The organism is Candidatus Bathyarchaeia archaeon (genome assembly GCA_038873195.1).
Classification (GTDB): Archaea; Thermoproteota; Bathyarchaeia; order Bathyarchaeales; family Bathycorpusculaceae; genus DSLH01.
This window is the reverse complement of record JAVZEV010000001.1, coordinates 1,201,229-1,256,069: the sequence shown is the minus strand read 5'-3', so window position 1 is coordinate 1,256,069 and position 54,841 is coordinate 1,201,229. Positions and strand designations below refer to the sequence as shown.

The 54,841-nt window shown below is 42.5% G+C and carries 70 protein-coding genes (2 of these 70 cut by a window edge); 30 read left to right on the top strand and 40 right to left on the bottom strand.

From position 1 onward, the window contains the following. From glmS to QXW63_07045, 3 genes are all read right to left on the bottom strand, one after another. Positions 1-168, bottom strand: the 5' portion of a protein-coding gene (gene glmS / locus QXW63_07055) for a glutamine--fructose-6-phosphate transaminase (isomerizing) (GenBank protein ID MEM3461648.1). Its footprint begins 1,662 nt before the window's first position; 168 of the gene's 1,830 nt are visible here — the first part of the coding sequence; it begins with the start codon at positions 166-168; its stop codon lies beyond the left edge, outside the window. A 186-nt stretch (positions 169-354) separates the two neighbouring features. Next, a complete protein-coding gene (locus tag QXW63_07050; protein MEM3461647.1) occupies positions 355-1,500 on the bottom strand; it encodes a hypothetical protein in 1,146 nt (381 codons plus the stop codon). Then, positions 1,493-2,479 (bottom strand): hypothetical protein, encoded by a 987-nt coding sequence (locus QXW63_07045; protein ID MEM3461646.1) that lies wholly within the window; start codon positions 2,477-2,479, stop codon positions 1,493-1,495. The genes QXW63_07050 and QXW63_07045 overlap by 8 nt, the downstream gene beginning before the upstream one ends. Positions 2,480-2,586: 107 nt before the next feature. On the opposite strand from QXW63_07045, the gene QXW63_07040 reads away from it, so the two are divergent. Together QXW63_07040 and QXW63_07035 are read left to right on the top strand one after the other, a co-directional pair. Next, positions 2,587-3,552 carry a helix-turn-helix domain-containing protein gene (locus QXW63_07040; GenBank protein ID MEM3461645.1) on the top strand — a complete coding sequence of 322 codons (966 nt, stop codon included), beginning with the start codon at positions 2,587-2,589 and terminating at the stop codon, positions 3,550-3,552. 16 nt (positions 3,553-3,568) lie between these two features. Next, entirely contained in the window at positions 3,569-3,994 is a 426-nt protein-coding gene (locus QXW63_07035) for a DUF371 domain-containing protein (GenBank protein MEM3461644.1), read from the top strand. Here the strand turns inward: QXW63_07035 and QXW63_07030 are convergent. From QXW63_07030 to rtcA, 3 genes are read right to left on the bottom strand one after another with little or no spacing between them, the layout of a single operon-like run. Further along, a complete protein-coding gene (locus QXW63_07030) occupies positions 3,991-5,061 on the bottom strand; it encodes a class I SAM-dependent methyltransferase family protein (GenBank protein MEM3461643.1) in 1,071 nt (356 codons plus the stop codon). The genes QXW63_07035 and QXW63_07030 overlap by 4 nt on opposite strands. 4 nt (positions 5,062-5,065) lie before the next feature. Beyond that, positions 5,066-6,478: a DUF402 domain-containing protein gene (locus QXW63_07025; protein ID MEM3461642.1), complete on the bottom strand. Its 1,413-nt coding sequence runs from the start codon at positions 6,476-6,478 to the stop codon at positions 5,066-5,068. Between the two features lie 4 nt (positions 6,479-6,482). Next, on the bottom strand, positions 6,483-7,520 hold the full coding sequence (gene rtcA / locus QXW63_07020) for an RNA 3'-terminal phosphate cyclase (protein ID MEM3461641.1): 1,038 nt from the start codon (positions 7,518-7,520) through the stop codon (positions 6,483-6,485). Positions 7,521-7,632: 112 nt separating this feature from the next. On the opposite strand from rtcA, the gene QXW63_07015 reads away from it, so the two are divergent. After that, a complete protein-coding gene (locus QXW63_07015; GenBank protein ID MEM3461640.1) occupies positions 7,633-8,055 on the top strand; it encodes a hypothetical protein in 423 nt (140 codons plus the stop codon). On the opposite strand, the gene surE is transcribed toward QXW63_07015, so the two are convergent. Together surE and QXW63_07005 are read right to left on the bottom strand one after the other, a co-directional pair. Next, positions 8,052-8,870, bottom strand: coding sequence for a 5'/3'-nucleotidase SurE (gene surE / locus QXW63_07010; protein MEM3461639.1), 819 nt, complete (start codon positions 8,868-8,870; stop codon positions 8,052-8,054). The two genes, QXW63_07015 and surE, sit on opposite strands and share 4 nt — an antisense overlap. Positions 8,871-8,923: 53 nt before the next feature. Further along, positions 8,924-9,211: an acylphosphatase gene (locus QXW63_07005; protein MEM3461638.1), complete on the bottom strand. Its 288-nt coding sequence runs from the start codon at positions 9,209-9,211 to the stop codon at positions 8,924-8,926. 123 nt (positions 9,212-9,334) lie between these two features. Here QXW63_07005 and QXW63_07000 point away from each other — a divergent pair, with 123 nt between their 5' ends. Beyond that, positions 9,335-9,685, top strand: coding sequence for a hypothetical protein (locus QXW63_07000; GenBank protein ID MEM3461637.1), 351 nt, complete (start codon positions 9,335-9,337; stop codon positions 9,683-9,685). On the opposite strand, the gene QXW63_06995 is transcribed toward QXW63_07000, so the two are convergent. Together QXW63_06995 and QXW63_06990 are read right to left on the bottom strand one after the other, a co-directional pair. Then, positions 9,669-9,995 carry an arcadin 1 gene (locus QXW63_06995; GenBank protein ID MEM3461636.1) on the bottom strand — a complete coding sequence of 109 codons (327 nt, stop codon included), beginning with the start codon at positions 9,993-9,995 and terminating at the stop codon, positions 9,669-9,671. The genes QXW63_07000 and QXW63_06995 overlap by 17 nt on opposite strands. Positions 9,996-10,053: 58 nt before the next feature. Then, complete coding sequence (locus tag QXW63_06990; protein ID MEM3461635.1) at positions 10,054-11,250, bottom strand: ATP-binding protein; 1,197 nt, start codon at positions 11,248-11,250, stop codon at positions 10,054-10,056. A gap of 312 nt (positions 11,251-11,562) precedes the next feature. Between QXW63_06990 and QXW63_06985 the strand changes: the two genes are divergently transcribed. From QXW63_06985 to QXW63_06975, 3 genes are all read left to right on the top strand, one after another. Further along, positions 11,563-11,895: a hypothetical protein gene (locus QXW63_06985; GenBank protein MEM3461634.1), complete on the top strand. Its 333-nt coding sequence runs from the start codon at positions 11,563-11,565 to the stop codon at positions 11,893-11,895. Between the two features lie 70 nt (positions 11,896-11,965). Beyond that, entirely contained in the window at positions 11,966-12,118 is a 153-nt protein-coding gene (locus QXW63_06980; protein MEM3461633.1) for a ribbon-helix-helix domain-containing protein, read from the top strand. Positions 12,119-12,295: 177 nt separating this feature from the next. Further along, positions 12,296-14,266, top strand: coding sequence for a sodium-translocating pyrophosphatase (locus QXW63_06975; GenBank protein MEM3461632.1), 1,971 nt, complete (start codon positions 12,296-12,298; stop codon positions 14,264-14,266). A gap of 15 nt (positions 14,267-14,281) precedes the next feature. On the opposite strand, the gene QXW63_06970 is transcribed toward QXW63_06975, so the two are convergent. Continuing rightward, positions 14,282-15,046 (bottom strand): orotidine 5'-phosphate decarboxylase, encoded by a 765-nt coding sequence (locus tag QXW63_06970; protein MEM3461631.1) that lies wholly within the window; start codon positions 15,044-15,046, stop codon positions 14,282-14,284. A gap of 15 nt (positions 15,047-15,061) precedes the next feature. Next, the gene (locus QXW63_06965; GenBank protein ID MEM3461630.1) at positions 15,062-15,751 is read right to left on the bottom strand and encodes a phenylalanine--tRNA ligase beta subunit-related protein; all 690 of its coding nucleotides are present in this window, start codon (positions 15,749-15,751) and stop codon (positions 15,062-15,064) included. A 99-nt stretch (positions 15,752-15,850) separates the two neighbouring features. On the opposite strand from QXW63_06965, the gene QXW63_06960 reads away from it, so the two are divergent. The 3 genes from QXW63_06960 (at position 15,851) to QXW63_06950 (ending at position 18,502) form a co-directional block, all read left to right on the top strand. Further along, positions 15,851-16,744, top strand: a complete 894-nt coding sequence (locus tag QXW63_06960) for a DMT family transporter (protein ID MEM3461629.1) — start codon at positions 15,851-15,853, stop codon at positions 16,742-16,744. A 61-nt stretch (positions 16,745-16,805) separates the two neighbouring features. Beyond that, positions 16,806-17,573, top strand: a complete 768-nt coding sequence (locus QXW63_06955; protein MEM3461628.1) for a transcriptional regulator — start codon at positions 16,806-16,808, stop codon at positions 17,571-17,573. Positions 17,574-17,584: 11 nt separating this feature from the next. Beyond that, positions 17,585-18,502, top strand: a complete 918-nt coding sequence (locus tag QXW63_06950) for a DUF72 domain-containing protein (GenBank protein ID MEM3461627.1) — start codon at positions 17,585-17,587, stop codon at positions 18,500-18,502. Here the strand turns inward: QXW63_06950 and udg are convergent. Then, positions 18,492-19,091 carry a type-4 uracil-DNA glycosylase gene (gene udg / locus QXW63_06945; protein ID MEM3461626.1) on the bottom strand — a complete coding sequence of 200 codons (600 nt, stop codon included), beginning with the start codon at positions 19,089-19,091 and terminating at the stop codon, positions 18,492-18,494. The two genes, QXW63_06950 and udg, sit on opposite strands and share 11 nt — an antisense overlap. A 189-nt stretch (positions 19,092-19,280) precedes the next feature. Between udg and QXW63_06940 the strand changes: the two genes are divergently transcribed. Further along, positions 19,281-19,544 (top strand): DUF3795 domain-containing protein, encoded by a 264-nt coding sequence (locus QXW63_06940; GenBank protein MEM3461625.1) that lies wholly within the window; start codon positions 19,281-19,283, stop codon positions 19,542-19,544. A gap of 47 nt (positions 19,545-19,591) precedes the next feature. Here the strand turns inward: QXW63_06940 and QXW63_06935 are convergent, their stop codons facing one another. The 4 genes from QXW63_06935 to QXW63_06920 all read right to left on the bottom strand — a co-directional run bounded on the left by QXW63_06935 (position 19,592) and on the right by QXW63_06920 (position 22,638). After that, on the bottom strand, positions 19,592-20,368 hold the full coding sequence (locus QXW63_06935; GenBank protein MEM3461624.1) for a metallophosphoesterase: 777 nt from the start codon (positions 20,366-20,368) through the stop codon (positions 19,592-19,594). A 15-nt stretch (positions 20,369-20,383) separates the two neighbouring features. After that, positions 20,384-21,052 (bottom strand): DUF47 family protein, encoded by a 669-nt coding sequence (locus QXW63_06930; GenBank protein MEM3461623.1) that lies wholly within the window; start codon positions 21,050-21,052, stop codon positions 20,384-20,386. A gap of 86 nt (positions 21,053-21,138) precedes the next feature. Next, positions 21,139-21,591, bottom strand: coding sequence for a molybdenum cofactor biosynthesis protein MoaE (locus tag QXW63_06925; GenBank protein ID MEM3461622.1), 453 nt, complete (start codon positions 21,589-21,591; stop codon positions 21,139-21,141). A gap of 18 nt (positions 21,592-21,609) precedes the next feature. Beyond that, positions 21,610-22,638, bottom strand: a complete 1,029-nt coding sequence (locus tag QXW63_06920) for an NADP-binding protein (protein ID MEM3461621.1) — start codon at positions 22,636-22,638, stop codon at positions 21,610-21,612. Between the two features lie 152 nt (positions 22,639-22,790). Here QXW63_06920 and QXW63_06915 point away from each other — a divergent pair, with 152 nt between their 5' ends. Genes QXW63_06915 through QXW63_06890 form a run of 6 tightly spaced genes read left to right on the top strand, consistent with a single transcriptional unit; the run spans position 22,791 to position 29,493 of the window. After that, positions 22,791-24,227 carry an FAD-dependent oxidoreductase gene (locus tag QXW63_06915; protein ID MEM3461620.1) on the top strand — a complete coding sequence of 479 codons (1,437 nt, stop codon included), beginning with the start codon at positions 22,791-22,793 and terminating at the stop codon, positions 24,225-24,227. Between the two features lie 4 nt (positions 24,228-24,231). Further along, positions 24,232-26,670 carry a CoB-CoM heterodisulfide reductase HdrA2 gene (gene hdrA2, locus QXW63_06910; GenBank protein ID MEM3461619.1) on the top strand — a complete coding sequence of 813 codons (2,439 nt, stop codon included), beginning with the start codon at positions 24,232-24,234 and terminating at the stop codon, positions 26,668-26,670. A 2-nt stretch (positions 26,671-26,672) separates the two neighbouring features. Further along, positions 26,673-26,957, top strand: a complete 285-nt coding sequence (locus QXW63_06905) for a 4Fe-4S binding protein (GenBank protein MEM3461618.1) — start codon at positions 26,673-26,675, stop codon at positions 26,955-26,957. After that, positions 26,954-28,105, top strand: coding sequence for a 2-oxoacid:acceptor oxidoreductase subunit alpha (locus QXW63_06900; protein MEM3461617.1), 1,152 nt, complete (start codon positions 26,954-26,956; stop codon positions 28,103-28,105). The genes QXW63_06905 and QXW63_06900 overlap by 4 nt, the downstream gene beginning before the upstream one ends. Further along, positions 28,105-28,944, top strand: a complete 840-nt coding sequence (locus QXW63_06895; GenBank protein MEM3461616.1) for a 2-oxoacid:ferredoxin oxidoreductase subunit beta — start codon at positions 28,105-28,107, stop codon at positions 28,942-28,944. Before QXW63_06900 ends, QXW63_06895 begins: the two co-directional genes overlap by 1 nt. 3 nt (positions 28,945-28,947) lie before the next feature. Further along, entirely contained in the window at positions 28,948-29,493 is a 546-nt protein-coding gene (locus QXW63_06890; protein MEM3461615.1) for a 2-oxoacid:ferredoxin oxidoreductase subunit gamma, read from the top strand. A 2-nt stretch (positions 29,494-29,495) separates the two neighbouring features. Here the strand turns inward: QXW63_06890 and QXW63_06885 are convergent, their stop codons facing one another. The 9 genes from QXW63_06885 to kae1 form a co-directional block, all read right to left on the bottom strand. Further along, complete coding sequence (locus tag QXW63_06885; protein ID MEM3461614.1) at positions 29,496-30,113, bottom strand: 30S ribosomal protein S3ae; 618 nt, start codon at positions 30,111-30,113, stop codon at positions 29,496-29,498. A 50-nt stretch (positions 30,114-30,163) separates the two neighbouring features. After that, a complete protein-coding gene (gene serS, locus QXW63_06880) occupies positions 30,164-31,450 on the bottom strand; it encodes a serine--tRNA ligase (protein ID MEM3461613.1) in 1,287 nt (428 codons plus the stop codon). Between the two features lie 162 nt (positions 31,451-31,612). Then, positions 31,613-31,873, bottom strand: a complete 261-nt coding sequence (locus QXW63_06875) for a KEOPS complex subunit Pcc1 (GenBank protein MEM3461612.1) — start codon at positions 31,871-31,873, stop codon at positions 31,613-31,615. After that, complete coding sequence (locus QXW63_06870; protein MEM3461611.1) at positions 31,851-33,302, bottom strand: DHH family phosphoesterase; 1,452 nt, start codon at positions 33,300-33,302, stop codon at positions 31,851-31,853. Before QXW63_06870 ends, QXW63_06875 begins: the two co-directional genes overlap by 23 nt. Positions 33,303-33,379: 77 nt before the next feature. Continuing rightward, positions 33,380-33,823 (bottom strand): 30S ribosomal protein S15, encoded by a 444-nt coding sequence (locus tag QXW63_06865; GenBank protein ID MEM3461610.1) that lies wholly within the window; start codon positions 33,821-33,823, stop codon positions 33,380-33,382. 47 nt (positions 33,824-33,870) lie between these two features. Continuing rightward, complete coding sequence (locus QXW63_06860; GenBank protein MEM3461609.1) at positions 33,871-34,461, bottom strand: XTP/dITP diphosphatase; 591 nt, start codon at positions 34,459-34,461, stop codon at positions 33,871-33,873. A gap of 6 nt (positions 34,462-34,467) precedes the next feature. Continuing rightward, complete coding sequence (locus QXW63_06855) at positions 34,468-34,869, bottom strand: VOC family protein (GenBank protein MEM3461608.1); 402 nt, start codon at positions 34,867-34,869, stop codon at positions 34,468-34,470. Continuing rightward, entirely contained in the window at positions 34,866-35,534 is a 669-nt protein-coding gene (locus QXW63_06850; GenBank protein MEM3461607.1) for a KEOPS complex kinase/ATPase Bud32, read from the bottom strand. The genes QXW63_06855 and QXW63_06850 overlap by 4 nt, the downstream gene beginning before the upstream one ends. Then, positions 35,522-36,511, bottom strand: coding sequence for a KEOPS complex N(6)-L-threonylcarbamoyladenine synthase Kae1 (gene kae1, locus QXW63_06845; GenBank protein ID MEM3461606.1), 990 nt, complete (start codon positions 36,509-36,511; stop codon positions 35,522-35,524). Before kae1 ends, QXW63_06850 begins: the two co-directional genes overlap by 13 nt. A gap of 133 nt (positions 36,512-36,644) precedes the next feature. Here kae1 and QXW63_06840 point away from each other — a divergent pair, with 133 nt between their 5' ends. The 4 genes from QXW63_06840 to QXW63_06825 are packed head-to-tail and all read left to right on the top strand — an operon-like array spanning position 36,645 to position 38,957. Further along, positions 36,645-37,022 (top strand): transcriptional regulator, encoded by a 378-nt coding sequence (locus QXW63_06840; GenBank protein ID MEM3461605.1) that lies wholly within the window; start codon positions 36,645-36,647, stop codon positions 37,020-37,022. Between the two features lie 2 nt (positions 37,023-37,024). Further along, positions 37,025-37,642 carry an RlmE family RNA methyltransferase gene (locus QXW63_06835; GenBank protein MEM3461604.1) on the top strand — a complete coding sequence of 206 codons (618 nt, stop codon included), beginning with the start codon at positions 37,025-37,027 and terminating at the stop codon, positions 37,640-37,642. 53 nt (positions 37,643-37,695) lie between these two features. Further along, positions 37,696-38,388 carry a DUF4152 family protein gene (locus QXW63_06830; GenBank protein MEM3461603.1) on the top strand — a complete coding sequence of 231 codons (693 nt, stop codon included), beginning with the start codon at positions 37,696-37,698 and terminating at the stop codon, positions 38,386-38,388. A gap of 17 nt (positions 38,389-38,405) precedes the next feature. Next, on the top strand, positions 38,406-38,957 hold the full coding sequence (locus QXW63_06825; GenBank protein MEM3461602.1) for a stage II sporulation protein M: 552 nt from the start codon (positions 38,406-38,408) through the stop codon (positions 38,955-38,957). 9 nt (positions 38,958-38,966) lie between these two features. Here the strand turns inward: QXW63_06825 and nadC are convergent, their stop codons facing one another. From nadC to QXW63_06800, 5 genes are all read right to left on the bottom strand, one after another. Continuing rightward, positions 38,967-39,833, bottom strand: coding sequence for a carboxylating nicotinate-nucleotide diphosphorylase (nadC, locus tag QXW63_06820; protein ID MEM3461601.1), 867 nt, complete (start codon positions 39,831-39,833; stop codon positions 38,967-38,969). A 24-nt stretch (positions 39,834-39,857) separates the two neighbouring features. Continuing rightward, entirely contained in the window at positions 39,858-41,045 is a 1,188-nt protein-coding gene (locus QXW63_06815; protein MEM3461600.1) for a glycosyltransferase, read from the bottom strand. Between the two features lie 4 nt (positions 41,046-41,049). Next, complete coding sequence (locus tag QXW63_06810) at positions 41,050-41,676, bottom strand: TIGR00296 family protein (protein MEM3461599.1); 627 nt, start codon at positions 41,674-41,676, stop codon at positions 41,050-41,052. An 80-nt stretch (positions 41,677-41,756) separates the two neighbouring features. Then, on the bottom strand, positions 41,757-42,377 hold the full coding sequence (gene psmB / locus QXW63_06805; protein ID MEM3461598.1) for an archaeal proteasome endopeptidase complex subunit beta: 621 nt from the start codon (positions 42,375-42,377) through the stop codon (positions 41,757-41,759). 158 nt (positions 42,378-42,535) lie between these two features. Continuing rightward, entirely contained in the window at positions 42,536-42,856 is a 321-nt protein-coding gene (locus QXW63_06800; GenBank protein ID MEM3461597.1) for a hypothetical protein, read from the bottom strand. Between the two features lie 141 nt (positions 42,857-42,997). Here QXW63_06800 and QXW63_06795 point away from each other — a divergent pair, with 141 nt between their 5' ends. Both QXW63_06795 and QXW63_06790 read left to right on the top strand, forming a co-directional pair. Continuing rightward, complete coding sequence (locus tag QXW63_06795; GenBank protein ID MEM3461596.1) at positions 42,998-43,594, top strand: methylated-DNA--[protein]-cysteine S-methyltransferase; 597 nt, start codon at positions 42,998-43,000, stop codon at positions 43,592-43,594. 31 nt (positions 43,595-43,625) lie between these two features. Next, on the top strand, positions 43,626-44,150 hold the full coding sequence (locus QXW63_06790; protein MEM3461595.1) for a nicotinamide-nucleotide adenylyltransferase: 525 nt from the start codon (positions 43,626-43,628) through the stop codon (positions 44,148-44,150). Here QXW63_06790 and QXW63_06785 read toward each other — a convergent pair. After that, a complete protein-coding gene (locus QXW63_06785) occupies positions 44,131-44,925 on the bottom strand; it encodes an S-adenosyl-l-methionine hydroxide adenosyltransferase family protein (GenBank protein ID MEM3461594.1) in 795 nt (264 codons plus the stop codon). The genes QXW63_06790 and QXW63_06785 overlap by 20 nt on opposite strands. Before the next feature lie 63 nt (positions 44,926-44,988). Here QXW63_06785 and QXW63_06780 point away from each other — a divergent pair, with 63 nt between their 5' ends. Further along, positions 44,989-45,729 carry a hypothetical protein gene (locus QXW63_06780; GenBank protein ID MEM3461593.1) on the top strand — a complete coding sequence of 247 codons (741 nt, stop codon included), beginning with the start codon at positions 44,989-44,991 and terminating at the stop codon, positions 45,727-45,729. Here QXW63_06780 and cofE read toward each other — a convergent pair. The 3 genes from cofE to QXW63_06765 are packed head-to-tail and all read right to left on the bottom strand — an operon-like array spanning position 45,695 to position 48,158. Next, the gene (gene cofE / locus QXW63_06775) at positions 45,695-46,465 is read right to left on the bottom strand and encodes a coenzyme F420-0:L-glutamate ligase (protein ID MEM3461592.1); all 771 of its coding nucleotides are present in this window, start codon (positions 46,463-46,465) and stop codon (positions 45,695-45,697) included. The two genes, QXW63_06780 and cofE, sit on opposite strands and share 35 nt — an antisense overlap. Positions 46,466-46,471: 6 nt before the next feature. Continuing rightward, positions 46,472-46,756 carry a MoaD/ThiS family protein gene (locus QXW63_06770; GenBank protein ID MEM3461591.1) on the bottom strand — a complete coding sequence of 95 codons (285 nt, stop codon included), beginning with the start codon at positions 46,754-46,756 and terminating at the stop codon, positions 46,472-46,474. Between the two features lie 25 nt (positions 46,757-46,781). Then, a complete protein-coding gene (locus QXW63_06765) occupies positions 46,782-48,158 on the bottom strand; it encodes a glycerate kinase (protein ID MEM3461590.1) in 1,377 nt (458 codons plus the stop codon). Between the two features lie 97 nt (positions 48,159-48,255). On the opposite strand from QXW63_06765, the gene gyaR reads away from it, so the two are divergent. Next, the gene (gene gyaR, locus QXW63_06760) at positions 48,256-49,260 is read left to right on the top strand and encodes a glyoxylate reductase (protein MEM3461589.1); all 1,005 of its coding nucleotides are present in this window, start codon (positions 48,256-48,258) and stop codon (positions 49,258-49,260) included. Between the two features lie 88 nt (positions 49,261-49,348). Further along, on the top strand, positions 49,349-50,521 hold the full coding sequence (locus tag QXW63_06755) for a pyridoxal phosphate-dependent aminotransferase (GenBank protein MEM3461588.1): 1,173 nt from the start codon (positions 49,349-49,351) through the stop codon (positions 50,519-50,521). Positions 50,522-50,528: 7 nt separating this feature from the next. Here QXW63_06755 and QXW63_06750 read toward each other — a convergent pair whose 3' ends face one another. The 3 genes from QXW63_06750 to QXW63_06740 all read right to left on the bottom strand — a co-directional run bounded on the left by QXW63_06750 (position 50,529) and on the right by QXW63_06740 (position 52,053). Then, complete coding sequence (locus QXW63_06750; protein ID MEM3461587.1) at positions 50,529-50,903, bottom strand: hypothetical protein; 375 nt, start codon at positions 50,901-50,903, stop codon at positions 50,529-50,531. A gap of 52 nt (positions 50,904-50,955) precedes the next feature. Further along, on the bottom strand, positions 50,956-51,180 hold the full coding sequence (locus QXW63_06745; GenBank protein MEM3461586.1) for a 30S ribosomal protein S17e: 225 nt from the start codon (positions 51,178-51,180) through the stop codon (positions 50,956-50,958). 93 nt (positions 51,181-51,273) lie between these two features. Continuing rightward, entirely contained in the window at positions 51,274-52,053 is a 780-nt protein-coding gene (locus QXW63_06740; protein ID MEM3461585.1) for a TatD family hydrolase, read from the bottom strand. A 119-nt stretch (positions 52,054-52,172) separates the two neighbouring features. Here QXW63_06740 and QXW63_06735 point away from each other — a divergent pair, with 119 nt between their 5' ends. The 4 genes from QXW63_06735 (at position 52,173) to QXW63_06720 (ending at position 54,414) form a co-directional block, all read left to right on the top strand. After that, complete coding sequence (locus tag QXW63_06735) at positions 52,173-53,057, top strand: hypothetical protein (protein ID MEM3461584.1); 885 nt, start codon at positions 52,173-52,175, stop codon at positions 53,055-53,057. Positions 53,058-53,140: 83 nt separating this feature from the next. After that, complete coding sequence (locus QXW63_06730; protein MEM3461583.1) at positions 53,141-53,362, top strand: NFYB/HAP3 family transcription factor subunit; 222 nt, start codon at positions 53,141-53,143, stop codon at positions 53,360-53,362. Between the two features lie 182 nt (positions 53,363-53,544). After that, entirely contained in the window at positions 53,545-53,880 is a 336-nt protein-coding gene (locus tag QXW63_06725; GenBank protein ID MEM3461582.1) for a 30S ribosomal protein S25e, read from the top strand. Positions 53,881-53,934: 54 nt separating this feature from the next. After that, positions 53,935-54,414, top strand: coding sequence for a hypothetical protein (locus QXW63_06720; GenBank protein ID MEM3461581.1), 480 nt, complete (start codon positions 53,935-53,937; stop codon positions 54,412-54,414). Here the strand turns inward: QXW63_06720 and QXW63_06715 are convergent. Next, positions 54,403-54,792: a cyclophilin-like fold protein gene (locus QXW63_06715; GenBank protein MEM3461580.1), complete on the bottom strand. Its 390-nt coding sequence runs from the start codon at positions 54,790-54,792 to the stop codon at positions 54,403-54,405. The two genes, QXW63_06720 and QXW63_06715, sit on opposite strands and share 12 nt — an antisense overlap. Continuing rightward, positions 54,789-54,841, bottom strand: the end of a protein-coding gene (locus QXW63_06710; GenBank protein MEM3461579.1) for a cyclic 2,3-diphosphoglycerate synthase. Its footprint extends 1,279 nt past the window's final position; 53 of the gene's 1,332 nt are visible here — the last part of the coding sequence; its start codon lies beyond the right edge, outside the window — the gene reads right to left on this strand; the stop codon is at positions 54,789-54,791. The genes QXW63_06715 and QXW63_06710 overlap by 4 nt, the downstream gene beginning before the upstream one ends.

The window sequence follows — 54,841 nt, the reverse complement described above, 5'->3', positions numbered from 1 at the left end:
GTGAACTTCGTCTATTTTTCCCTGGTCTTTTTTTATGTAGAGTTTGCCGTCATGTACTGTTGCTTCGCCCACGGAGTCGTATCCTCGATATTCAAGCCTTTTCAAAGCTTCATGAATTACTGGCGCTGCGTTTCCATTTTTTAAGATGCACCCGAAGATTCCACACATCTTTGAACCTCATCGTTTAATTTTTGACTTTGCTGAGCCGTATTCAAGGCTTTTCTGCAGTAATAAGCTTTTTTGAAAGAAAAATTCGAGTTCTAAAAATTTTTTGAAAGCATTTTCCATGAAACGGTAGGAATTCTGCTTTTACTTTAATGAGACCATTAACAAATTTTTTATAATAAACCAGTTTTATTTCAACGTTTTTCGCGCCATTTCAGCGCCCTGAACCAGATTTTTCAGTTTTTGAAAGGCTACTTCCCACTTTCTTGTTCTTAAACCACAGTCTGTACTGGCGCATATTCTGCTCGGATCGCCAACAACGTTAGCGGCATGTAATATTCTGTCTCTAACAAGCTCCGGTGGCTCGATAAAGTCTGTGTGAACATCTACTACGCCTACACCGTATTTCCCACGGAACCCGTGTTCCTCGAACAGTTTCAGTTCTTTATAGCCTATTCTTGCATCTCCAATTTGTTGGTTATCTCTGTTCGCAAATTCGAGAGTCAGCTGGCTACAATTTCGTAATTCACAAGCGTATTTAGCGAGGATTTGATAGTTGCTGTAGCAATTGTGCAAGCTAAAAGTGCAGTTGAAGCCTTTTACGGTCGCATTGAAGGATTCCACAAACAGTTCCATCTCTTCTTCGGTTGGGTTTGTTGTCGCTGCAGGCTCGTCGATTTGAATCCACTCTGCACCAGCATCTACTAAATTGCTTATTTCTGGCCGGACAACCTCATCAACCAAATCAAAAAGAAACTCCCGCTTGGCTTCAAGTTTTCTTCGCCGGAAATCTTTAACTTTTCCACGGAGCTTCTTTTCGTAATATTCGTTGAATGTCCAATCGACAAGCGTGTAAGGTCCAGTGAAAGGAACTTTTACTTTTCCGTTTGCGTTTTGTTTGGTGAATAGGAATTCGTCAACATAGAAGGGTTTTACATATTTTGGTTTGCTTGTGCATGCTGCTTTGTTGAAGTAGCGGTAATCAAAAGATTTCACGTGACCTAAAAACTCGAAACCCATCACGTTTCTAATTATGTGTTCATACATTTCTGAGCGCCATTGTTCCCCATCATAATAAACGTCTAAGCCTGCTTTTTCGAAAAGTTTAATGGCGTATCTTGCAGACCACTCCAGAACAGCCTTTCGTTTTTGACGAGAATCTTTTTCGGTTAACAGTTTAACAAGAACATCCGCATCTGCAATGCCTAGTCTTCTTCCCCATTTTACAGCCTCAGCTAAATCCTCCTTTGATAGTGACAGCCCTCTGTAGGCTTTTACTCTCCATGATGGCTTAGCGAGGCTGCCAACTTCTTGTGTGGGAAAAAGTTTATTCATTAAGCTCCTCTCTCAAACGTTTAGCCACGCTGCCGATAAGACGTATCTTTTCTTGTGCTCTCTCCCATGGCAGAAATTCTAAATCACAGTTTGGACAAACAAAAATGTCCTTCTGTTTTGAGCCATGCAAGGATTCAACTATTTCTTTTACGGATTCAATTAGGTTATCCGCTTCTTCAACTAGCGAGTTTCGAGCATCAACTAAGCCCAAAGCGATGCCTTTGTCAAAACTGTAATCTTTTAGCTTGTTAAGGTCTGTTTCGTACAAGTCTATCCCCAAGTGGTCAACAGGGAAATCCAAGGCTTCAGGCAGAATTTCACAGAAATCTCCGAAAAACGTTTGGAGACAAGTCTTTATTTGCACGCCATCTAAGGCGACTTTCAATGCTTCGCTTACTGTCTTTATCTTATCTTTTGAAACAGACTGATTGAAGGGCTTATAAACTAAAGCGGGGTCGCTTAATTGAACATACTTAAAGCCTAGTTTGACTAAACTCTTGATTTCATCATTCAATATTTTTGCATATGTGAACATAAGTTCCTCGTTGCTTTTGTAAAACTTGTTTTCAGAAAGCTGAGCAAAGGTGTATGGTGCGGGCAGAATTGCTTTCCAAGGGATGTTTTTAGGCAAGAGTTGGATGTAGCTTGAATTTTGGATTATGTTCTTTTCGCGTCTCAGTTCATCTACTATTACGGGTTTTCTGTAAAACGTGTTGTTGTTAAACCATCTGGATAGACTTCCAACAGCTACTCCAGCAAGATTTTCAGTGAAAGGTCGAAGCAAGTCTTGCCACTTGAGCATTCCATCGGTTATGTAGGCGAACCCCGCAGAAGATTGCACTTTTATTGCCTTCAAAGTGGCGTCCTCAAAAGCAGTTTCAAGTTCTCTTTCGCCAGCCTTTCCTCTCTCGTAGGCTCTCGTAAGTTCCACAAGCTCTTTTGGTCTCGGAAGCATCCCGGTGACGTAGCAACCAATCATTTTGAACATACTCTGCTAAGCTTATCAGCGCAAGGTGTTGAATAGACTATTCAGCTACCGTAATAAAAATTTTAATAATAGATTAAGCTTTATCCACATGAAAGACTATGAATAAAAAACTGCTTCTTCACGAAGAAGACAAAACACAAAAAGTTAAAGAAATCGCAATAGTTGAAGACCCACAAAAGCTGAAAATGATGCTTAACAAGCTTAGCTGGAAAATTCTGGTTTTGCTTTCTGAAAGTGAGATGTACCCGCTTGAGATAGCAAAAAAATTGGGCATACACGAACAGAAAGCCTACTATCACATAAGAAAATTGGCAAAGGCTGGAGCCATAACCGTCGCGAGAGAAGAAGAAAAGAAAGGCGCCATAGCAAAATACTACAAGACCGTTTCGCCAGCGTTTGGAATAGAACTTCCGCAAGAGTACAAACCAATAAAGAGGCTTTCACTATCAAGTATGAACGAACAAGTTCGAAAATTCTTCAAAGAATTCATCAAAGAAGACGAAACTTTCGAAGGAAAAATCGTTGTAGGCAGCCCAATGCCTCACGGACCATTCAAAACAAGCGCGAGAGACGGACATTATGCTTCCCACTTAACATTCTTTTTGGGACAATTCGCAAGATTGCCAGAAGAATTCGCAATAAAATTGGATGTGGATGTAAAAGCTGAAAAAGAAGAGAAAAACAATATGATTCTAGTTGGCGGACCCGGAACGAACCTTTTGACACAGGAGTTGAATGGGCATCTGCCGATAAGGTTTAACATGCAACCGTCCGCGCAAGGCTTTTTGTTTGGCGGTTTAGTTTCAAAGAAAACATCTAATGTTTACACTGCAGACGCGGTTGGATTGATAGCAAAAATCGTGAACCCATGGGACAGCACCAAACGCATTATTGTTTTAGCTGGAAACAAAGCAGTAGGCACAAAAGCATGCGTTTTAGCTTTGACAAATTTCTGGAAGAAAACCTTGAAAAACTATCATGGCGAGGACACTTTCGCCACGGTTATTCAAGGCTTCGATTTGGATGGAGATGGAAAAGTCGACTCGATAGAAGTTCTTGAATAGCGAAGAGTCATGTTTTATGGAAATAACTGAAATTATTCTTGCTCGTGGACACGAAAACGTACAGGCTACACATACGACAACATTGGAAGTTACTAAGGAAAAGGAATTATCAAGAAGAGGCGACTGCATCATTGCAGTTTCAGCAAACAAAGCCTTAGCTGACCTATCTTCAGAGTTTAAGAAAAGACTGCGGCAAAATAATGCAAAGCTGACGATTCTGATTGAAGCCGGAGACATTGCTGACATGGTCACTGCCTTTGGAAACCCGAAACTAATTTTAACCCATCCAACGGACATGGTCATAAGAAAAAGCAACTATATTTGTAACCGAACATTGGCGATACAAGCGGATAAAGCAGCATGCGGCTTGTCGCGAAAGCTTGTGGAAAAACTGAAAAATCCAAAACAAAAAGTGAGAATTACACTAAAATTGGTAATCTAACGTATTTTTGCGTCTATCACTGCTTGCCATTCATACGGCGCTGTTTCTCTGACAAGCCGCGTAAAAAGCATTTTTTCCACTTTTCTTCCGCATTTTTGAACAGCCTCTAAGAAGCGTAGTTTCATGCTTTCTGGCGAGTCAGAAGCGTTGATGAAACTGTAAAAATGTATTGCGCCACCTTCTGGCTTCAACGTCTTGCATGCCACGTCCACGTATTCTATTGCTTTTTCCGGCAAGTTCATGATGACACGGTCGGCTAATCCCGCAAGTTTTTCCTCAACCACTTGTCTCGCATCACCAAGCATTGGGTAGACTTTACCTATTACGCGGTTAAGCCTAACATTCTCACGTAAAAACTCAACCGCAAAAGGATTCACATCCACAGCGTAAACTTTCACATTCCCAAGAGTTTTCGCAATCAATATCGCAAATGGTCCAACACCAGCAAACAAATCCACAACAGTCTCGCCTTCCATGACAAGTGACGCAACTCTTTTATGCTCATAAGAGAGCCTTGGAGAAAAATACGCCTTAGCCAAATCCACACGAAACTGACAGCCATGTTCCTTATGAATTGTCTCAGTTTTGGGTTCTCCAGCAATCACCGAAAACTCTCTCAGACGATATGTTCCACTCACAGCGCCAGCTTTAGCAAGCACAGTTCGCACATTTTTATGCGCCTCAAGAATTGCTTCGCCAATAACGCTCTTGTATGCCTCAAGCTCGGGCGGAATCTCAATGATGGCAATGTCGCCAACGAAATCTATCGCACGTGGCAAGCTGGCCAACAAATGTGGTGGAAGCTTGTCTTGAAGCAACTCAAAGAATGAAACTAGCGGCGTTTTCCTTTCGGGAAACGTGTAAGTTTGAATTTCAACGGTTGGAATTTTTTCTTGAAGCGTTTTTAGCTCGTTTTTCGATAGTTCACGAGCAAGTGGAATGTAAATGAATTCAGTGGTTCTTTGAATTTCCAGCTGCATATCCACAATTTTTAGCTTGTTGGAAAGAACTATAGCTTCTTCACCGTGAACTTTAGGAACTTTAATGCATAAAGCCTGTTTAGGCATAAACTCACGGAACCTTCATTTTGTTAACGTCACAGTTTCGTTCAATTCTTTCAGCCATTTCCTTAACTGTTTCGAACAGTTTTTTACTTATGATGCCTTTTTCATGGGCTTTTTCAAGTTTTTCCATGTCTAAAACTTTAATTGTGCCGTCTGGATGGATGCAAACGTCAACTTCCAAATCCACATAGCGTAACGCGTTGGGATAAACTTCAACAGGCGTGTTCAGGTTTATGTAGGTGCCCTTCCACTCTCCGTCAGTCGAGAAATACTTCGTTGTTATGCACCATTCGCCAATTTTGGTTTCACTTATTGCCTTATCTCCAGCTTCCTTTCTAACGCCTAACCCGTCATAGAAACCGTCACTTCGCATCGTCCTGCTATACTTTATTCGCTCTTGGTCTAAGCTTTCTATCGTCGCTTGTCCTAAATGGAAGACGATGCCGCTAAGCTTGACATGCTCAATATCCACATTGGAGCCTTCTTCCGGAAACTTGCTGCAGACCTGCTCTTTGAATAACTCTTCAACATCACTTCTGGATTGCCCTTTTTCCAAAAGTTTCTCAGACAACTCCAAACCAGCCGCGATTTCGCCTCCACAACTCTTGTAAAAGTGGTGCCCTTCCAAAGTCGAAGCGGAATAGCCTCTTAATTTGTCTAAAATCTTTTTGGAAGAGTATGGAAACTCCACATCCATGAAACATGAGCCTTCAACCAAAAGTGAAGGAGCCTCAGTGGAGGATGCCTTTTCATTTAAGATTTTAACCTTCTCCACTAACTCCGTTATTTCTTTCTCAAGCGCTTCTTTTTGCTGATTCTCAGAGGCGCTACGCCAAATAATCCCCCAACCCTTTGGTGCAAGCGTTTTTCCTAACTCGTAAAGTTCTGTCCGTCGTTTTAAATCTTGAATTTTAAGGCTTACACCGATTTTGCCGTTTTGCAGTAGAATTGCGTAGGTGCCAACAATTTTCAGTTTTGTGGTTAAGATTGGTTGTTTTGTGCCCAATTTTTTTCTTTCAACTTGAACAATTATTTGCTTGTTGTCTTCGTTGACAATTTCGTTTTTTGGAAGCTTACCGATTATGTTGTTGCCGATGTCAACGTAGACAGCGTATTCGTTTGAGTCTGTAATGGTTCCCTTGTAGATTCCGTCGACGTTAACATGCCATTTCCGCGTTAGGACATCGCTAAAAGTAGACTGCAAGATGGCGTGAAACTTGTTAACCGCTTCGCACGCGCCGAGAACTCTGACACCTTGCAAATCATATCTGTCCTTTATCTTCAGGTCCGGCAGCGAAACATCATCTACAAGTTCAAACCGTTTCTTTATAGCTGGAGAAGGCTGAGCTATTTCGAAGCCGTTGTCTAAGAGCAGTTTTGTAAGAGCAGTCGAGTAAATTCCTCGAACCTTCGCTTTCATAGTGTTAGCCAACCTTCTCAACCTTGTAAAGCCAGTTTGCTTTTTGCACGTTGAATTTTACGCCTAAAATTTTCTCAGCAAGCCAAATGTTTGTTTCTAAATGATCAGAAACTGCGCGTGTTAAGTAGGCGGATTTGCCTTTTGCTAATGCCATGTATGGAATTAACATGTCAGCCAAGTGAACGTCAACAGTTGGCTTTGCGGCAACTTCCACGTAGAGCTTTTCAGCAGCTTCTCTTCCAACAGCCTCACTTGTCTTTCTTAGCTCGCCGATTGCGTCAGCACCAACGTACACGTTTGTGTCTGTTTCCGCCCATAAAACTAGCGAACTGCCTTTCTGTAGAGGGTTAGATTTGTCGTTGACTATTTGAATGTCTGCTGTGTACCCTTTTTCCCTCAAGTAGTCATTTGCCGCTTTTGCTTGACGCTCAGCAACCTTTCTCTCCGCGAGAAATGTGCAAACCGAAACTCCTCGGATGGCTTTAATTTTACCAAAATTTTCCTCATAGAAAGGCTTCAAAGATTTGCATGGCTCAACATTTACGGTTACTTCGCCCATTCCTTTCGGGTAATACCCATACTTCTGAACCGTTAAGAACGCGTCTATTCCCATATGCTTGAGCGCTGGCAAAAACACAAACCGCATATAATTGACAGTCGGAGCATGCGAAACGTCTGTTCCGCCCTTTGTCACATGCAAATGCACGGGTTTTTCTGCGAAAACACAGATAGGTAGCACGGTTAAGAGAAGCATTGGAATGCTTCCAGCCGTGCCAATTTCAGCTTCCATTTTTCCGCCTTTCACTTTTTTAGGATTAAACCAAAGCTCGCGTGAATTAAGCTCTGCTCCTTTAAGCTCGGCGTCGCAGAGTCTCGCAGCAGTCAAAACCGCTTCTAAATGCTGCGGTCTCAAACCAGGCTGCGGTCTGTTCTGCCTAATATTGTAAATGTGCAAGGGTTGCCCGAGAATGGCGGCTAGAGCAACAGACAATCTGAGAATGGTTCCGCTTCCGCTTTTTTGGCTCCCGTTAATTTCAATCACGGGTTATGAGCGCTCCCTCATTGTTTATGCATGAAATTTTGCTGTTTTATCAAGGCGTCAAAAACAATTAATAAATGAGTTAAGTATTAAGGATTTGGAAAGGAGAACGCGTATGAGTGAACAGAAACAAACGCTGGAAAAGCTCGTGGAAAGAATTGACGAACTCCTAGTGATTTTAAACCGAGTTGCTGAAGACTTAAGGCAAGTTTCAATTTCTCTAAAATCCATAGCAGTTTCCCAGCTTCCTCAACCAGTAACACCCCCCACACCAGCGCTTACACCTACGCCTATACCCGGGATGCCGAGAACCCCGGAACGCATGAAAGCCGTAGAGGACATAAAAATGATGTTTCCAGAAGATTTAGAGGGACTTTTGAATTTTGAGGAGAAAGAAGACTACATAATGATAAAGCCTCGGCAATTTTTGGGCTCTGAAAACTTTGCGAAGATTGCTTCCATAGTGCGTGGGATAGGCGGAGACTACGTAAGCGCTGGAAAAGGCTCGCATTTCAGAGTGCCAAAGAAGAGAACTTAAAAAATCACGTCGTAGCTTCTTTCGTTCAAGAATTTAGCAAGCTCTTTCATGTTTCTCTTCTGGTGTGTAAAATTCAATTTTATCGGTGTGATAGAAGCGTAATTATTTTCTCTGATTGTATGTGCGTCTGTTCCTGCTTCGTCGCATGGGTAATCTTCGAGAAACCATCCGCGAATTTGGTATCCGCCAGCTTTTTCGGTGAAAATGTCCGTGTAGCCCTTGTATGAAAGGCTTGTAACTTTAACGGTTCTGGATGTGGGGTTTTCTGGAACGTTAATGGAAATCACGTCAACATCCTTGGGCATTCCATTCGCTAATACGTACTCTGCAGTTTGCTTGGCTAATTCTGCACAAAACTCTAGGCTTTCCATGTGTACATTTGCGTGCACTTTTCCTTCACTGTCCGTTATTCTTTTTAGGCTATAGGAGACTGCGATGGCGGGGATTCCGTGGATTGCTGCTTCCAATGCCGCGCCTAAGGTTCCAGAAGTTAACAAATCATCTATTCCAAGGTTTGGACCCAGGTTTATTCCGGACACCACAAGGTTTGGAGGATTATGCAGAATCTTAAAGAGCGCAAGCAAACAAGCGTCCGCAGGTGTCCCGCTGATAGCATATGCTTTTGCGCCGTCAGCAAGTAGTGTCTCTTTGACTTCGATTAGGCATGTTGAGACCGCTTTACCCATGCCGCTTCGTTCCTTTTCTGGAGCGACAACAGAAACCTTGCCCAGTTCGTCCATTTTCTTTTTCAGAACCAACAACCCAAGCGAGTGCACGCCATCATCATTTACTACGAGTATCTCTTTTGCTTTCAATTATTTTCACGCACACCCTCACAAAATTCATTATCACTCTTATTAAGGTAGAGTTAGAAGCCATAGCCATATCTTATTTCGAAATTCTTGAATTCACCAGTGTAATCCTCCCAGACAACATTCACTTCTGTTACTCTTGCGCTTGGCGGTCCACGCTTGCAAAATTCAATGAGCTTTTTCACATTTTCTTCTTCGCCTTCAAAAACAGCTTCGACTCTACCGTCTGGCAGATTGCGAACCCAGCCTTTTACGCTGTATTTTCTGGCTTCATGTTGCGTTTCTGACCGGAAGAATACGCCTTGCACTCTGCCGCTTATGATTACGTGGGCTCTGGTTTTCATGGATTCACCGTTTTACGCATTTTTAATTATGGTTTAGGATTTTCACTTTAACTTAACTCTCTCTGCTGTTTGACTATGTCGCTTCTGCAGTTGCTTTAAAAGACATCTTGGCGAAAGTGGTTTTTGTGTTGGTCTGTTATGTTCGCAAATCATAATGGGAAACTGCTGGTTTATGCTTCAAGTGACATGTCTTACGGGGAACGGTTGAAGTCTGTGAGCGTCGCAGCAGAGAAAATGGCTAAACAGTTACGGCTTGATGTGGAGGTTGTCACTTTTGAGGAGAAGTTTACGCCGATTTACGTTTATTACAAGAACGCTGAAGAAGAGCCCATACCTTTGTATTGTGATAAAGGCGGAGCATCTACAATGCAAGAAATTTACGATGCATTAAGAAAAATGATGTTTGTCCTGTCGTTTCACCCGAAACATTCAGCTTTAAAGCAGATAAGAGAAGAAGTCATACACTTTTCTTGAACCTTATTGTTTGATTTTCAAGGGCTACTTCGTAGATTTGATTAACGTCGAAATCGATGCCGAGGCTTTCGTATTCTTGCTCTGTTAGGAACAATATTATTTTTGGAACTGTAAACTGTCCTCTTGCAGGAAACATTGGAAGTTGCTGTTGTAACGCTTGAAGCATGTCTTGCACAACTTTTGCTTCTTCAGTTTGTGGTCTAACCACGAAGCGTGGGATTGGACGTTCTTCGATTAGTTCAATGCGTTTTCCAAGGTTTCCGTCAACATCTTGGATGGACTCGATTCGGTTTACTCTAACACGGAACATAACAAATCATCAACAAGAAAAAGTATTAAGGCTTGGTATTTACGCTTTCGGATAAAGCCTATTCCATTTCGATTGTTGCTGGCGGTTTAGGAGTGACGTCATAATAAATGGTTGACACATCCGCACATTTGCTGATTGTTTCTTCCGCGATTTTATTCAACGTGGCCCATGAGACGTCTGAAACTTGCGCTTTCAAGAAATCTTTAGTTTGCACAGACCTTATGCCTATCACGTATGGTTTTTTCTCAGCCAAGTCTTTCACTGTATAGAAAACTCTTGCAACTGTTGGGTTTTCAGTAATTATCTTCGCTTGAAGAGCAACTATGTGCTGAATAGCTGTTTGGTGAACCTTTCCATTCATTGTTTCAACCTTCACACCAGCTACTTCGCCGTAGCGCCTCTTTCCGCCCTCCACGCCGGTAGCTTTGTCTCTGAAAATTTTCACGTGAACATTTCTGGATGGAACATTAAGAAAACGCGCAACAGTCTCTTGAATGCGCGCACTTTTTGAAGCCTCAAAAACTTCTTCATTGTCAACTATCACGGCAAAGTATTGGCTGGGCTTATGCTTGGCTAACTCACGTTCCACGATTGCTGTAGCCTTCCGCAGAGTCTCCAATTTGTCAGGTCGAATTTCTCCAACAACACGCACCGACAAGCCAGGTCCAGGAAATGGTTGGCGCTCAGAAAGCTCAGACGGCAGTCCAAGATGTCTCGCAACCATTCTAACTTGCTCCTTCAATAACGTTACAAGAGGCTCCACAACTTTGAAGCCGTAGCGTTCCATGGGGTTTATGCCCATTTGCTCCAGAACGTTATGTTGCGTTTTCACGCCGCCAACGGTTTCTATTATGTCTGCGCGTATCGTGCCTTGCACAAGAACATTGCAGCCTTCTTTTTTGGCGGTTTCGCCTAAAACTTGATAGAAGGTTTCGCGGAACATCTTGCGCTTTTCTTCCGCATCCCTCAAGCCTTTCATTGCTTGCAAGAAGCGTTCGCGTACATTGACAATTTTTGTTGGAACGTTTAGAGGCGGTTTAGACAAAATTTCTGCTACGTGTTCGGGTTCGCCTTCTCGCATGAAAGCGTCATCCAATATCACGCAGACAAGGTTTTCGCCTATCGCTCTATGCGTTAGTACGGCGCATGTTGAACTGTCAACGCCGCCAGACACAGCTACTAAAGCTTTTTCGTTGCCAATTTTTTTCTTTGCCGCATCAATTTCGGTTTCAACGAATTTTTTAGGGTCAAACATCTCCAATGTAACCAGCACTCCTTCTAAATTGCTAATTGATTTGTGCTTTCACAATTTATACATTTGCCAAAGCACCAAGCAATTTTTGACTATTTAGGTTAATAGATAATAATTTTGACACAAAGCTCCATGCTTCTGCGCGCATCATACTCATTAAACAATAAAAACATCAAAGACAAATGTGGAAAATTCAAACTATCATTTAAAAGAGCTTGTTGTTACGAGAGAAAAAGAGGCGCAAATGGACACTTTTTGAGAATTAAAGTTTTTTTGTTAAAATGATTCTATATAAGAAGCCTAGGTGTGATTTCAATGAAGCCCGATGAAGCAAAGACTTTGGCAAATGCCGCGAATGAGTTGAGCAAAGACTATGTGGACCTAGCAAGATACTTGAAAAGTGCTGTTGGAGAAGTGAGAGACGCAAAGAAACTGTGGCGGCAAAAAAACAATTCAACACTCATAAAAATTGGTTTAGCATTAATCGCGTTTCCCGACCCAACAATAAGCGATGTGTTAGGCGCGTTTTTTATTGCTGCAGGAACGGTCCAGCAGGGAATCCGACGCCGCACAATTTATCTCGAAGACATAGGCAAGACATTCCAAAACACGATGAAAGAGATACGGAACACTAGAGAAACCATTTGAAGTTTTGAAGTTCGACTCAAATCTTATATTTACTGCATGTTATATGCATAACATGTTTGGGGGAAGAAACATGAAACTAGTAACGGTTCTATTACCGGAAGCTTACCTTGAAGGGTTAGATGAGCTTGTGAGAGCAAACATGTATCCGAGCAGAAGTTCAGCCATACGGTCAGCGGTTAGAGATTTGCTCAAAAAAGAACTTTGGGAAAGAAGAGAAAGGTAAAACTGCCCTTTTCCCACATTTTCGTTAAATTATAGCGTTGTTTTGCGTTTACTAGTTGTTTATGAAGGATGAAATCGTAAAGTTTAAAGGTAAGATACTGTGTTCTGTGTTGGAATTGGTTAGTTAGGTGGTAGAACACAATTAGCCAACAAAACACAATAAAGGAGAACAAGCGACTTGAATCTTACATTGATAGCCCCAGTTGCCGGGCTTTCAGCGGTAATCTTTGCCATTTACAGAGCCTACCGCATGCTAAAGAAACCCAACGGCACATCAAGCATGGTTGAGATTTCTAACACAATCAAAATAGGCGCTACTGCTTATCTTAACCGTCAATTCAAAACCGTTGCTGTTGTCGGCGCAGTTTTGACAGCACTCATCTCTTTAGCTTTTGGCGTTTTCGTCGCCCTAACATTCGCCGTCGGCGCGTTCTTTTCCGCACTTTCAGCATACATAGGCGTCATAATCGCCATTCGCGCTAACGTTAAAACAGCCGACGCAGCCAAACACGGCTTCAAAGAAGCCCTTGAAACCGCTTCACACAGCGGCACCATCGTCGGACTTTCTCTCACCGGGTTAGGCTTACTTGGAGTTAGCGCCCTTTACTTCTTGCTTGGCGACCCAATACTCCTCGTTGGTTTAGGATTCGGCGCCAGCCTCATCGGCTTATTCGCAAGAGTGGGTGGAGGAATATACACAAAAGCAGCTGATATGGGCGCTGACTTAGCGGGTAAAGTGGAAATGGGTTTCCCAGAAGACGATGCTCGAAACCCCGCAGTCATCGCAGACCAAGTAGGAGACAACGTAGGAGACATCGCTGGCACTGGCACAGACGTTTTCCAATCTTACGTATGTACACTAGTTGCTACCATGATTCTCGGCATAACAGTCTACGGAAATGAAGGCTTAATCTATCCCTTGATAGTTCTGGGAGCAGGAATTTTCGCGTCAATGGTGGGGTCGCTTTTTATTAGAACAAAGAGTGGAGACGCAAGACAAGCCATGGACAAGGGCATGTACGTGGCAGCCGTTTTAGTCAGCATTGCCTCAGCCTTTGCAGCATGGACAATTTTTAACAGGTTCAGCGCTTTTTATGCCACAATCACTGGAGTCGTAGCAGTTGTTTTGCTTGCGTGGCTGACTGAACGCTACACTTCACCAAGTAAATCGCCTGTAAAAGCCATAGCGAGAGCTTCAAAAACCGGTCCAGCCACTAATATTTTGATGGGGCTTTCTTTAAGTTTTGAAAGTATAACTTTTCCAATCGTGGTCTTTTCTGCGGCAGTGATGATTGCCTATTATTTTGAAGGTTTGTATGGCATAGCTTTGGTGGCGGTTGGTTTTCTGTCTATAACAGCCACGTTCATCGCCATGTCTTCTTATGGACCAATCGTAGACAACGCCCACGGCATGATTGAAATGACAAACTCAAGCCAAGAAGAACATAAAGTTGTGGATGCGCTGGATTCTGTTGGTAACGTAACTAAAGCGGTTTGCAAAGTCTACGCCATAGGCACATCAGCATTAGCCCAAATTGCTTTATTCTCAGCTTACATTAAAGCAGCGCAACTTCAAACAATAGATGTGATGAAGCCTTCTGTGATAACTGGAATGCTAATAGGCGGAATGTTATCCTTCGTGTTCTGTTCATTAATAATTAAGGCAGTTGGAAACGCGGCTTACAGCATGATTAGAGAAGTGCGCAAGCAATTCAGTGAAAACTTTGGATTAGCTAATGGAGAAGCTAAGCCCAACTACGCCAGATGCATAGACATCAGCACAAAAGCAGCGCTAAGAGGCATGCTACTTCCAGCATTACTGTCTGTGGCGATTCCTCTAATGATAGGACTTTTGCTGGGCAAAGAAGCAATGGGCGGCTTAATAGTCGGAAACCTCGTAACAATGCTTCCTCTCGCCATTTTCATGTCTATTGGCGGCGCAGCATGGGACAACGCCAAAAAATTCATCGAAGCAGGCAATCTCGGCGGCAAAGGAACACCCGCACACACAGCAGCAGTTATCGGAGACACAGTTGGCGATTCGCTAAAGGACGCAGCGGGTCCGTCATTAGATGTGTTCATAAACTTGATTGGAATAATTGCATTGTTATATGCAGCATCTTTAGCAACATATTCGCTCATCCCTTGAAAAACTATGGGACATTCAACGTTTTGCTAAATCTTTTATTTGCTCTGCGGTTTCTGCAGGCTTGTCCGACTGCACTATCGCTCTTCCAACAATGAGATAGCGGGCTCCCGCATTCAAAGCAGATTTTATTTCACCACCTTGTGCACCTATTCCAGGCGAGTAAATTGGTGTTTGATTACCAAGTATTGAATACACTTCTCGTATCTTCTCAGGGTATGTCGCACCAACCACCACACCATCAGCATTCATTTTTAAGGCTTTTTTCGCAAAAGAAACATATTGAGGCACTTTCTCTCCAGTTTCAGCGTCTATAATTGTTTGCCCATAGCCTTCTTTTGCGCCTTTGTGACTCATATAAACAAGAAGAATTACGCCGCGCTGCTGTTTACGAGCAACATCAAAGATTGGTTTTAAACCTTCTTCCCATCCAACGAAAGGATTAGCGATTAAAGCATCAAAGCCTGCCGCATAATAATATTCAGCTATCGTCTCATTTGTTGCACCTATGTCGTTCACTTTGCAATCCATTATTGTCACTAAACCCAAATTGTGAGCTTTCTTAACGAGTTTTTGAACGCCGTTGAAGACGCCGAGTGGAAGAACTAGGTGATGATTAAACTTAACTGCGCAGATGTATGGGTGAACAGTGTTCAAAACATGTTCCGCTTTCTTGAAAAGTTTCTCGCGGTTCTCGAGTTTTTCGAACGGGAAGTCCAAGGCTAAAATAATTGGAGATTCCTTTTCCTTTGCAGATTGTTCTATTCTAAAGCGAAAGGACACATTAAACACCACCCTCTACTCGCGTGTTGAGCTAAAAACTTTTATCATTTCTATCTCGCCACCAGCAACTTGTCTAATGTATGAAAGTGTAGTTTCCACCGCCTCTTTTAGTTGCCATTCACTAATTCCCGGAGCCCCATAAGCAACCATCAAGACGTTTCGCGTTTTTTCAGTAATCTTTGTAAAGTCAGAGTCGCGATGAGGATAAATGCATAAAACCTGCTTTTGATCAGCCAAAATCAGCATGTTACCCGTTAAAGCTAGAGGTTTTGTCATTCCGATTCCCGTGAAAGCTTCACCATTTTCTGCAAATCGAATAACAAGTGGCAAGTTCAGTTTTTCTTTATCAAACCCGCTTATGGGAACTATTGTTTTCATTGAAGCTAAATTATAGGCGTCTACGACTGTGGATATTGTTGGAAGTTCGTCGCCATGCAAAACTCTTCTGAGAAGAGCCTCGCCGGAAGGTCTTGTTTTGGTTGGGTCTATGTCAAGTTTCCAATAGAAGTCTCTGTAGGCTCTGACGGTTTCGTTATCCTTTAACGTTTCAATTTTGTATTTGGCTTTGGCTTCTTCATAAACAACTTCTTTAAGCGCTTTAATCGGTTGGTTTTCCTTTTCTACGTGCACTTTGTTGATTATGCCTATGCCGATTTGGAGTTCGCGAAATCTCTTTGAAACTTCATTGTCCCAATAAACATTCACTTACTCATCGCCGTCCAACCTTTTAATTGTAAATATTATATATTTAATGATTCAAGCAAGAACTGTCACTCAAAAACCTTTGGAAAATTGTGTGAAAAAATGATCGGTGAACTTGCAGCTTTAGGCGCAGCGATTTGCTGGACTGTCTCTGCTGTCCTCTACAAAGAGGCACTGTTAAAGGTTAAACCAATCTCAGCAAACATCATAAGACTTGCTTGCACTAGCGCCTTTTTGCTCTTGTTTTTAGCGGTTGTCGGCAAACTTGGAGTTTTATCAGCTTTACCAAGCTACGCGTTAATACTTGCATGTGTCAGTGGCATAATTGGATTAGGATTCGGCGACACTTTATACATGGCAAGTTTGAAGCTCGTAGGAGTCGCGCGTGCCGTGCCAATAACATGCACCTATCCATTGTTCAACCTTTTGTGGACTGTTTTTCTGATAGGAGAACAAGTTACTTGGCCAACAATTTTTGGCGCAGCCATGATAGTCTTTGGAATTTGGCTTTTGAGCAGAAAAGAGGCAGATGCAGCGGAAATGCAGAAGAAGGTTCTGGTTAAAGGCGTGATTTTTGCTCTGGCAACTGCCTTAATATGGTCTGTAAGCATAACGATGATTGATGTGGCGGTTACTCTTCCAGAAACAAACACTCTAGACCATGCTTTGGCAGTCAACACCATAAGAATAGTTTCTGTCGCCTCCACCTTGTTGATTTTGTCTCCCATAATAGATAAAGAGCTAAGTTTCTTCAAGATACAGAGAAAAACAGTTGCCGCATTAATCAGCGGAGGCATAATCGCGCTTGGTTTAGGATGGTTTTTCCTATCATACAGTTTCATAAACACTTCAGAAGCCCGTGCAGTACCAATTTCTTCGACAACCCCTCTCTTTTCAACATTAACCGGAATCATCTTCTTAAATGAAAAAGTCACAACAGGGAACGCTATTGGGTCGGCATTGATAGTTGCCGGAATTTTTCTACTTTTCATATAAGTTTTTATAGTGCGTTTCGTCTTAAGGGAAAATTCGGCGGACTGGAAAAGGTCGCATTTGCATGTCTGTGTCTCCAAGCGTTCGAGAAGTTCTGGCGAGAAGAATCGCTGGCGAAATAATTCTTTCAAACAAACCAGGCGCAACCATGCGGAAATGGCGTGAGCTTTTTGCGGTTTCACAGTTGACGCTTTCTGAGAAAATGGTTGTCTCCTCATCAGTTATCAGCGATTATGAAAGCGAAAGACGGAAGAGCCCAGGCGCAAAGTTTGTGCGGCGGTTCGTTTGGGCACTGCTTAAAATTGATGAGGAACGTGGAAGCCGCTTTATTCGCGAATTCGCCAAGCTTACTGGTTCGCCGAGCAACGCTATAATTGACCTTCGAGAGTTCCCAATACCCGTCCGTGTAGAGTATCTATGCAGGGCGATACGCGGCGAAGTTATTGCGTGCTCAAGCCAGCAAGTTAGAGATGTTTTGGGCTACACGGTTGTTGACAGCAAGAGAGCAGTTGAGACACTTTCTGGATTGGAGTTTTCTCAGCTTTTCGGAGTAACAACCGAGAGAGCACTGATTTTTACACATGCTGACAATGGCATTTCACCCATGCTAATCGTGCGCATGAGCAACTTGAAGCCGCGACTTGTGGTTTTCCACGGTTCTCGGCCAGATGAAAATTCGATTAAGCTAGCTGAGTACGACCACATCCAACTTATCTATTCTAATCTGCCAAGCGTTGAGCAGTTAGTGAAGTCTTTAAGAAAACTTTACCGTATTGCACTTCGCAGAAAACTTGGCAGACCTGTCCGTCCGCCTCCCAAAATAAGCGCGTAAGGAAAAAGGGTATGATTAAAGTTGGATGCTGCGGCTTTCCCACGTCTATGACAAAATATTTTGAAAACTTTAGGCTTGTGGAGTTGAACAGCACTTTTTATGGTTATCCACGTATTGAGACTGTTGAGGGTTGGAGAGAAAAAGCTCCATGGGATTTTGAGTTTACAGTTAAGACGCACAAAGACATCAGCCACAAGGCAAAGCTGAAAATCGGAGAATTAAGCCTTCAAGCGTTTGAACAAATGAAGCAAATCTGCAAGACGTTAAATTCGAAGATACTGCTTATTCAGACACCCGCTTCTTTCAAACCCGACAAGCTTGCGGATGCTGAGAAATTCTTCGAAAAAGTTGACCGTGAAAGTTTGATTTTGGTTTGGGAGACCCGTGGCGAGGCTTGGGAATCAAAAGAAAACCATGAAAGGCTTGGAAAAGTTTTGAAAAATCTGGATGTGGGACATGTTACTGACCCGCTTAAGGTTATGCCCGCTTATACTGGCGAGATAACGTATTTCAGATTGCATGGTTTAGGCAAGCGAATGTACTATTACCAATACTCAAATGAGGAACTGCGAAAACTTAAGGAACTTGCCATGTCATACGAGAAAAAAGGAAAGGACGTTTACGTTCTCTTTAACAATCTTTCCATGTTTGAAGATGGAACACGCTTTAAAGAGTACTTGTCAAGTGGGGTTTTTCCAAAAATCACCCGTTCAACTGGCCTAGAATCCATTAAAGAAGTGGCTGGAAAAACACGATATCCAACTACAAAGAGTATGCTGATTAAGAGGCTTGGTTGGCGGCTTGTGGAAGTGGAAGAAGGAAAACAGGTTAGGCTTGAAACGCTCTTGGTAGATTTGCCTTCTAAAAGCTTCGATAGTGTTGATGAATTAGTGAAGGAAATACAGCTTAATAAGAAAATTAATGTTTGATTATTCCTTCCTTTTTCAATCTTTCTTTAAGAAGTTTGAAATCTTCAGTTATCTGCTGCTTGTATTTTGGATGGTAAAGCGCAGCAGCAGGGTGAAACGTTGAAAAAATAGTTACTTTCATACTGAAAAGAGACACATCAAAAAATTTTCCGTGAACCTTTGTTATACTTGTAAAAGTTAATCCAGCCTTAGAAAAAACGTACGCGGTTGAGTGATTACCCAAAGTAACAATGATTTTGGGTTGAATAGCTTTGATTTGTCTATCCAGATATGGTGTACACGCTTGAACCTCGCTTGGTTGTGGTTCACGATTTCCAGGCGGTCTGCACTTCAAAACGTTACCGATGAAAACATCTTCTCTAGAAAATCCGATTTCCGATAAAATTGAATCAAGAAACTTTCCAGCGTCACCTACAAACGGTCTTCCCTTAATGTCTTCCCAATAACCGGGCGCTTCACCAATGAACATAACTTGCGTGTTTGGGTTGCCTTCGCCTGGAACGGCGTTTTTACGGGTTTTCGACAGTGGACATTTCTGGCAAATTACAACTTCAGCGGCTATGGTTTCGAGTGAATCCTTTTTGGACAAGGTGGTGTTCTCTCCCATGTTACGTTTCTTTCTATTTTTCTTATAAGCCTAAGACGCGAAAGATATGGGCCTAAACATGGTTAAAGCATTTAACATTCTTAATAATTTTAAATTTCAGAATTAGCCGTCAGATGGCGGTATAATGAGTAAATAGGGCAATCATGTTTTGAGATAACGGGTTTAAATATGATGGAAGCAAGTTTGCTAACGCCATGCAACTATTACTGCGGCAACTGTATTATGTACAAGAAAAGCAAGTGTTTAGGCTGTTCGAAGGCAACGGAGAAAGCAAGTGCTGAAGGAAGAGTTTTCTGTGATATTGCTGTGTGCGCTAAAGACAAAAAGATGCTCACGTGCTCGGACTGTAAGGGTTATCCGTGTGAAAAGTATGATAAGTCCATTTTCTCAGAGAGTTTCATCAAGTGGATAAGGGATAAACTGAAAGAACCATAAGCATTCTAACAGTCTAAACGCCTCTCTCCCCTTTTTATTTTAGCCGTTTAGCGTGCTAGCGAATCATTATACTGTGAAATATCTGATGCTTGCAGAATTTCTCTTCTCTTCACAATTTCACCAAAATCCACAAACTCACCGTTGACTATCTTCAGTTTTGCATCAATCTTTTTGCCTTTAACATCCACAACATTATAGGAGTTACAAAAGAAACCTCGCAGTTTTTCGCATGATGTACTGCCAGCGTGAACTACAAGCATATCTTCCATTCGCCACCGCCACGGTCTATGCCGATGCCCACACAAAACCAAGTTAACCTTCGACTTCACAAGGCTTCTTAGCACGTCGCCAGCGTCAACAATTGTTATTTGGTCCGCTCCGGTGTCTGGAACTGGAATTATGTGGTGGTGAATCGCTACAATTTTCACTTTGTCCTGGTATGTTTCAAGGGTTTTTTCAAGCCATAGGTTTTGTCTGTGACCGACTTCTCCGTCGTCTCTGTCTGGTCTTGCTGAGCTTAAGATTAGGATGACTGTGTCGTCGGTTTCGGTTACTTGTGAAAATGGGAAAAATTCTTTAAACAATAGATAGCCGGTTGAGCGGTAGTCGTGGTTTCCGCTGACATATAACACTTTTTTGGTTTTTAGTTTTTTCAGCTCTTTCGCAGCCATTTCAAATTCCGATATCAGGCCATTTTCTGTTAAGTCGCCAGTAACCAGCACAGTATCCGGAGACATTTCGTTTATTTCTTTGATAGCCATTCTTAGGGTTTCTTTGCGAAACATAGGACCGCAATGGATGTCTGAGATTTGAACTAGTAACATGCCATCCCGCGTGTTTTATTCTCTGCTTGCGAGTATAACGATGTAGTCTGCTGTGTCAGCGCACATGTCAGCTGCTTGCTCAACGAATTCGATGAGGTCATCGAATATGACCATGGCTCCGCAGTTTATTTTGTCGCTGTATTTGACGAATAGAGCTTTGGTTTTGAGGTAAAGCTCATCGAGTTTATGTTCGATTTCTTCGACTTTTTCTGCTCCTTTTAATGCGTCTGCTGGGTTTCCAGTGATTTTTTCTATGCTTCCTCGTAGGGCTTGAGCGCAGTCCACAAGCATTGAGGTGATATTTACTGCGTTTTCGCATAGTTCTTTGGGAAGCTGGGTTTCCTCAAGCATTTCTATGCATCTTGCCGCGTCTTTCACGTGATCTGCGAGTGTGTCCAGTCTTTTTACAAGGTGAAGCAGGTCTTCACGGTAGTCCGCTAAAAGTGCGGCGCCCACAGATAATTCTTTGAAAACTTCTTTTCGCAGCTGGTCTACTTCTTCTTCTACTTTAAATAGGTTTTTGATGTGTTGTTTTGCTTCTTTTTTGTTTCCTTCCGAGAAATTTTTTAGGGCTTGATGTAGTAGTGTGACGGTGTCGAGGGCTTTGGTTATTTGGGCGTGGGCTAAATCTAACCCTTTCGTGCGTCTTCGTCTTTCAAACCATGTGTAACTTTTTTTCTCCAAATTTACATGTCTCCTTTTCAAACTATTCCAACAGTAAACTTATAACTTTTCTTGAAGTGTTTGAAAATCTAAGTCTGCTGGTGTCTTTACTGTTCTGTCACCCAATGGGCGCTTTTTTTGCCTTTCTTATCGATAACGTGTTCTTTTTTGAAAATTGGAACTTCTTTCTTGTAACGTTCCACTGCTTCTTGTAAAGTTGGGAAGATATTTCTGCGATGGGCGCCAGCTACCATGACATACACGAGGTCTTCGCCAACATTAAACTCGCCGATTAAATGGTGAATTTGAACATCCACTATGCCTTTTTTCTTCCTTAAGTCTTCACAGATCTTTGCTAAAACTTCGTTCGCTTTTTCTTCGTAGGCTTCCAACTCCAATTTTTGGACCTTTTCATCTTTTAATGTTTCTCCGCGTACTACGCCGATAAACAGAGCAATTGCTCCGGCTTTTTGAAAATCTGGCTTATTTTTTACGTTTTGTATTATGTCTGAAAGGGTGATTGTTCCTTTTTCATGAACTCCAGAGTGTGTTGTTACCACGGTGACCACCCCAACGCCTTATTTTACGTATTTGCGTATATCTTCCACGGCAGCGGACGGAACTGGCAAATCTTTCATTATGAGTAAACCGGCAGGTGCGTTGATTACTTTTGGGATTGAGTTAACAATCATTGCCACAGTGCCTACGTCGCCATGCACGCACGGCTGAATTTTTTGCTTGACTGCTGGAGTGCCTTCAATTGTTATGGCGTCGTATTCTTCTTCGGCGCCTATGTACGCTTGAAAATCAAGAGTTATAACCTCTTTTCCATTCATTGTGCCTTTTGCCTTCTGTTTTAAACCCGCAACCTTTCCCGCATCAACTTTTATGTCTCTACTTTCCACGGGTTTCTTAGCGATTACCGGTTCGACTGGTTCAGCCTTTATTTTGTCAAGTTTCCAAGCTAAAGCGTCAGCAATCATAGCGATGGATTGTTCAAGTCCAACATGCCCAGTGATTTGTTTGCTCTCGATTTTCTGTTTGAATTCTTCAACCGTTAAGCCTGCGCCGACTTTCTTTTGGAATGGTAGTCGTCTTGTGCCGGCGTTCATGACTCTGACTGCTTCGATTTTGTTTATTTTTTGGCATACTGCCGTAAGCGTTATCACTAAAGTGTCCATGAGGAAACCGGGGTTTATGCCTGTGCCTAGTACTGTAACGTCGTGTTTTTTTGCTAGCGCGTCAAGTTTCTCTGCGAGGGTGGGTTCAGAAAAGCTTGGGTAGGATAGTTCTTCGCATGTGGATATGACGTTTACGCCGTTTTTAACTATTGAAGCAATTTGTGGATAAGTGTCCTTGAGATAGGATGAGGTTGCGTGGATGGCGATGTCTGCTTTTGCCTTTGAAAGTGTAGCGTCTACGTTATCTGAAATGGTTATTCCTAGGTTTCTTCCTAAGCCTAAAACGGCGCCTAAATCCTTGCCTACCTTGTCTTTGGCTACGTCAACTGCGCCTACTATTTCGATTCCTTCCTTTTCTAGTAGAAATTTGGCGATTAGGCTGCCGACGGCGCCGACACCATACAATGCAACTCTTATCTGTTTCATGCGTGTTCCTTCCGGCGTTTTTATTCATAATTTATGTTTAGTCTATAAAAGCGTGTTTGAGACAGCGCGTATGTTTTGATGTTCCGTGAAACCTTTACGTTTGTAAACCTTTATATCTATGGCAACAACCAAAATTAGAGAGGGCTCAAAACTTGGAGTCCGCGAAACCAGTAATCTCCAAAGAGGATATAAGAAAAATCTTGGACATTGAACGGCTCAAATACTGCTTCGAATGTGGTATTTGCATGGCAAGCTGTTCCATGGCAGAACTATTAGGGAATGATTATAATCCGCGTGGGCTTCTGGAAAAAATTTACTTGGACCCCGAAAGCGTTTTAGCTTCTGATGAACTCTGGCTTTGCGCTTGGTGCTACAACTGCCATAAACGTTGCCCTCAAGCCTTGCGAATACCTGAAATACTTCTTTTCTTTCGAGCAATTGCCGCGAAACATGGATACACACAGCCTTTTGAAGAAGCACTCGAAAAAATAATAGAAAATATTCCCTTACCACTTGTGACAACCCTAGTTTGTTTTCATCCAGAACGCGCAGGACTGGATAAGGATAAAGTCTTAGAAAGAATCGAGCAAAAACGTAAAGAACTTTTAAAGAAGGGCAAAAAGAAGAAAGCAACAAAAGTTTCAGGGGAAAAAATTGCGGTCATAGGCTCAGGACCCGCCGGACTCACGGTCGCATATGAACTAGCCCGAAAAGGGCATAAAGTCACAGTTTTTGAAGCTCTTCCCGAAGCAGGTGGAATGTTGCGGAAATGTATCCCAGAATATCGCTTGCCAAAACATGTTTTAGCGAAGGAAACTCAGTTTTTGAAAGATTTGGGCGTGGAGATAAAAACTGGTGTTCAAATTGGCAAGGATTTAGGTTTGGACGAATTGGGGAAGGAAGGATACAAAGCTGTATTCATCGGTGTTGGCGCCCATAAAAGCCAAAAGATGAGAATTGAAGGAGGAGAATTAAAGAGAGTCATACATGCGCTTGACTTTTTATGGAAGGTTAATTTCGGCGAGAAAATAGATGTTGGAAAGAATGTTGTTGTGGTTGGCGGCGGAAATGTCGCGGTAGACGCTGCAAGAACTGCGCTGCAGCTTGGAGCAGATAACGTGACCATATTATATCGTCGGTCAATGGATGAAATGCCCGCCAACCCGTGGGAAGTTAAAGAGGCAGAAAACGAAGGCGTCAAAATCGAATTTTTGGTTGCGCCCAAGAGGATTTTGGGAGAAAATGGAAAGGTCTCGGCGGTTGAATGTGTTCGCATGCAGTTAGGCGAGACAGATGATACTGGAAGAAGAAGACCAGTTCCAATCGAAGGTTCAGAATTTACGCGGCAAACAGACATGGTTATTCTTGCGATTGGGGAAGCCCCAGACCTTGCGTTTTTGCCAAATGAAGTTGAGCTAAATGAAGACGGCACTGTTTGGACTGACCCCATAACTATGGAAACTACTATGCACGGTGTTTTCGCGGGTGGAGATGTGGTAACTGGACCAGCGAGTGTCATAGAAGCGATATGCGCTGGAAAACGAGCCGCTGAATCAATTGAAGACTACTTGAAGTCTTCTGGAGGATGAGAAAGTGGCAGAAAATAAGACACAAACACCTAAAGAAAGCGGCGGAGACGTTCGCATCGGAGTTTATGTTTGCCACTGCGGTTTAAACATCGCGGGCTCCGTGGACTGTGAAGAAGTTGCAAAGTTCGCCGCAACCCTTCCCCACGTTGTTCTAGCCAAAGACAACCGATACACATGTTCAGACCAAGGACAAGAACAAATAAAAACCGACATCAAAGAACACAAACTCAACCGCGTAGTCGTTGCTTCATGCTCACCACGCCTTCACGAACCAACATTTAGAAAAGCATGCGAAGAAGCGGGCTTGAACAAGTACCTTTTTGAAATGGCTAACATCCGCGAACATTGCAGTTGGGTTCACCTACACGACCGCAAAGCAGCAACAGAAAAAGCGAAGGACCTCGTAAAAATGGCAGTAGCCAAAGCAGCTTTGCTTCAGCCAGCAGAAGAAATCGAAGTGCCAATCATCCGTAAAGCACTAGTCATCGGCGGCGGCGTCGCCGGCATTCAAGCCTCACTAGACCTTGCAGACACGGGTTATCAAGTGTATCTGGTTGAGAAAGAACCAAGCATAGGCGGCATGATGGCTCGCATTGACAAGACGTTTCCAACGATGGATTGTTCTATATGCATTCTCGCACCTAAAATGTCAGATGTTGGACATCACCCAAACATTGAATTGTTAACAAACAGCGAAGTAACTGAAGTCAAAGGTTACATTGGCAATTTCCGCGTAAAAGTTCTGAAAAAGCCGCGATATGTCACAAAGGATTGTTCAGCCTGCGGCGAATGCGCAAAAGTTTGTCCAGTAGTCGCTCCAAACGAGTTTGATGTCGGCTTAGCAATAAGACATGCCATCTACACGCCTTTCGCGCAAGCAGTTCCATCCACATACATAATCGACATGAACCTATGCCTAAACAAAGACGGCGTAATAGTCTGCGACAAATGCATGAAAGCATGCGAAAGGCAAGCCATAAAATTCGAAATGAAACCAGAAACTGTCGAACTGGAAGTAGGCACAATAATCGTGGCTACGGGCGCGGATGTTTTCGACCCGTCAACACTTCCGCATTACGGATACGGCAAATACCCAAACGTTATAACATCACTCGAATTTGAAAGACTAATTAACGCTGGCGGTCCATCCCACGGGCATTTAATAAGACCAAGCGACAAGCAAATTCCAAAACGCGTGGCGTTTGTTCAATGTGTAGGTTCCCGCTCAGACAGAAACGGCAGACTCTACTGCAGCAACGTCTGCTGCATGAACACAATAAAAGACAGCCTACTAATCAAAGAACATTGGCCAGAAACCGAAATCTACGTTTTCTACGTTGACATACGCGCTTACGGAAAAGGCTTCGAAGACCTTTACAAACGCGCTCGAAGGGAAGGCGTCAAGTTCATTCGCGGGCTCCCATCAGAAATATTAGAAGACAAGAGAACACGCAACTTGTGGCTTGTCGGAGAAAACACTCTGCAAAAGGAACTTTACAGAATGAATTTTGACATGGTCATTCTCTCCATAGGCTTAGAGCCTAGAAAAGACAGTGAAATGATACAGCGGCTATTGACGCTTTCTCGGACGCAAGATGGCTTTTTCATGGAAGCGCATCCGAAACTTAGACCAGTGGACGCGGCTACTGGAGGAATTTTCTTTGCTGGTTGCGCCGAAGCGCCCAAGGATATCAAGGATAGTGTGACACAGGCAAGCGCCGCTGCAGCCAGAGCCGGCATATTAATGGCTAAGGGAAAAGTGACGGTTGAAGCCATAACGCCGATTTCTATTGCGGAAAAGTGTAAGGCATGCGGTTTGTGCACGAAAGTTTGTCCATACAACGCTATAACGCTTGATAAGGAGTTAAAGCGGGTGAATATTGTAGAGGCTGCGTGTGGCGGATGCGGAACATGCGCTGCTGAATGCCCCTTTGGCGCTTTGACTCAGAACCACTTTACTGACGAGCAGATTCTTGCGCAAGTAGACGCTGTTACTGAGCAGGATGCGGATAAGAAAATTGTAGCTTTCTGTTGCAACTGGTGCGCTTATGCGGGTGCAGACTTCGCCGGCGTAAGTAGAATGCAGTATCCGCCGAACGTGCGCATAATTCGAACGATGTGTTCTGGACGTGTGTCGCCGAAGTTTGTTGAAAGAGCATTTGCAAGAGGCGCCGCAGCAGTGTTAGTAGCTGGCTGCCACCCGGGCGATTGCCACTACATAAATGCGAATTATCACACACAGAAACGTGTGGAAAGGCTCACGAAAAAAATGGAGCAAAACGGATTAGACAAGGAGCGGTTGCAGTTGTTGTGGGCTTCGGCGGCGGAAGGTGAACGTTTTGCCTCTAAAATTCGCGAAATGCAAGAAATAGTTGAGAAAGTTACGCGCGAAGAGATAGAAAAATCCAAAAGGGTTTTCGAAAAGGCTTTAGGAGGAAACTAATCATGCCAGAAAGAATCAAGCATCAGCCCCTTGACAAGGAGAAAGTGAAGCCGCCTCAAGCGCAGATTCACTTGATTAAAGACCAATGCAAAGGCTGCGGTTTCTGCATTCAATTCTGTCCAAAAAAAGTTTTAGAGGAATCTCAAGAGATAAACGCGCGGGGCGTTCACCCTCCGAAGATTATTGACGAAAGCAAATGTATTATATGCAGTTTTTGCACTGCAGTTTGTCCAGACTTTGCAATTTTCGTTACTGAAAAATCATGTAAGGAGGATGTTAAAAAATGACTGGAAAAAGAACTTTGCCAACCGGCGCGCATTTCATGAGCGGCGACATTGCATGTGCGGAAGGCGCGATTGCTGCTGGTTGCAGATTTTTTGCTGGTTACCCAATCACGCCCGCAACTGAAATTGCTGAGCACTTGTCGGAGCGAATGCCTGAATTTGGCGGAATCTACATTCAAATGGAGGATGAAATAGCGTCTATCGCGGCTGTTCTGGGCGCTTCCTACGCGGGATTGAAAGCTATGACGGCGACTTCTGGACCAGGCTTTAGCCTCATGCAAGAGAATATAGGTTTAGCTGTTATGACTGAGACTCCATGCGTTATTGTTGACATCATGCGAGGCGGACCAAGCACTGGGCAGCCCACGCTGCCGGGACAGCAGGATGTTATGCAAGCCAAGTGGGGTTCTCATGGCGATTATGGCATCATAGCTTTAGCGCCTTCTTCTGTGCAGGAAATGTTCAACTTAACGGTTGAAGCGTTTAATTTGGCTGAAACTTATCGTGTTCCAACGTTGTTGATGGGTGATGAGATTGTTGCGCACATGTGGGAAAAAGTCGTCATACCTCCCGCTTCAGAGATTAGGATAGTTAACCGCAAAAAGCCTCATGTTTCACCAAGCGAATACGCGCCTTTCATGCCCGAAGATGATTTGGTTCCGCCCATGGCTTGTTTTGGAGAAGGCTATCGGTTTCACGCAACAGGTTTAACGCATGATGAGCGTGGTTATCCTCGAACACAAAACTCTGAAGTTCAAACGAGGCTTGTTAGGCGGCTTTGTGAAAAGATAAACAAGAATGCGGATAAGATAATAAACGTTGAAGAGGTCATGCTTGAAGACGCAGATATCGTAGTTGTAGCTTACGGAATCGTAGCCAGAGCCGCCTTAAGCGCAGTTAGAAGAGCAAGAGAAGCCGGAATCAAAGCTGGAATGTTACGGTTAATCACACTGTGGCCTTTCCCGGAAAAACATGTTGCAAGAATTGCTGGACAAGCGAAGGCTATTGTTGTTCCTGAAATGAATTGTGGGCAAATTGTTCGCGAAGTGGAGAGAGCAGCGAAAGAAACTCCCGTCTCTTTTCTTTCCAAATTAGGCGAGGAGCCGCATACTCCGCAGGAGATTCTTGACATGGTAAGGAGGTGTTCTTAATGGTTCAGGAAGTAGTGCATCCTTTTGCGAAGTATTTGCGTTCGGCGATGATGCCGCATATTTGGTGTCCCGGATGCGGCAACGGTATTGTGCTGAACTGTTTTGTTCACGCGTTGGATGAGTTACAGAAGGATTTGGATAAACTGGTGGTTGTGTCTGGCATTGGCTGCATTGGACGCACGGCAGGCTACACGAATGCTGATTCTTTCCACACGACGCATGGACGCGCAATAGCCTTCGCAACTGGAGTAAAATTGGCAAATCCAGAGTTGGAAGTTGTTGTTATAAGCGGCGACGGCGACCTCTTCGCCATCGGTGGAAACCATTTCATTCATGCTGCACGGCGAAACATAGGAATAAAGGTGATTTGCGCAAACAACTTTAACTATGGAATGACCGGCGGACAACAAGGTCCCACGACTCCTCTCGAAGCATCAACAACTACAACCCCTTACGGCAACATTGAACATCCATTTAACCTAGTCCACTTAGCTGCAGCGTCCGGCGCGACTTACGTGGCTAGATGGACGACCTTGCATGTGCGAAGGTTGACGCAGTCGATAAAGCGGATGTTGCAGAAAGAAGGTTTCTGCTTCTTAGAAGTCGTCTCGCCTTGCCCAGAGATTTTCGGCAGACGCAACAAGATGCGAACGGGTTTGGAAATGATGGAATGGTTTAGAAGAGCTTCTGTGGTTGAAAATTTCTCCGACCCGTCTAAAGCAGAAATTTCTCCCGAAAAAATAGTCGTGGGCGAGTTTGTTAACACAGAAAAGATTAGTTATGAAAGACTGCTCCATGAGAAGATAGCTCAGATTAACGAGAAAGCAATGGGATGGTGAAAAATGCGAAAAGAAATTCGGTTTGCAGGATTTGGAGGACAAGGAATAATCAAGTCTGGAATAATCACGGCTGCTGCAGCCGCGATTCACAGTGGAAAAAATGCAGTTCAAACACAATCTTATGGTCCAGAATCAAGAGGCGGCGCGTGCAAATCAGAAGTGGTGATATCAGAAGAGGACATAGACTTTCCAAAAGTCACCGAGCCAGACGTGCTTGTTGTGATGTCTCAACACGCCTACAACGAATATGCGGAAGACGTGAAATCCGGTGGAGTGATAATTATGGACCCTGACATGATTCCGCATGAAAAGGAATTGAAAAATGTTAAAGTTTATCGTGTTCCAGCCACGAAAATTGCTGAAGAGTTGGGAAGGAAAATAGTTGCTAACATAGTGATGCTGGGCGCTTTTGCAGCTATCACGGAGTTGCTGGATAGAGACGCGTTAAAAGAGTCAATTAAAGCAAACATACCAAAAGGCACTGAAGAGCTTAATTTAACTGCTTTTGAAAAAGGCTACGAATACGGGAAAGATTTGTTAAAAAGTTAGGTTTACTCTGCCTTTCGCGTTTGAATTTGCGGTAACTGTGCTAGTGGCGTGGTTAGTTTTGATTTTCTGATGCCCACATGACGTAGTGGAGCTAATTTTTTTGCCTCGTTGTATATGTCTGAGGCTATTTTGCCTAAGACCATCTCTTGCGCAAACTCGTCTAATGTTAATGCCGATGCTTTTTCTCTGATTATTTTCGCCATTATAGTTCGGATTTCTTTCTCTTGCGATGTCTTAATTCGTGAAAGTGTAAATGCGGTTACGGCTACTTGCAGTTTATATCCATCTTTCGTAGTCACGGTGAAGAGCCCATCCACTTTTGTTGTTCTTCTTCTCACAAGGCTTCGCAGATAATCCCGCGAATACTCGTGACCTTTGAACATTGTCTTTGCGGTTTTGCCGTCAAGTTGGGTTATTTGGAAATATATCTTTAAATATTGATGAGCGAAGTCGTTTGTGACATCATAAAGAGTTGAGTCAATGACTCTTCCAACAAGTTTTTCCGGTTCGTCTGCTGGTATTGCTCCTAACTCAACGTTTCCAAAGTATGGCGGAGCCACTACGGTGTACCATGTTTTGCTTCGCCATTTGTCTCTTACACGTTTTGTTTTTGAAGACACGTTAATCCTCCGAATGTAGCTTGAAAATTCGCATCAGAGTATTAAAAGTTTTACCGTTTAGGCTTTATTTTCTCGATGCCACCCATATATTTTCTCAAAACTTCTGGAATAACAACTGAACCGTCTTTTTGCTGGTAATTCTCAAGTATAGCAACCATAGTTCTGCTGGCTAACGCTGTGGAATTTAATGTATGCACAAAACCTTTAGGAGCCTCTCCTTCCTTTTCTCTGTATCTTATGTTCAACCTTCTGGCTTGATAATCAGTGCAGTTGCTGCACGAGATTATTTCTCTGTAGGCGTTTTGTGCTGGCATCCAAACTTCTATGTCATATTTTTTGGCGGCAACCGTTCCAATGTCACCCGTGCACACATTTACAACATGGTAGGGCAAACCAAGTTTCTGGACGAGTTCCTCAGCGTTTTGGATTAGCTCTTCATGAAATTTCCATGAGTCTTCAGGTCGGCAGAAAATGAACTGTTCAACCTTATTGAATTGGTGAACGCGGAAGATTCCGCGTGTGTCTTTGCCGTGTGCTCCCGCTTCTTTTCTAAAGTTTGTGCTTATTCCAACAAATTTCAGCGGCAGGTCATCCGCTTTCAACACTTCATCCATGAACATGGCTGCGATTGGATGTTCTGAAGTTGCAATCATGTACAAGTCTTCATTTTCAATTTTGTATAAGACATCTTCAAAGTCGCTTAGGGCTGTGACGCCTTCATACGCTTTTCTTCGCATCATGAAAGGCGGCTCTATAGGCGTGTACTTTTTCTTAACCATTTCTTCTATGGCAAAATTCATCAAAGCCATATCAAGCAAAACGGCTTCATTCTTAAGATAGAAAAATCTGGCTCCTGCAACCTTTCCGGCTCTTTCAATGTCCATCACGTCAAGGGTTAAGCTCAAATCTATGTGGTCCTTGACTGGAAAGCTGAACTTGGGTATTTTACCCCACTTTCTAATTGGGACATTATCGTGTTCATCCTTGCCGGTCGGAACCGACTCGTGCAGAAGGTTTGGGAGTCTAAGCAGATAATAACGTACTTTTTCTTCGCATTCGTTCACTTGCCTTTCCAAGCTTGTTATTTCAGCGTCGATGACTTTCGCCTTCGATAACTCTTTAGCCGCGTCTTTTCCCTTCTTTTTGAGCCCCGCAATCTGCATGGTTACAAGTTTTCTTTCATGACGCAACTCGTTAAGCCTAGTCAACCCTTGCCGCCATTTCTTGTCATAATCAATTAACTCGTCCAGCATCCTCAAGTTTTCAGCGTCGCCTCTCCTCAACAAATTACTCCTTACCAACTCCGGGTTTTCGCGGATAAGCTTAATGTCCAACATCTCTCTCAATCAGCCACATCAGACGCTTAGCCTTCTAACCTTACCCATAAATCAACTATTTAACCTTACGATAAAACCTATCCAACCAACCAAACACCAATTGAACCTATTTATAAGAGGGGGTATAGGCTTTCCCAAGCCTAACAAATACACAACTATTACTTAGCCAAATTTTCTCGCGTCTTGAAGCGTCTTTTCCGCAGTAGAAACACAAAACAGCAAATCATCAATCGTCGCAATAAACGTTGGAAACTTCCCTTCACACTTAACCTGCGTAACAACCTTCTTCCCAGTTCTAACCGTTCTCACCCACAATCCACTTGGCGTCTTAAAATTATCCGGCGAAACCGCATTCGCAACCGCTTCCGCAGTTCTCTCATCATCATACTCCAAAATTATTTCAGCTTCCAATCTTCTCACCACGCAACTGCCTTCCAACAAGCTCATTAACAAACGCTACAAACCCCTGAACGTTCTCCATTGGAACTTGTGCTCCAGCAGCTATGTTATGACCACCACCATTCCCACCATACTTCTCCGCAGCCACCTGCATAACCACGCCAAGATTTACACCCCTATTCGTCATCGTATCCACAGTCCTCGCAGAAAACTTCGCCAAACCCTCCTCAGCAACATTCGCATACGCAATCAACGGCTTCTCAGGATTCGGCAAACTCGCAGAAAGGATAGAAGAAATCGCACCAATTATCTTATCATCAATAAAATCTTCACCATAAACAACATAAACATTCTCAAACTCCCGCATCCGCTCAGGCTTCTCCATAACCCACCCAAGATACCTATTAATAGTTCGCCTATACTCCTCCAACACCCTGCTCGCCTCTTCAAAGGCCGCACCACGATCACCCATACAAATAGCAACACCCAAACTAGGCCTATCCATACGCCCAGTCGCATTCAACAAAACAGCAAACTCCCTCGCATCCCTAAGCGGAGTCCACGGTTCCTCGCTCTTCAAAGTGTAAACATGACCAATAAGATTTGCAACCTCATAATGCAAACCCTTAGACAACAAATAATCCGCAAGTCCAGTGCACAACCGCTTCTTCTCTTCATCAGAAAGGTCCCTCAAAGCACGCCATCTTTCCCCATGCCTTGGCTTAATATCCAAACTTGCCAAAAAAGCCAAACTCTTATCCTCCTCTCCACTAATGCCTGGAATAAAAGGACTAGTCGTCGACGACAACATCTTGTGAATTGGACGCGTTTCTCTACCAAAGAATATAAGGTCTTTTTCAACCGTCAAAAGCCCAGCATCCACCGCATCTTTAACTATCACCTCATTAAGCCCACCAAGCAACCGCTGATCATACTTGTCTTGCAAATCACCAAGAGCACCAACCACAGCAATAGGCGCCAAATCCACATTGACTTTGTCAACCGCCTTAGCCACAAAATACGCAACACCAGAACCGCTAATGTCCCGTGCACCATCAATCCCAAACAAATGAGGATTCACATGCACAATATTAGACGCTTCCTTACCAGTAACTTGATGATGATCCAAAATCACTATTTTAAAATCTGCAAGCTTCTCATTTAACAAGTCAATGTAGCCACTTCCAAAATCTGCTAGAATTATCAGTTGCGGCTTGTCAGCAAGAATCTCGCCCACAATTTTCTCGTCAATCCACTGAGTTATCCTAACGCGAAATTTAGCGTCTAATCTAGCCAACATTTTACCAATAATACCAGCCGCAGCAACCCCGTCAGCGTCCAAATGCGAAAAAACATGAACAAAACCATCCTCCTTCACAGTTTCCAGAATCACTTTAGCCGCTTGCGCAGCTAAATCAAAAAGACCAGCAGTTTTAGTTTCATCCAAAGCCATAACAACCACACTGAAAGTAAGAAACAGATTATTTAAGATTTAAAATTCTCTAAGCAAAAAAACGAAAAATATCCAAGCTAAGCAAGCGAAGCAATTTTCGGCTCATACTTCCAATTCGGAGGCAAAACACCTTCACGCTTATAATACCGTGAAAGCTTATGAATCTTCGCTTCAATAATCTGAAGCGCCCTCTTATTATGCACATCCTTCTTATTCTTCTCCAAATGAGCAGCCAAACTTTCCGCTTTCTTCACTAAATTCCCCAAATCCTCCGGCATCGCCGGCGCAAGCTCAGCCTCCTTAAGTATCCTCGTTATAGTCTTCCCAGTTATCGGCTTCACAAGAGGAATAGCATACTGGTCTCTAAGAATTGTTCCAATGCGACTCGGAGCATGTCCTTCCTTCGCCAACTTAATTACTAACGCCTCCACTTCTTCTGGCTGGTATTTGCACCAGCTTGGAGGACGTTTGCTAACTGGTCTTGTCTGATGAGATTTTCCTTTTTCCTGTTTTGGCATCACTTACCACTCTGAACTCTGTAAGAGCGAAGGATTGCGGATATTTAAAATTATTGATGCTTCCGGTACCATTCAGCAAACTTGCGCAAAGCCTTTGCACGATGTGAATACTTGTTTTTTTCTTTTGTGGTCATTTCCGCGAACGTTTTGCCGATGTTGACTGGCTGAAAAATGGGGTCAAAGCCAAAGCCAGAAGAATTATTCGCTGTTCTTTCCCTCCTTGTTATTTCTCCAACAACCTCACCTTTAAAACATATCGGCGATTCTAAATCAGCAGAATAATATGCGATTGCAGACTGGAAAACTGCTCTTCTGTTTTCAGCCTTTTCCATAAGCTGCAACAAACCCTTGTTGCCTATTGTCTTGTAAACATATGCAGCATATGGTCCCGGAAAACCATTTAGCGCTTCCACGAATAATCCAGCATCTTCAACAATCACTGGCAAATTACATTTCCTAAAGGCTTCCATGACGCTTGCTTTTGCAATCTCCTCTAAACTGTCATTTTGAACCTCCAACGTTTTTACTCTAAGCATGCCAACAGCTATCTTATATTCACCAAAAACCATGCGGGCTTCATTAAACTTGTTAACATTGTTTGTTGCGAAAAATATGACTTTGCCTTTTAATTGAAAATTCATAGCAGTTCACAGCTTCTTCTTTGCACCTTCTGCGGCTACACTAAAATATTTTTGCCAGTTTATCTGCGCTATTTCTAAGACATTGCCATCTGGGTCTGTGAAGGTTGCTTGTCTTCCACCCCATGGCTCATCATGCAATTCTTTTGTGAATTTTACTCCTTTCTTTTTAAGTTCCTCGCATGCTTTACTTACATCATCCACAAGAAATTCCACAGAAGGCGACAAAAGACTTACTTTCTCTCCTTCGGTAAGTTTAGGAATCAATCCAATTTCTACTCCACCACACTCAAACCCAACATAACTTGAATACTCATACTTCTTCTCTAAACCCAGAATTTCTTCATAAAACTTCGCGGCTTTCTTCAAGTCCGAAACATAAAAGGTCACACACCAAACAGTCTTAATCATGCCTTTTCACCTTTCCGTTCAGCAACATATCGTCCTCTTCTCTCTATCTCCGCTATCTTATCTAAAACATTTTTCACAGTTTCAGCATCAATAACATTTGCATAACCTTCAATAACCGCGTCAAAACATTCTTCAGCAAACTGGAAATGCGTGCTCTGCAAAGCTCTCTTCATAAGATGTAAGTCAACTCCTCTACTTTCAAGCTCCTTCGTCTTTTCGCCAAGCCCAAAATCCACAAAGAAAATCTTTCCTTCCGAGTTCAAAATCATGTTAGATGTTGTCAAGTCGCCATGAATTATGCCACATTCGTGAAGCCTACCAATTAATTCACCAATTTTGAAACAGAAACCATGTCTCTCCGTTTTTGAAACTTCGCTTAATAATAGTTTAACCTGTTTTCCCTCTATATAGTCCATTATTATTGTCGCATTTCCGATGTCAACCAAAAAAATTGTTGGTGTAGGCACTCCCGCTTTCTTCGCTTCATGCATCAACCGTGGCTCATGAATTGTCCGGTAAACTCGAACTTGCTCATCCAACTTTAATGGACGATACTTTTTGGGTAAACGTTTCTTCATTATCACTTTTCTGCCATGCCACTGTGCAAGGTAAAGGTTGGCTTCTGCGCCTTTCTTAATCAGCTGCGGCAGCTTCATTTTATCCATGGAACTTCAACCTCGTCAAGCCGCCAACGCAACTTCACAAAGCTCTTTTCGATAGGTGTTATAACACCATGTTGGTATGCCAACACTCCTGTCCACGCAATCATAGCACCATTATCAATTGCAAACTGGCTCGGCACTACACAAAATCTCGCATCATGTTCTTCAGCAATCGTCTTAATCATAGACTGCAATCTTTTATTAGCAGCTACTCCACCAGTCAAAAGAACCTCCTTTTTCTCCGTGTGCGCCAAAGCTCTCTCAGTAACTTCTGTAATCATTGAAAACGCCGTTTCTTGAAGGCTATAGCACAAGTCCTCAAGTTTATACTCATTCTTTTTTAGTAAGTTAACAGCAGCGGTTAATAAGCCACTGAAAGAAGTATCCATGCCCTTCACAGTATAAGGCAACGAAATCAACTTCTTCCCTTTAGAAGCAAGCTTCTCAACAACAGCGCCAAAAGGCATGCCGGGTTTTTGCCGAAGCCCAGCCTCCCTTGCAAAAACATCCAAACAATTTCCAAGGGCAATATCTAATGTTTCGCCAAAAACTCTGTAACGCCCAGAATCAAAAGCAGCAACTATCGTGTTTCCGCCAGAAACATAAAGCGTTACAGGGTCTCTAGCGTTTGTCTCAAGCTTTCCCACTTCAATATGCGCGATACAATGATTCACACCTACAAGCGGAATGTTAAGATAAGACGCCAAGGCACGCGCAATTGTTGCGCCCGTCCGAAGACAAGGACCTAAACCTGGACCTTGAGAAAACGCGACAACCGACAAATCATGTGGCTTTATTCCAGATTTTACTAAAGCTTCCTCTAAGACTTTGCTTGCCACTTCAGCGTGATGTCTTGCCGCTTCTCTAGGATGAATGCCGCCTTCTTCCGGCACATAAGCGCTTATCACGTTTGCTAATATTCTACCATCAAACGTTGATATCCCAACGCTGAAATCGTCAGCTGTCGACTCAATTCCCAAACAGTAAGATTCGCTAGGTCTTTTGCCCTTCAATTTGTTAATCCTTCAACATACTTTCCTCTAAACATAAACATACACCTTTTTATTTAAAAACACACATAATATCAACACAGAAGCTCGGACCCTGGTCAAAATGCCGAAACGCAATGATTTAGAACAAAAAGCCCTCCAATACATAATGAACGTTGGATTCGAGGGCATATTACAATCAGACTTATGGCGCAAACTCGGCGCAAGCAGCCGAGAAGGCTCCAGAATAGCCCTGAAACTAGAAGCCAAAAAACTCATCCGCAGAGAAAAAGAACTGCGCGAAGGAAGATGGACGTATAGGCTATATCCTAAAAGAGTCCCGGCGTCAATAGACTCGATTGCAGACTGCCCATGTCTAATGTGTCCAGACAATGCTAGATGCGACCCGTCAAGCTCGATTTCGCCGCAAAACTGTGAAAGACTCACAGACTGGTTGCTTTTGATAGCGAAAGGCGAATCTGGCACGATTGGTGACAGTTAGTTTTGCCAAAGGCGTGGATTCGGGAAAGAAAGAAGGATTATTATTACAGAATGGCTAAAGAGCGGGAATACCGTTCTAGAGCAGCGTTCAAACTGCTTGAAGCCATCGAAAAGTATCATTTCATAAAATACCGCGATGTCGTTGTTGATTTGGGTTCTGCACCGGGCGGTTGGATTAAAGTTGCAAGAAAAATCGTTGGAAGCAAAGGCTTTGTCTTAGGAGTTGACTTGAAACCCATTAAACCTTTTCCACAAGATAATGTTCGAACGATAATAGGCGACATAAATGAGCCAGAAACTCTTCAAGAGATTTTGAATACTCTTCCCAAAAAGGCTGACGCGGTAGTTTCAGACGTTTCTCCCAACATCTCTGGAATATGGGAAGTCGACCATGCCCGCCAAATAGATTTGGCACACCAAGCATTAAAAATAGCCCTAGAAACGCTCAAGCCACGCGGAAATTTCTTTGTAAAGGTTTTTCAAGGAGATTTATTAGATGACTTTATCCAAAAAGTAAAGAAACACTTTGAAGTTGTCAGGATAATGAAGCCTAAAGCGAGTAGAACTAAAAGCTCTGAAATATTTATTTTGGGAATGCACTTGAAGGAAACATCAGATTAAACAGCAAAGATAAATTCTGTTGTCTATTTTATGTGTTAGACAAGGTGGAATGTTTGAAAATTGTCGCAGCGGATTCCTCGTCCGCCATATTAAATGATAAGTTTGAACCATTAACGATTGTTGCGGCAGCGGCAGTGCTGGTTAATCCGCCTTATCGAGAACCCAACGTGTGCCTAGCCAAGCCTATTTTCATAAAAGCAGAAGACGGACATGAAGCAGTGATTCGCGAAGCAGAACTTTGCAAGGAACTATTAGGAAGAGTTAAGGCAGACGTTGTGCACCTTGACATGTCTTTAGGAGCAGTTTCTCTGGAGGAACTTTCTCCCATACAGTTTTCTAATATGAAAGTTTCCAGCAGAGCAAGACAGCATCTCCTACGGATTTTGCCCAAGCTTAGGAAAATTAGCGGCGAAATCACGCAAAAATATAGAATTGAGGTTCTTGCCATCGGAAAAGAAAGCATCCCAGTAAGAATTGCAGAATTAACATCTGGAGCACACGCAATCATCTACACAAGCGAAAAGGCAATTGAAGAAAAGAAGGTGCTAATGCTTGGTTTGCCCTCTAAATGTCAACCCAGACTAGCAGAAAAAGACGTGTATCTTTATTCTCTTATTGGAGCAGAACACGACGTGAGAGGCTACGCTGAAGATAAGAAAGAAATTCTCAAAAAAGTTAATATTATTGAAATGTTAAACCCAACTGCGAGAGGTTTCAGAGTCTTAAAAATAACTCCAAAGGTGTAGAAATGGGAGGCGTTTTCGTGAAATTTGACTTTGGGAATAAATTGTCACCATTGTATAAGAGAATATTTGTAATTGGGGTTTTCTTTGTAATTTCTGTAATTGTAACCATTGCTGGCACTTTGATCCCTCTTTCTGCAGCGGAAGCAAACGAGATAAATGAATCAATGAACCAAACAAGAAACACTTTAAATAGTATGTCATTGCTAAATCAAGTTACATTCATCTTTGGAAATAATTTTTTCATTTGTCTACTTGCTTTTATTCCAATAGCCGGAATCTTTCTAGAACTTTACGTGTTATTTAGCACTGGCGTCACGATTGCAGGATTAAGCTACGGAATTGCCCATCCCTCTTTAGTTTTTCTTAATTTGCTCGTTTTACCTTTTGGATGGTTAGAGTTTCTAGCTTATTCAATAGGAATAAGTGAAGGCGTTTGGCTGTTTTGGCGCATAATAAAACATAGAGGCCGAAGGGAACTAGCGTACGCGTCAATGTTTATCGCGATTTGTGCGTTGCTGCTTTTGGCGGCTGCATTCATAGAAATTGGAATGAGCTCTTTGTTGGCTTAAGCTAAAAACCTATTGCTTTCTGATCTTTCTAATTTCCAGACTTATGTCAAGCGCCTTTGGGCTGTGTGTTATTTCTCCTAAACTTACAATGTCGATGCCCGTTGATGCATATGTCAAAATATTTTCTGCAGTTATTCCTCCGCTGGCTTCCAACAAAAGTTTGCCATGAAATCCGGCTTTTTTGAGCAGCCCAACAGCTTCTTTTAATTGTTTTGGGGAAAAGTTGTCCAACATTATTACATCTACACCAGTCTTTGCCGCGGCTAGAACATCCTCAACTTTGGTAACTTCAACTTCAATCTTTTTGCTGAATGAAGTTTTTTCCTTCACTTTTCTTATGGCTTCTTTTAGGCTTCCAGTTGCTGTTATATGGTTGTCTTTGATTAAAACCATATCATCTAAATGAAGCCGATGCGTGTCGCCACCGCCAACTTGAACCGCTTTTTTGTCAAAATAAAGCAGTCCGGGCGCTGTTTTTCGTGTGCATGCAACTTTCGTCTTAAATCCCGCTTTCTGGATTTTTTCCACTAACTTTCGTGTCGCCGTTGCTATGCCGCTCATGCGCGAAAGGAGGTTTAGAACTGTGCGCTCAGCAGAAAGTATCGTTCGCATATCTCCTGAAATTTTCATGAGCACTTGTTTCGGCTTTATTTTTTCTCCATCTGCAACTAGCGTTTCAGTTTTCAGTTTTAAACTTTCGAGAAGGATTCTTGCTTCTTCAATTCCTGCTGCGACTCCAGCTTCTTTTGCTATTACTTCTGCTTCTGCAGTGCTTCCTTCGAAAACCGTCAGTGCAGTGGTTATGTCTCCTTGCCCGATGTCTTCTTCGAGTATTTTTCGAAGTTTTTCTTCCAAAATTTTCCGAGGAACAAACATATCTTTATTGTTTGAATTTTTAACTTAAAATACTTGCTTATCCTCTGCCACGTTCGCTATTGTGGCAACGGCTTCTTCTAGACCATCATATTTCAAAACTTCTCTTTGAATTTTCTCCAATCTCGCGGGAATTTCGCTTTCCAAAATTTGCTGAATATTTTTCTGAAGGCTTCCCTTGTCGAGTTTTTCTTGAAGCAAGACTTTCGCTGCGCCTAAGTCAGCGACTTGTTTTGCGTTGCTAATTTGCTCTGTGTGGCTTGGTGTGGGTATGAGTATCATTGGTTTGCCATAGGATAAACACTGGGTTAAGGTTCCATGTCCCGCGCGGCTCACAACCAAGTCGCATGCTTTCAAATACTCGAACCGTTTCGAGGTCCACATGTAAACCGTTACGTTATTACGGCGAAATGGCTTTTCATCTGCGTTTGGATAGCCAAGCGACATGACTATTTCATAATCTTCTGGAAGTTCCATCAAAATTTTCTTCAGAATCCCGGTTAAGAAAGCTCTTTCTCTTATGGGACCACTTATTGGAACAAAGACAACCGGCTTGTTTAATGGTAATCTTAATTTCTTACGAATCTCTTCCTTAGTCGGCAATGTTTCTGGGCGAACTGGCAGTAGCGGCCCAATTAGTTTGACGTTTTTTCTGTAGGATTTGGGAATGTTCAAGTTGCCCGCGCATATCGTGTATGGCGGAGGAAAATCAGGTATCAAAGTCGTGTTTCCGCTTGTCCACATTTTTCCAACAAGCGTAAGCGTTACAGAGTCTGCAAGTCTGGCTAATCGTAAAAACCGCTTTCTTCGTGGAATTATCACTTGGAACTGATTCAAAATGCAGATTCTAGGAATGCCTAGCAGTCTAGCTGCTATTAACGGCGAGATTCGTGAATCTGAGACAACAACGTCGGGTTTGAAGTGTTGAACTGCTCGAATTTCAGCATTTACTTGTTTCATAAGTGTGAAAGTCGACAAAAATGGACCCGGGTTTATCGCGGTCTGCTTAAAGTCTATGGTTCCATCTGGTTTGACTTGAAAACCGATAGATGGAGCTTTTATGAGCGGAAACTTTTGTTGCTCAACGTAACGTAATCCTTCTCTATAAGTGGAAAATACTACCTCAGCGTTTTTTTCCTGAAGTTTTTTCGCTATTGGAATACATCTGCCTACATGCCCTAAACCTATGCCGCATGGAGCGAAATAAACGCGCATAAACCTATTTCCCGCCGAGGACCTTACGTTTCACTTTGCCTTTTGGTTTCTCTTCCTCAAAAATTATGGCTTGAAACTTGTAAATTTTGGTGCCGTCCAAAAGCCAATAATCTGGGGATAAGCCCGCTTTTATGCAGCATTGACACAGAAATTCCTCTGCATCCCATTCCCATTCAACTGGCACTTGAGGCAGAAGTAGCCCTTTAAACATGCCTCTTTCAACAATCAGTCCGTCTTCGCCTATTTTGATTTTGTTGGGGTATTCATTTGGTTTCTTAACCTCTATTATCTGCGGAGGTGTAAGCACGCTCACTTCAAAGACTACCTTGTCAAGTTCGTTTAATGATAGTGGATAGAAGCGTGGGTCTTGAGTTGCCGAGCTTATTGCAGACTCTATAACTGCTTGAACTAATGGTGTGGTTGGATAAGGATAGCCGATGCAGCCTCGCAGTTCTTTTTCGCCACTTTCTATGCTGTTGATTGTTACGAAAACTCCGCAGGGCTGCATTAGTTTATCATTAATGTTTTTGGGAGGACTAATTTGCCTTTTACTCTTTAGGTATTCTTCAACGGCTTTTCGTGCAAGCGTAACGAGGAATTCTCCTTCTTCTAAGCTAAGCTCAAATGACAATTATGTGGTTCTCCGCGTTTGATAGCAATAGCTGGAATATATTAATTGTAAGGTTTAACCTTTTGCAAAATTAGGACACTTTAGAACTTTATTGATTCTTCCTGGATTCCATCCTTGGTTATCAGTAAGAAATCTATTCCGTCGCCGCTCATGATGTCTCTACTTATGGCAGATTTTATTGCTCTTACGACTAAGTCTTTGGCTTCTTCCATAGTCATGCCTTCTTTGTATGATTCTTCAAGTACTCCCATGGCGATTTCTGTTCCCGAACCAACGACAGCGTACTTGTCAGGTATTACTGAACCTAGAATGTCAAGCACGTAAAGCGATGCTCCTTCATCATCTAGTCCGCCAACAATTGTTTGTGTAATCAAGGGGGCTAAACGTCGAGCGAAAAGCAGGTTTGACATTAGTTTGGCTGCTGCTCTCACAGAAATTGGTCTGCCTGCGTCAAGATTGAAAAGTTGCGCGTATGCTTCCACTTCTCTTACGAGAATTTGCATGTCTGAAACGAGTCCAGCGCATGCAGCGCCTATTTGGTCAGTTAATTTGAAAACTTTTTTGCCGCCTTTGCTGACGACAAGATAACCGTAAGAAACACGTTTCTCAGAAGCTAAAATAACGCCGTCTTGGCATACTACGCCGACGGTTGTGGCGCCTGGAATCCAAAGATATTGAGATTGTTGTGATTCACTTTCCATTGGGGCTCACCTTTCTCCGTGATATACGCAAGCAACTTATTAAGTTTAATCATAAAAGTTTTCACACATTGTTCATAGGAATAACAGAGAGTTTAGCGTTTTTATTATTGTAGCATCAAAATTAAGGAGTTGATAAAGAAAAAGTTGAGGGTTGTTGCTTATCTTGGAGAGAGAGCCCGAGTGATTCTGGTTTTTAGGTCAGTGTATCTTTGTAAAATTTCGTTTTTCAGCAGAGAAATTTCTTGGCTAAGCCGTTGTTTAGACTCTGGAGCAAGGTCTGATGATTTTACTATGTCTTTTTCTATTTTTTCCAAGTCGTGGTCAGCAGAACGTTTCGTTTCTTCTGTCTTTTTGAGTGCTTCCAGTTTGGTTTTTTCCATCTTTGCAAACTCGTTGTTAATGTCCTTTTCAGTTTTGAGAATCTTTTCCTGTATTTTGCTCAGTTTCTCCATTAATTCACGTTCGGATGGTCCGCCCATTTCATGCTCCACGATACTTAGAATTGGTGTAACGCCTTATAGTTTTTGCCGTCAAAAGTTTCATGTAAAATGATGATTGCTTACTCAAACTTCATAAATATGGCTAATGCTCTTACTTTATGCAAAGGAGTGAAAAATTAGATGATTAGTCTTTATATTCAAAGATGTGAGAATGTTTGGTTTGGAGTAGCTTGCGACGAGAAAAAGGTTTTTGCAACAGCGTTTGGTTCCGCTGAAGAGACTGTGAGGCAAGATCTTCTACAGAACATCCCATTCAACATGCCTTTTCAACATTCCGAAAAGCTATCTCCGTTTGCTGAACGTGTTCTGGAAACCTTGAAGAAAATATATTGTGGAAAAGATGTTTCTGAGAAACTCCCACTAAGCACAGAACACCTTTCAGACTATTTCAGAAAAGTGATTGAGATAACGTCTTTGATTCCCGTTGGATACGTGTCTTCTTACGGGTTAATTGCAAAAGTTGCTGGAGGAAGCCCGAGAGGTGTTGGGCGTGTGATGGCTATGAATCCGTTTGCGCCGCTTGTTCCTTGCCATAGAGTTGTCAGTTCAGACTTCACTTTAGGCGGTTACGGTGGAGGTTTAAAAGCTAAACTTGCATTTTTAGAACGTGAGAAGCGTGGTTACGCGGTAAAGCGAGAGATTCCAGTTAACGGTAAGAAGTTGCAGGTTTTTCCGGTGGAGTTTGTTCTTAAAAAGGTAAATGTTAATTCGCTTTAGGCGCTAATGTGTACGTGGTGGAATGAGCTTTATGGTGAAGCGCGGGCTTTATGTTGGGCGTTTTCAGCCTTTTCATCTTGGTCATTTAGGCGCCGTAAGAGACATTTTAGAAGAAGTTGAAGAGTTAATAGTCGTTATTGGAAGTGCACAATACAGCCACAACCTTAACAATCCATTCACCGCTGGCGAAAGACTGACTATGATTCGTAAGGCTTTGGAAGAAGCAAAAATTGACTGTTCGCGGGTTTGGATTGTGCCTGTGCCAGACGTGCACTTGCATATGATGTGGGTTTCAGCCGTTGAAGGCTACACACCAAAATTTGATGTTGTCTATTCCAACGAATCCTTGACAAAGCGGCTTTTTATGGAAGCGGGATACAAGGTTAAACCAATTCGTTTTCATGAAAGAAAGCTTTATTCGTCAACTGAAGTAAGGGAAAGGATGCTTAGAGACGAGAGTTGGGAGAAACTTGTCCCGAAAAGTGTGGCTGCTTTCATAAGAGAGATAGATGGCATTAATAGACTTAGGGATTTGACTAAGAGCGACAAAGTATGATTTTGTCGCCGCTTTTAACTCTGAGCTTTTTTGCTGCGTTTCCTTGGTTTAAGGAAATTTCTAAGAAATTGTGGCTTCCAATAATAGCTAGTAGTTCTTGTGGTTCTGCTTCCGCGTAGGCTTTGCAGAGCTTCAACTTTAATTGGGTATTTCCAAGCTTAATATTTACATATCCTTTCGCGCTAACTGAGCTAAGCTCTTTCTCACCAAAATTTGTTATAATATTTCCAAAGTCATCAACGTGAATGACTTCGCCTACCAAACCTTCTTTCCCCTTTGTTACATTCGCAAATTTCGGCGTTACAATTTTCTGGATTTCAGGTCCAAACTCTTTTGGTGAAATTCCGTTCGCTAAATAAGCAGCAGCAGGCGCAAAAATATCTCTCCCATGAAATGTTGTGGAAACTTTAGGAAGCATGAAATTGCGGTTAGTAATCTCGTAAATGTGTTCTATGCCTTGTTTTTTTGCCGCTAAGACAAGGACGCCGTTGTCTGGTCCGACATAGAAAGCTTGCTTTGTTTGTATTAGTAGTGGACGCCTTTTTGTTCCCACGCTTGGGTCTACCACTGCTATGTGAATTGCGCCTTTGGGAAAGTAGGGTGCAGCAGAAGCGAGAACGTATGCACCCATTCGTGTGTTGAACTTCTCTATGTCATTAGTTATGTCAACGATTGTAACATTTGGGCTGATGCTTAAAATTGCGGCTTTCATTTCCGCCACGTAAGGGTCTCTCATCCCAAAATCTGATGTTAAGGTAATTATTGCATGAGCCATAATGCATCATTTATAAGTGTTTAAGAAATATTAACTTTCCACGTACAGGGAGGGAAACAATGTATGTTGATTCATGGAAAATTAGGAACGCGAGAACTTGCTTTGGCGGTTACTTTCACGGCATTATATGTTGTCTTTGGCGTTGTAAAATTTTCTCCAATTATTGGCTTGCCGGGGCAAGCAATCACTGCCGCTGCAATTTTTGCTCCAATAATAGGCACGCTTTTTGGACCTTACATAGGCGTGTTATCTGCAGGTCTTGGTGGAATAATTGGCATTTCCGTGGGTTATTTTTCTTTGTTGAGTTTTGCGGCGGGCGTTGTTGCGGCATTATTGAGTGGTGCGGTCTCAAGGGGCAGAAGAATGGTGTCAGTGATTGTTTATCTTTTAATTTTTCTTCTTTTAGCCTTCTATCCAGTTATTGGACCCGCGTGGCTGTATCCGCCATATTTGTGGTTTCAAATAGTCGGTTTTATTATTCTTATTTCACCTTTGCAGTCCATAGCCATAAAAGAACTTAAATCAAATAGTGATTCACGTCTTCTTTATGCGTTTTTTGTAACATCTTTAACTTCAACACTTGCTGGGCAAATAGCGGGTTCGGTAACTTACGAGGTGATTATTTATCCAGATATAAAAGGAGCAACAGGCACATGGTTAGCTACGGCTTTACTTTATCCAATGGAAAGAGTAATAATTGCAATTGGTTCAGCTATGATAGGAACGACTTTGTTCAAGATTTTGAAGAATACAAATTTTGTTTCTTTTTTTAATAACGTGAATCGTGAAGAAAATTGCTCATGAAAATGCATTCTTTGAATGGTATCATCATGTCTGCAGAACTGTAGACGTTATCGTCAAATTCCACCGGGGCATCTTTAATCAATACTATTGGAGTTTTCTCTGTTGTCTCTCCCATTAATAGATGTGCAGCAGAAGCTAAATCGTCTGCAACTGCGTGGTGCGTGATAGCTAATGGTTTTCCATAAATATCTTCTTCTCCTCTCCGGTCTATTACGGGTTTGAAGCCAGCAACAGCCAAGGCTAAACCTTCAGTGCCTTTCCTAAGCGGTGCTAAACCACTATCCACAATTAAGACAGCAACCAGCTTGCTTGTTCTGCGCATTATTTCTTCCTTTACGTTTTTTGCCCATTCTTGAGGATTTTTAGGCCACAAGATCACGTAATCCTTTGGTGCGTTTTTGTTGTCTATACCAGCATTAGCGGTTAAAACTTCGTCCTTAAGTGTTAAGATTGCTTTCTCTACGCCTCCGTAGATTTTGTCTGCTTCGCGTAAAATGAGCTCTGCAAATTCGGGTTGGAGCGAAAAGCGTTTTGCAAGTTTTTTCGCTTTTTCAGAAGGTTTTATGTCGTTTAAGTTTACTAAGCGGTTCTGAGCGTATGATATGATTTTTGAAGTTATTGCCAGCACATCGTTATCTTCTATCTCTAAATTCTGCCTTTTCAGCGCCTTCAAGATGATGTCAACCAAGTTGTCTCCGGTTTTCACAAGTTCTGTTTTAACGGCGTAAAGTCTCATTTACGTTTATCCTCCATGTATTACGGGAATAAAAACCACTTCGTCTCCATCTTTTAAAAGAGTTTGTAGACCGTTGAGGATGCTGATTTCTTTTCCGTTAACAAGTATGAGCGTGTTTGGTCGCGGGTCTTCCAACTCTGGGTCAATCAAAACTTTCTTGAGCTTAGGCATTTTCTCAACAATTTTATTTATAATTTTTCTTAATGGCGTCTCCTCTTCGAGTTTTATGGTAATTTTGCTCTTCCCAGACACACTGCGGAAAGCGCCGACGAATCTCACTGTTATTGTCATTTTGTTCCCTTGTTTTTACTTTTCTTTAGAGAACCACTATCAAGGAAATATCGTTGACATTTGTGCCTGTCGGTCCTGTAAATATTAAATCGCCGAGTTTTGAAAAGAAATGGTAAGAATCGTTTTCGGCTAGGAATTTTTCTGGTGCCAAACTTAATGCTGCGGCTTTCGTTAACGTTTTTCCATCGACTATTGCTCCAGCAGCATCTGTTGGGCCGTCTATGCCGTCTGTGCTCAGCGAAGCTACAACCACTCCATCCGTTTCTTTTAGTTTCAACGATGCGGCTAACGCTATTTCTTGGTTTCTTCCGCCTTTTCCTTTTCCAGTGACTGTGACGGTTGTTTCTCCGCCTGCTATTATGACTGCAGGTTTCGGAATTGGGTTTCCAGACGCGTTGACTTCCCGTGCTATCGAAGCAAGCATTGTCCCTACGTGTCGCGCTTCGCCCTCCAATGTCGCAGTCAACAGAAGCGTGTTCAACCCTTTTGATTTGAGGTATTCACATGTGGCTTGGCTTGCAAGTCTGTTGTTTCCGACAACGACATTAAAAACTTTCTTGAATGCTTCGTTATCTGCTTTGGGAGTTTCTGGAATTACGCCTTTTTTTCCGTCGGACAATACTTTCCTAATGGATGTAGGCACTTTTTCCCACAAACCATATTTTTCCAGAATCTTTATTGCATCACTAAAAGTAGTTGAATCTGGAACTGTTGGTCCGGAAGCAATGAAATCTAACGGGTCGCCAACCACATCGGAAAGTATGAGGTTTAGAATTGTGGCTGGATAGGCCTTTTTTGCGAGCCATCCGCCTTTGAAATCTGAAATATGCTTTCTGATGGTGTTAATCTCGTTTATGTTAGCGCCGCACTTGAGCAATGCGTTAGTGATTTCTCTTTTGTCAGCGATTGTTATTTTGCCACGCGGCAACGGCATGAGACTTGAACCGCCCCCGGAGATTAAGCATATGACCAAATCATTCTCTTCTGCATTTTCTACTATTTCCAACATGCGCCGGGTTCCTTCCACACCCGCTTCGTCTGGAACAGGATGACTTGCGCCGTGAAGTTTTATTATGCTTGTTTCGTATTGGCTACCGTGAGGAACGTTAACAAAGCCGCTTTTTATTCTGTTGCCAAGAACATGTTCTAAGGCTTCAGCCATTGTGCCGCTTGCCTTTCCTCCACCTATCACGTAAACATTCTTGAATCTCTTTAAATCAAAAGAATAACCATCAACGTAAAGTGTTGAATTTTTCACTCTAAGTTTTGTTTTTATTATTTGTTTTGGGTCGACTGTTTTTAATGCGTGTTCGAGGCTTTCTAGGGCTAGTTTTCTTGCTTTTTGGTTATGCGGTGTTTCGCCGTTTTTGATTAGTTGGTCCTTGTTCTGTATTGCTATCATAATTAACCCATTGTTGATTTTGCAAATTACTTTGCGTAAGTGTAATAAGTCAATAACTAATAAAGAATTTCGCGCAAACCAAGCTATGGTGATTATGATGCCGAAACCAAAAGTTTACGTTACCCGCGAGATTCCAGAAAGAGGCTTAAACAAGATAAAGAAGTATTTTGAAGCTGAAGTTTGGCCTGAATATGCTCCGCCGCCCAAGAAGGTCATAATTGAAAAGGCTAAGAACGTTGATGCACTTGCCACGCTTTTGTCAGATAAAATAGACAGTGAAGTTTTCGATGCCGCACCTAAACTGAAGATTGTCGCTCAAATGGCCGTGGGCTTCGACAACATTGACATTCCCGAAGCTACCAAACGAGGCATTTACGTGACTAACACACCTGAAGTTTTGACTGACACAACAGCAGACTTCGCCTGGGCTTTATTGATGGCGGTAGCGCGGCGCGTCGTCGAAGCCGACAAGTACGTTCGCACTGGACAGTGGAAGGTTAGTTGGCATCCAGCAATGATGCAGGGAAGAGACGTTCACCATGCAACTATAGGCGTAGTTGGCGCTGGCAGAATAGGCTATGCAGTTGCGAAGAGAGCGAAAGGTTTTGACATGAAAATTCTCTATTACGATGTAATACCGAGACCAGAGATGGAAAAAGATTTAGGCGCAAAACGCGTTGATTTGGACACGCTTTTGAAGGAATCAGACTTTGTCAGTCTCCACGTACCATTAATGAAAGAGACTTACCATTTGATAAATGCTGAAAAACTCAAACTCATGAAGAAAACGGCATATCTAATAAACAACGCCCGTGGACCTGTCGTGGACGAGAAAGCCTTGTACCAAGCTTTGAAAGAGGGCAGAATTGCAGGTGCTGGACTTGATGTTTTTGAGCAAGAACCAACACCGGTGGATAATCCATTGTTGAAACTGGATAATGTGGTTGTGGCGCCTCATATTTCAAGTGCCAGTTATGAAACGCGTTCTCAGATGGCTGAGATGGTTGCAGATAATCTCATTGCGTTCTTTGAGGGGAAGAAACCACCGAACCTTGTTAATCCAGACGTAATGAAAGTGCGACCGTTGTCAAAGCTATTTTAACCATTATTTTTCTGTCAATTACACTGTAATAGTTAAATACTCAATGTTTTTTAACTGTCTTTTTCCTTTCAAGTTTAAGGTGATTTGAGTGCCCTCCATCTTTGCGAAAAGAATGGAAACTCTTGGAACAGAAACAGCTTTTGAAGTGCTTGCGAAGGCAAAAGCGCTCGAAAAGCAAGGTAAAGAAGTAATACACTTGGAAATTGGAGAGCCAGATTTTGACACGCCAAAATACATTAAAGAAGCTGCAGTAAAGGCTTTGAATGACGGTTACACGCATTATGTTCCATCAGCAGGCATTCCAGAACTTCGAGAAGCAATCGCTGAGCATATTGCAAAAACTAGAAACATCGAAGTCAGCCCAGACGAGGTGGTTGTGACTCCAGGCGCGAAGCCAATAATGTTCTTCGCTATTCTCGCTTGCGTAAACCCCGGCGAAGAAGTTTTGTATCCAAACCCCGGCTTTCCAATTTATGAGTCTTTGATAAACTTTGTTGGCGCTAAAGCTGTGCCTATACCGCTTTTAGAGAAGAACGATTTTCGCATTGACCACGAGTATGTCAAGAAGAAGATAACGAAGAAGACGAAAATGATTATTTTGAATTCGCCGGAAAATCCGACGGGCGGCGTTTTGACCAAGGAAGATTTGAAGGTTATTGTTGACTGCATCGGCGACAGAGACGACGTGCTTGTGCTTTCAGACGAAATTTACGACCGAATAATCTATGAAGGAAAACACGAAAGCATTGCTTCGTTTCCAGGAATGAAAGAGAAAACAATTATTCTCAATGGCTTTTCGAAGATTTACGCGATGACAGGCTGGAGACTTGGCTACGGTGTGATGCGAAAAGATTTAGCACAAAAAGTCGCCCAGCTTATGACCAACTCCAACTCTTGCACAAGCGCCTTCATTCAAATGGCTGGCGTAGCGGCTTTAAAGGGTCCGCAGAAAGATTCGGAAAGAATGGTTGAGGAGTTCAAAAAACGAAGAGAAGTCATTGTTTCTGGTTTGAACAAGATTAAGGGTATAACGTGCAAGAAACCGCGTGGTGCCTTCTACGTGTTTCCGAACATAACTGGAACTGGAATGGACTGTAGAAAGCTTGGCGACTACTTGCTTTACGAAGCGGGCGTTGCGGTTCTGCCTGGAACCTCCTTCGGAAGTTATGGTGAAGGTTACTTGCGTTTGTCGTTTGCCAATTCGGTTGAGAACATCAAAAAAGCCTTAGAGCGTATTTCTGCGGCTCTTGAAAAACGGTAGTTTCTCCTTAATCTTCTATTTTTTCTCCGGTTAACGTTTCTACTATGTCTGAGGCTAATTGTATCAGGGTGTCTGCTTTTTTCATGACTCTTTCACCATCTGCCTCGCCAAATTGTGCAAGTTGCTGTACTGTTCCTTCAATTTCGATTAGAAAACGCAGAAGAGGGTCTTCGGTTGCTTGGGTTTTTTCTGCTGCGTCTCTGATGACGTTTTCTATGAATGCCGGTTCTCCGAGGCTATAGTATATGGCATTTCGGGCTTTCCTTATGGCTTCGAAAGCCAAGCTTGGAGCCATGTAAGGCATTTTTCTTGCAGCTTCAAGCTCCGCTTTTGCCTCTCGTAAGTATCGCAGCGCCCATCCGCGTCTATAAGCGTCCATCATGTATAGTTAGCCTCTGTTTTATTCTTAAAGGAAATAATCGTTATTTTTAAGGTTATTCTTCTTCTGTGTCTTCTGAGGTTTCGCTTGACGGAGAGGCGGTTTGGGTTCCGGCAAAAGCGTGTGTTATGTATCCTGCAATTTGGTTTCTCACTTTTGTGGTTGCACCTTGTACGAGGGTGTCAACCACGCGTTTATTTTCGTCAAAATTGTTTGAGAATCTGTTGGGAAAACGTCTAATGAGTTCTTTGGCTACTCGTTTAATTTGTTCTGTACGCACATTTCCCAAACCATTGTTTCCCCCAAGCACGCAATGAAACTTTATCCTCCGCAGTTAAGACTGTGGCAAAGTAAACCATCAATAAACAACAACCTAATTTAACTTTACTCCAAAGAAAACTTCAAAATTCTTTATTATCTGTTCTGCAACATCTACCGCATTCATTTTTTTGATTTCTGCTATTGCTTTAACAATTGTCGGAATAAAAGCGGGTGTTGTTCTTTCGCCATTAAAGGGCTGTTTGAAAAAGCGCACTGGTCCATCAGTTTCCGTTAACAAATTAGTTAATGGCGCTCTTCTGACAACTTCGCGTATGCCATTTGAATATGCTGCAGGCGGGCCTTCGGTAATGTAGTATCCTTTTTCAACGGCTTTCGTTAACGCGCTTATTGGGTTGCTGAACCAGTGAAGTAACACTTTCTTAACTTTGTAGGAAGGTAGCATATCAACGATTTTGGCTGTGGTGCCCCGCGAATGAATTATGACTGGTAAATCAAGCCTTTCAGCCAGATGTAGCATTTCGTCAAAAACTTTCAATTGTTTATCCCATATCTTTTCGTATTTGATGTCTAACCCTATTTCGCCGATGGCAACCAACGCCTTGTTAGTGTTCTGCTCATAAATCAGCTCCATCGTTTTTTGAAGTTCTTCTTCGGTTAAAGCTTGCACGTTCCACGGATGAACCCCCAATGCAGCGTAAACCATCCTCTTGTATTTCTCAGTTAGCTTGAGACTTTGGACGCTTGTTTTAAAATCCATAGAGTTAGATACTAAAGCAACAACGTTGGCATTTTTGGCTTCGCTGATGATTTCATCTACACATTTAGCATATTCTTCGTCTGACAAGTGAATATGCGCGTCAACGAACCTCATCACGGCATCCTCTTTAAGCGCAGACTACATAATCAAGTATGCTTTTATAATTTATCTTCCAATAAAACAATGGCATACATAGAAGCCCTATGCTTAAAGCGTCGACTGGGAAATCAAAAATGGAAAAACCAGAGCTTCTGGATACATGGCAAGATTTTTCTGATTACTGGAGCCAAGCACGTTCCCAAAGCGTAGATGAACAAATCATATTGTGGCTTACTCTTTACATGAAAAAGTATCCAGAATTGTTAAGCAAGCAATTACAAACTTACGAGGAAGACGGGTTAGATTGGAAGGAAATAGCTAAGAAAATCTTTCCTTCATTTTTAAACCGTTTTCCGCTGATGCAAAAGGCGAGAAACAACATCATTCGCGTATACAAGCCCGTTTACTCGAAAACCGCTGAAACTTTGAAACTTCATTTCAACATAACTTTCGTTGTTTACGTTGGCATTGGGTGTGGCGCTGGTTGGGCAACAACCTGCAAGGAGCAACCAGCAATTCTGCTTGGCTTAGAAAACATCGCAGAAGAAAAGTGGCATACCCAGCAAAAACTCGAAGGCTTAATTTCTCATGAAATTGGACATCTCATTCATATGAACTGGCGAAGAGGGAGGCAAATGTTTGAAGAAACAGAAAAAGACCCGTTGTTCCAGCTTTACAGTGAAGGTTTTGCTCAGAGATGCGAACACATAATTTTGGGAAAAGAAACTTGGCACTTAGCAGAAGATGAGAAATGGCTTTCGTGGTGCAAACGACATAAAAGTTGGCTAGCTAAAGAATTTCTTAAACGAATCAAAAATCAAATGACAGTGAAAGACTTTTTTGGTTCGTGGTTCAACATTCAAGGTAAAAAGCAAGCAGGATATTTTCTCGGTCATGAATTCATTCGTGCGTTAGAAGAAACTCGCAGTCTGAGGAAAATTGCACTTCTGAAAGCAGAGGATATCAGAAAACTTGGAATAAAGTATCTGAACACTCTTAGCAACAAAACCTTTGAATGAGAGAACGAAGTATTTCACGGAGAACATTAACAATAAAGGTTAAATATTGCTTTAAATAGAAAAAGAGGCTACGAGGAGTCTTTATGGTTGATTTAGAATTAGCTGTAGCCCCAATGCACAGATTATGCAAAAAGGCAGGAGCCGACCGCGTAAGCGAAGCAGCAGCAAAAGCCCTAGCCAAAGCGTTAGACGAGATTGGCGTGAAAATCGCCAAAGAAGCATTGGATTTTGCAATGCATGCTGGAAGGAAAACCATAAAAGCTGAAGATATTGAAATCGCCGCCAAAAAAGTTATGGGCAAATGATCTTTCATTTCCGCAATATCCCTCTTCTTTTTCAAACTTTTAGAAATAACCATTTTTCTTAATAAGCGCCATATGTTGTTCTATAAAGAATAAACGTAACGTTGAAATAACACGGAACGATTAAACGTAGAAAACCTAAAGAACCACAAAACAACCTTTCAATTAATGGAAGTTGATTAGTAATGGGCGGTAAGAAAAAACTCAGTTTAAAACAGATGGAACGTACACAAGCGAAAAAAGACGAGGAAGAGAAAGAGAAGAAAGAAAAGAAAAAGGAAAAGGCAGGACCACCGAAAGAAAAGAAGCCCCTCGCAATATCAGTTCCAGACGTGAAAAACGAGAAAATTGTTGGCGAATTGAGAAAGATGCCTGTTTTAACGCCTTATGTTGTGGCTACACGCTTTAACATAAGAATAAGCGTGGCGAAAGATTTTCTCGAGCAGCTCGAAGATGAGGGCGTTGTGCAGTTGGTTTCGGGGAATCACACAATCAAAATATACAAGCCAGTAGCAGATTAACTAGCCTAGTTTCACTTTTATTTCATCATCAATCGTAGAGGTTTAGAACCTTATTTGGACTTTCCAGAGAGAATCTACACTAAAGAAGAGGTTAAAAAAGCTAAAGAACTCGTTGACAAAGGACATAAACACCGCTTAACAATCAAAGGAAAACAGCAATTCAAACAAAAAGTCACACAAGCACTCGAACTTATCAAAACTGCTGGTTACTATGATTTTTTCAGAACTTACATTAACAAGATAATAGAGATTGACGGTTTAACACAACTGCGAGAGTCAGAAGCGGCAATCTGGGCAAACAAATATGCAGTCGAAAACATAGTAGACGCCGCCAGCCTTTTCATACAAAAAGCTAATCACATGAAAGAGTATCTCGAGGGCAAACTATACTATGGCGGGACCGCAGAAAAACGCTCTGTTGAAAAACGCATCGAATTTCTCAAAGTTTTGAAAGAGAAAACACAGAAGAAAGAGATAAAAGAAGAATGCGAGAGGCTCCTAAAATTCTGGAACGAAAGCGCCCTAGTTTACTAGAAGCTCAACCCTGATTTTTGTTCCGCTTTTGACCTTTTCAAAGATTTCCAAGTTTTTAGTAACTTTACCCAACACATTAACTGGACTGTAAGGCTGCGAAGCCCCAAAAAATATGCATATGGCACTTCCCATAGGCCAGAATGCTATAGTGCCCTTTTCCACCGTGCCTTTAGCTTTTTCTTCTCCCATTTTGATTGGCGTTTCAAAGTAGACTTCCTCTTTCCACAAGGCTGCTCTGCCTTCTATTGGAAGTTTCCTTACTATCATGTCTACTGTTCTCGGCGCTAGAAAACGCACCAGTTCGCCTTCTGCCTCTCCAAGTTCTTCGATTACGAATTTTATTTTTACACGTGAAATTTCTGCTGTTTCACTGCTCATTTTTTACCAGTCCTTTGAATGAACTCTGCCAAAATCTGTTCTAACGAAA

What these genes read in the sequence shown, in the direction of transcription:
- QXW63_06905 (MEM3461618.1), top strand. Translation starts at nt 26,673, where the DNA reads ATGCCAGAAAGAATCAAGCATCAGCCCCTTGACAAGGAGAAAGTGAAG.
- QXW63_06790 (MEM3461595.1), top strand. Translation starts at nt 43,626, where the DNA reads ATGGTGAAGCGCGGGCTTTATGTTGGGCGTTTTCAGCCTTTTCATCTT.
- QXW63_06740 (MEM3461585.1), bottom strand. Translation starts at nt 52,053, where the DNA reads ATGAGGTTCGTTGACGCGCATATTCACTTGTCAGACGAAGAATATGCT.
- QXW63_06765 (MEM3461590.1), bottom strand. Translation starts at nt 48,158, where the DNA reads ATGATAGCAATACAGAACAAGGACCAACTAATCAAAAACGGCGAAACA.
- QXW63_07025 (MEM3461642.1), bottom strand. Translation starts at nt 6,478, where the DNA reads ATGAAAGCGAAGGTTCGAGGAATTTACTCGACTGCTCTTACAAAACTG.
- serS (MEM3461613.1), bottom strand. Translation starts at nt 31,450, where the DNA reads ATGTTGGACATTAAGCTTATCCGCGAAAACCCGGAGTTGGTAAGGAGT.
- gyaR (MEM3461589.1), top strand. Translation starts at nt 48,256, where the DNA reads ATGCCGAAACCAAAAGTTTACGTTACCCGCGAGATTCCAGAAAGAGGC.
- QXW63_06940 (MEM3461625.1), top strand. Translation starts at nt 19,281, where the DNA reads ATGGAAGCAAGTTTGCTAACGCCATGCAACTATTACTGCGGCAACTGT.
- QXW63_07050 (MEM3461647.1), bottom strand. Translation starts at nt 1,500, where the DNA reads ATGAATAAACTTTTTCCCACACAAGAAGTTGGCAGCCTCGCTAAGCCA.
- QXW63_07045 (MEM3461646.1), bottom strand. Translation starts at nt 2,479, where the DNA reads ATGATTGGTTGCTACGTCACCGGGATGCTTCCGAGACCAAAAGAGCTT.
- QXW63_06770 (MEM3461591.1), bottom strand. Translation starts at nt 46,756, where the DNA reads ATGACAATAACAGTGAGATTCGTCGGCGCTTTCCGCAGTGTGTCTGGG.
- nadC (MEM3461601.1), bottom strand. Translation starts at nt 39,833, where the DNA reads ATGTTTGTTCCTCGGAAAATTTTGGAAGAAAAACTTCGAAAAATACTC.
- QXW63_07030 (MEM3461643.1), bottom strand. Translation starts at nt 5,061, where the DNA reads ATGCCTAAACAGGCTTTATGCATTAAAGTTCCTAAAGTTCACGGTGAA.
- QXW63_06900 (MEM3461617.1), top strand. Translation starts at nt 26,954, where the DNA reads ATGACTGGAAAAAGAACTTTGCCAACCGGCGCGCATTTCATGAGCGGC.
- QXW63_06860 (MEM3461609.1), bottom strand. Translation starts at nt 34,461, where the DNA reads ATGAATTTTCAATTAAAAGGCAAAGTCATATTTTTCGCAACAAACAAT.
- QXW63_06785 (MEM3461594.1), bottom strand. Translation starts at nt 44,925, where the DNA reads ATGGCTCATGCAATAATTACCTTAACATCAGATTTTGGGATGAGAGAC.
- QXW63_06795 (MEM3461596.1), top strand. Translation starts at nt 42,998, where the DNA reads ATGATTAGTCTTTATATTCAAAGATGTGAGAATGTTTGGTTTGGAGTA.
- QXW63_06895 (MEM3461616.1), top strand. Translation starts at nt 28,105, where the DNA reads ATGGTTCAGGAAGTAGTGCATCCTTTTGCGAAGTATTTGCGTTCGGCG.
- QXW63_06725 (MEM3461582.1), top strand. Translation starts at nt 53,545, where the DNA reads ATGGGCGGTAAGAAAAAACTCAGTTTAAAACAGATGGAACGTACACAA.
- QXW63_06995 (MEM3461636.1), bottom strand. Translation starts at nt 9,995, where the DNA reads ATGTTCCGTGTTAGAGTAAACCGAATCGAGTCCATCCAAGATGTTGAC.
- QXW63_06870 (MEM3461611.1), bottom strand. Translation starts at nt 33,302, where the DNA reads ATGGCTTTGGATGAAACTAAAACTGCTGGTCTTTTTGATTTAGCTGCG.
- QXW63_06890 (MEM3461615.1), top strand. Translation starts at nt 28,948, where the DNA reads ATGCGAAAAGAAATTCGGTTTGCAGGATTTGGAGGACAAGGAATAATC.
- QXW63_07005 (MEM3461638.1), bottom strand. Translation starts at nt 9,211, where the DNA reads ATGAAAACCAGAGCCCACGTAATCATAAGCGGCAGAGTGCAAGGCGTA.
- QXW63_07040 (MEM3461645.1), top strand. Translation starts at nt 2,587, where the DNA reads ATGAATAAAAAACTGCTTCTTCACGAAGAAGACAAAACACAAAAAGTT.
- QXW63_06800 (MEM3461597.1), bottom strand. Translation starts at nt 42,856, where the DNA reads ATGGGCGGACCATCCGAACGTGAATTAATGGAGAAACTGAGCAAAATA.
- QXW63_06990 (MEM3461635.1), bottom strand. Translation starts at nt 11,250, where the DNA reads ATGTTTGACCCTAAAAAATTCGTTGAAACCGAAATTGATGCGGCAAAG.
- QXW63_06920 (MEM3461621.1), bottom strand. Translation starts at nt 22,638, where the DNA reads ATGAAACAGATAAGAGTTGCATTGTATGGTGTCGGCGCCGTCGGCAGC.
- QXW63_06735 (MEM3461584.1), top strand. Translation starts at nt 52,173, where the DNA reads ATGGAAAAACCAGAGCTTCTGGATACATGGCAAGATTTTTCTGATTAC.
- QXW63_06985 (MEM3461634.1), top strand. Translation starts at nt 11,563, where the DNA reads ATGAAGCCCGATGAAGCAAAGACTTTGGCAAATGCCGCGAATGAGTTG.
- QXW63_07015 (MEM3461640.1), top strand. Translation starts at nt 7,633, where the DNA reads ATGAGTGAACAGAAACAAACGCTGGAAAAGCTCGTGGAAAGAATTGAC.
- QXW63_06715 (MEM3461580.1), bottom strand. Translation starts at nt 54,792, where the DNA reads ATGAGCAGTGAAACAGCAGAAATTTCACGTGTAAAAATAAAATTCGTA.
- QXW63_06780 (MEM3461593.1), top strand. Translation starts at nt 44,989, where the DNA reads ATGTTGATTCATGGAAAATTAGGAACGCGAGAACTTGCTTTGGCGGTT.
- QXW63_06840 (MEM3461605.1), top strand. Translation starts at nt 36,645, where the DNA reads ATGCCGAAACGCAATGATTTAGAACAAAAAGCCCTCCAATACATAATG.
- QXW63_06955 (MEM3461628.1), top strand. Translation starts at nt 16,806, where the DNA reads ATGTCTGTGTCTCCAAGCGTTCGAGAAGTTCTGGCGAGAAGAATCGCT.
- QXW63_06960 (MEM3461629.1), top strand. Translation starts at nt 15,851, where the DNA reads ATGATCGGTGAACTTGCAGCTTTAGGCGCAGCGATTTGCTGGACTGTC.
- QXW63_07035 (MEM3461644.1), top strand. Translation starts at nt 3,569, where the DNA reads ATGGAAATAACTGAAATTATTCTTGCTCGTGGACACGAAAACGTACAG.
- psmB (MEM3461598.1), bottom strand. Translation starts at nt 42,377, where the DNA reads ATGGAAAGTGAATCACAACAATCTCAATATCTTTGGATTCCAGGCGCC.
- QXW63_06850 (MEM3461607.1), bottom strand. Translation starts at nt 35,534, where the DNA reads ATGGATAAAATGAAGCTGCCGCAGCTGATTAAGAAAGGCGCAGAAGCC.
- QXW63_06730 (MEM3461583.1), top strand. Translation starts at nt 53,141, where the DNA reads ATGGTTGATTTAGAATTAGCTGTAGCCCCAATGCACAGATTATGCAAA.
- QXW63_06750 (MEM3461587.1), bottom strand. Translation starts at nt 50,903, where the DNA reads ATGATGGACGCTTATAGACGCGGATGGGCGCTGCGATACTTACGAGAG.
- QXW63_06980 (MEM3461633.1), top strand. Translation starts at nt 11,966, where the DNA reads ATGAAACTAGTAACGGTTCTATTACCGGAAGCTTACCTTGAAGGGTTA.
- QXW63_06950 (MEM3461627.1), top strand. Translation starts at nt 17,585, where the DNA reads ATGATTAAAGTTGGATGCTGCGGCTTTCCCACGTCTATGACAAAATAT.
- QXW63_06815 (MEM3461600.1), bottom strand. Translation starts at nt 41,045, where the DNA reads ATGCGCGTTTATTTCGCTCCATGCGGCATAGGTTTAGGGCATGTAGGC.
- QXW63_06855 (MEM3461608.1), bottom strand. Translation starts at nt 34,869, where the DNA reads ATGATTAAGACTGTTTGGTGTGTGACCTTTTATGTTTCGGACTTGAAG.
- cofE (MEM3461592.1), bottom strand. Translation starts at nt 46,465, where the DNA reads ATGAGACTTTACGCCGTTAAAACAGAACTTGTGAAAACCGGAGACAAC.
- QXW63_06935 (MEM3461624.1), bottom strand. Translation starts at nt 20,368, where the DNA reads ATGTTACTAGTTCAAATCTCAGACATCCATTGCGGTCCTATGTTTCGC.